General features: G+C 60.7%; 42 protein-coding genes and 2 pseudogenes. 15 read left to right on the plus strand and 29 right to left on the minus strand.

Annotation, left to right across the window (positions count from 1 at the left end; translation table 11 throughout):
- The first annotated feature begins 41 nt into the window (after positions 1-41).
- Positions 42-662: a TetR/AcrR family transcriptional regulator gene (locus tag ACM6IO_RS17915; protein ID WP_008025224.1), complete on the plus strand. Its 621-nt coding sequence runs from the start codon at positions 42-44 to the stop codon at positions 660-662.
- Positions 663-861: 199 nt separating this feature from the next.
- Here the strand turns inward: ACM6IO_RS17915 and ACM6IO_RS17920 are convergent, their stop codons facing one another.
- The 3 genes from ACM6IO_RS17920 to ACM6IO_RS17930 all read right to left on the minus strand — a co-directional run bounded on the left by ACM6IO_RS17920 (position 862) and on the right by ACM6IO_RS17930 (position 2,667).
- On the minus strand, positions 862-1,710 hold the full coding sequence (locus ACM6IO_RS17920) for a phasin family protein (protein WP_414911970.1): 849 nt from the start codon (positions 1,708-1,710) through the stop codon (positions 862-864).
- A gap of 10 nt (positions 1,711-1,720) precedes the next feature.
- Complete coding sequence (locus tag ACM6IO_RS17925) at positions 1,721-2,143, minus strand: phasin family protein (protein WP_008025226.1); 423 nt, start codon at positions 2,141-2,143, stop codon at positions 1,721-1,723.
- Between the two features lie 248 nt (positions 2,144-2,391).
- Positions 2,392-2,667, minus strand: a complete 276-nt coding sequence (locus tag ACM6IO_RS17930; protein ID WP_192226846.1) for a polyhydroxyalkanoic acid system family protein — start codon at positions 2,665-2,667, stop codon at positions 2,392-2,394.
- A gap of 155 nt (positions 2,668-2,822) precedes the next feature.
- Here ACM6IO_RS17930 and ubiE point away from each other — a divergent pair, with 155 nt between their 5' ends.
- The 11 genes and pseudogenes from ubiE to ACM6IO_RS17985 all read left to right on the plus strand — a co-directional run bounded on the left by ubiE (position 2,823) and on the right by ACM6IO_RS17985 (position 11,001).
- On the plus strand, positions 2,823-3,593 hold the full coding sequence (gene ubiE / locus ACM6IO_RS17935) for a bifunctional demethylmenaquinone methyltransferase/2-methoxy-6-polyprenyl-1,4-benzoquinol methylase UbiE (protein ID WP_007948968.1): 771 nt from the start codon (positions 2,823-2,825) through the stop codon (positions 3,591-3,593).
- Positions 3,593-4,216: an SCP2 domain-containing protein gene (locus ACM6IO_RS17940; protein ID WP_008025228.1), complete on the plus strand. Its 624-nt coding sequence runs from the start codon at positions 3,593-3,595 to the stop codon at positions 4,214-4,216. The genes ubiE and ACM6IO_RS17940 overlap by 1 nt, the downstream gene beginning before the upstream one ends.
- The gene (gene ubiB, locus ACM6IO_RS17945) at positions 4,213-5,817 is read left to right on the plus strand and encodes a ubiquinone biosynthesis regulatory protein kinase UbiB (protein ID WP_008041890.1); all 1,605 of its coding nucleotides are present in this window, start codon (positions 4,213-4,215) and stop codon (positions 5,815-5,817) included. The genes ACM6IO_RS17940 and ubiB overlap by 4 nt, the downstream gene beginning before the upstream one ends.
- An 80-nt stretch (positions 5,818-5,897) precedes the next feature.
- A complete protein-coding gene (gene hisI, locus ACM6IO_RS17950; protein WP_007899278.1) occupies positions 5,898-6,299 on the plus strand; it encodes a phosphoribosyl-AMP cyclohydrolase in 402 nt (133 codons plus the stop codon).
- Positions 6,292-6,624: a phosphoribosyl-ATP diphosphatase gene (locus tag ACM6IO_RS17955; RefSeq protein WP_008025232.1), complete on the plus strand. Its 333-nt coding sequence runs from the start codon at positions 6,292-6,294 to the stop codon at positions 6,622-6,624. The genes hisI and ACM6IO_RS17955 overlap by 8 nt, the downstream gene beginning before the upstream one ends.
- A gap of 25 nt (positions 6,625-6,649) precedes the next feature.
- The gene (locus ACM6IO_RS17960; RefSeq protein WP_192226845.1) at positions 6,650-6,922 is read left to right on the plus strand and encodes a twin-arginine translocase TatA/TatE family subunit; all 273 of its coding nucleotides are present in this window, start codon (positions 6,650-6,652) and stop codon (positions 6,920-6,922) included.
- A gap of 10 nt (positions 6,923-6,932) precedes the next feature.
- Positions 6,933-7,385 (plus strand): Sec-independent protein translocase protein TatB, encoded by a 453-nt coding sequence (gene tatB / locus ACM6IO_RS17965; protein WP_414911971.1) that lies wholly within the window; start codon positions 6,933-6,935, stop codon positions 7,383-7,385.
- Positions 7,382-8,176, plus strand: coding sequence for a twin-arginine translocase subunit TatC (tatC, locus tag ACM6IO_RS17970; protein ID WP_008025235.1), 795 nt, complete (start codon positions 7,382-7,384; stop codon positions 8,174-8,176). The genes tatB and tatC overlap by 4 nt, the downstream gene beginning before the upstream one ends.
- Entirely contained in the window at positions 8,173-8,880 is a 708-nt protein-coding gene (locus ACM6IO_RS17975) for a 16S rRNA (uracil(1498)-N(3))-methyltransferase (protein ID WP_008041894.1), read from the plus strand. The genes tatC and ACM6IO_RS17975 overlap by 4 nt, the downstream gene beginning before the upstream one ends.
- Positions 8,881-9,084: 204 nt before the next feature.
- A pseudogene (locus ACM6IO_RS17980) lies at positions 9,085-10,143 on the plus strand (methyl-accepting chemotaxis protein); the annotation flags it as partial.
- 144 nt (positions 10,144-10,287) lie between these two features.
- Positions 10,288-11,001 (plus strand): methyl-accepting chemotaxis protein, encoded by a 714-nt coding sequence (locus ACM6IO_RS17985; protein WP_411736712.1) that lies wholly within the window; start codon positions 10,288-10,290, stop codon positions 10,999-11,001.
- Between the two features lie 86 nt (positions 11,002-11,087).
- Here ACM6IO_RS17985 and ACM6IO_RS17990 read toward each other — a convergent pair whose 3' ends face one another.
- From ACM6IO_RS17990 to hutC, 20 genes are all read right to left on the minus strand, one after another.
- On the minus strand, positions 11,088-11,822 hold the full coding sequence (locus ACM6IO_RS17990) for an amino acid ABC transporter ATP-binding protein (protein ID WP_008025241.1): 735 nt from the start codon (positions 11,820-11,822) through the stop codon (positions 11,088-11,090).
- Positions 11,815-12,774 (minus strand): amino acid ABC transporter permease, encoded by a 960-nt coding sequence (locus ACM6IO_RS17995; RefSeq protein WP_008025242.1) that lies wholly within the window; start codon positions 12,772-12,774, stop codon positions 11,815-11,817. Before ACM6IO_RS17995 ends, ACM6IO_RS17990 begins: the two co-directional genes overlap by 8 nt.
- 128 nt (positions 12,775-12,902) lie before the next feature.
- Positions 12,903-13,700 carry a transporter substrate-binding domain-containing protein gene (locus tag ACM6IO_RS18000; protein ID WP_008025244.1) on the minus strand — a complete coding sequence of 266 codons (798 nt, stop codon included), beginning with the start codon at positions 13,698-13,700 and terminating at the stop codon, positions 12,903-12,905.
- 189 nt (positions 13,701-13,889) lie between these two features.
- Positions 13,890-16,460: a glucans biosynthesis glucosyltransferase MdoH gene (gene mdoH / locus ACM6IO_RS18005; protein ID WP_032832668.1), complete on the minus strand. Its 2,571-nt coding sequence runs from the start codon at positions 16,458-16,460 to the stop codon at positions 13,890-13,892.
- Entirely contained in the window at positions 16,453-18,270 is a 1,818-nt protein-coding gene (locus tag ACM6IO_RS18010) for a glucan biosynthesis protein G (RefSeq protein ID WP_192226841.1), read from the minus strand. Before ACM6IO_RS18010 ends, mdoH begins: the two co-directional genes overlap by 8 nt.
- A gap of 321 nt (positions 18,271-18,591) precedes the next feature.
- Positions 18,592-19,029, minus strand: a complete 438-nt coding sequence (gene dtd / locus ACM6IO_RS18015) for a D-aminoacyl-tRNA deacylase (RefSeq protein ID WP_008025248.1) — start codon at positions 19,027-19,029, stop codon at positions 18,592-18,594.
- Positions 19,026-19,997 (minus strand): prolyl aminopeptidase, encoded by a 972-nt coding sequence (pip, locus tag ACM6IO_RS18020; RefSeq protein WP_008025251.1) that lies wholly within the window; start codon positions 19,995-19,997, stop codon positions 19,026-19,028. Before pip ends, dtd begins: the two co-directional genes overlap by 4 nt.
- Before the next feature lie 104 nt (positions 19,998-20,101).
- On the minus strand, positions 20,102-21,031 hold the full coding sequence (locus ACM6IO_RS18025) for an alpha/beta hydrolase (RefSeq protein WP_192226840.1): 930 nt from the start codon (positions 21,029-21,031) through the stop codon (positions 20,102-20,104).
- Between the two features lie 160 nt (positions 21,032-21,191).
- Positions 21,192-22,139 carry a choline ABC transporter substrate-binding protein gene (locus ACM6IO_RS18030; protein ID WP_414911972.1) on the minus strand — a complete coding sequence of 316 codons (948 nt, stop codon included), beginning with the start codon at positions 22,137-22,139 and terminating at the stop codon, positions 21,192-21,194.
- Positions 22,140-22,406: 267 nt separating this feature from the next.
- Positions 22,407-23,210, minus strand: a complete 804-nt coding sequence (gene hutG / locus ACM6IO_RS18035; protein ID WP_414911973.1) for an N-formylglutamate deformylase — start codon at positions 23,208-23,210, stop codon at positions 22,407-22,409.
- Positions 23,211-23,220: 10 nt separating this feature from the next.
- Complete coding sequence (gene hutI, locus ACM6IO_RS18040) at positions 23,221-24,426, minus strand: imidazolonepropionase (protein ID WP_192226838.1); 1,206 nt, start codon at positions 24,424-24,426, stop codon at positions 23,221-23,223.
- Between the two features lie 87 nt (positions 24,427-24,513).
- The gene (gene hutH, locus ACM6IO_RS18045) at positions 24,514-26,046 is read right to left on the minus strand and encodes a histidine ammonia-lyase (protein ID WP_008025261.1); all 1,533 of its coding nucleotides are present in this window, start codon (positions 26,044-26,046) and stop codon (positions 24,514-24,516) included.
- Positions 26,047-26,177: 131 nt separating this feature from the next.
- Positions 26,178-27,701, minus strand: coding sequence for a histidine ammonia-lyase (gene hutH / locus ACM6IO_RS18050; protein ID WP_414911974.1), 1,524 nt, complete (start codon positions 27,699-27,701; stop codon positions 26,178-26,180).
- Between the two features lie 127 nt (positions 27,702-27,828).
- Positions 27,829-28,659 (minus strand): quaternary amine ABC transporter ATP-binding protein, encoded by an 831-nt coding sequence (locus ACM6IO_RS18055; protein ID WP_008036590.1) that lies wholly within the window; start codon positions 28,657-28,659, stop codon positions 27,829-27,831.
- A complete protein-coding gene (locus ACM6IO_RS18060; protein WP_008025264.1) occupies positions 28,656-29,507 on the minus strand; it encodes an ABC transporter permease in 852 nt (283 codons plus the stop codon). Before ACM6IO_RS18060 ends, ACM6IO_RS18055 begins: the two co-directional genes overlap by 4 nt.
- A 70-nt stretch (positions 29,508-29,577) precedes the next feature.
- Entirely contained in the window at positions 29,578-30,546 is a 969-nt protein-coding gene (locus ACM6IO_RS18065) for an ABC transporter substrate-binding protein (protein ID WP_008025265.1), read from the minus strand.
- A gap of 69 nt (positions 30,547-30,615) precedes the next feature.
- Positions 30,616-32,085: a purine-cytosine permease family protein gene (locus tag ACM6IO_RS18070; protein WP_192226836.1), complete on the minus strand. Its 1,470-nt coding sequence runs from the start codon at positions 32,083-32,085 to the stop codon at positions 30,616-30,618.
- A gap of 142 nt (positions 32,086-32,227) precedes the next feature.
- Positions 32,228-33,916 carry a urocanate hydratase gene (hutU, locus tag ACM6IO_RS18075; RefSeq protein ID WP_192226835.1) on the minus strand — a complete coding sequence of 563 codons (1,689 nt, stop codon included), beginning with the start codon at positions 33,914-33,916 and terminating at the stop codon, positions 32,228-32,230.
- Between the two features lie 445 nt (positions 33,917-34,361).
- A complete protein-coding gene (locus ACM6IO_RS18080; protein ID WP_414911975.1) occupies positions 34,362-34,931 on the minus strand; it encodes a HutD family protein in 570 nt (189 codons plus the stop codon).
- Positions 34,928-35,638 (minus strand): histidine utilization repressor, encoded by a 711-nt coding sequence (hutC, locus tag ACM6IO_RS18085; protein WP_172435301.1) that lies wholly within the window; start codon positions 35,636-35,638, stop codon positions 34,928-34,930. Before hutC ends, ACM6IO_RS18080 begins: the two co-directional genes overlap by 4 nt.
- A gap of 146 nt (positions 35,639-35,784) precedes the next feature.
- On the opposite strand from hutC, the gene ACM6IO_RS18090 reads away from it, so the two are divergent.
- Entirely contained in the window at positions 35,785-37,149 is a 1,365-nt protein-coding gene (locus ACM6IO_RS18090) for a formimidoylglutamate deiminase (RefSeq protein WP_414911976.1), read from the plus strand.
- Between the two features lie 105 nt (positions 37,150-37,254).
- On the opposite strand, the gene ACM6IO_RS18095 is transcribed toward ACM6IO_RS18090, so the two are convergent.
- Complete coding sequence (locus ACM6IO_RS18095) at positions 37,255-37,824, minus strand: lipocalin family protein (RefSeq protein ID WP_192417185.1); 570 nt, start codon at positions 37,822-37,824, stop codon at positions 37,255-37,257.
- A gap of 31 nt (positions 37,825-37,855) precedes the next feature.
- Entirely contained in the window at positions 37,856-38,110 is a 255-nt protein-coding gene (locus tag ACM6IO_RS18100; RefSeq protein ID WP_008028040.1) for a hypothetical protein, read from the minus strand.
- Between the two features lie 294 nt (positions 38,111-38,404).
- Between ACM6IO_RS18100 and ACM6IO_RS18105 the strand changes: the two are divergent.
- A pseudogene (locus tag ACM6IO_RS18105) lies at positions 38,405-39,427 on the plus strand (cache domain-containing protein); the annotation flags it as partial.
- A gap of 93 nt (positions 39,428-39,520) precedes the next feature.
- The gene (locus ACM6IO_RS18110) at positions 39,521-40,285 is read left to right on the plus strand and encodes a methyl-accepting chemotaxis protein (RefSeq protein WP_371927683.1); all 765 of its coding nucleotides are present in this window, start codon (positions 39,521-39,523) and stop codon (positions 40,283-40,285) included.
- 137 nt (positions 40,286-40,422) lie between these two features.
- Here ACM6IO_RS18110 and ACM6IO_RS18115 read toward each other — a convergent pair whose 3' ends face one another.
- The 4 genes from ACM6IO_RS18115 to ACM6IO_RS18130 all read right to left on the minus strand — a co-directional run bounded on the left by ACM6IO_RS18115 (position 40,423) and on the right by ACM6IO_RS18130 (position 47,263).
- Complete coding sequence (locus ACM6IO_RS18115; protein WP_192226832.1) at positions 40,423-41,025, minus strand: DUF924 family protein; 603 nt, start codon at positions 41,023-41,025, stop codon at positions 40,423-40,425.
- A gap of 2 nt (positions 41,026-41,027) precedes the next feature.
- Positions 41,028-42,038, minus strand: coding sequence for a class 1 fructose-bisphosphatase (locus ACM6IO_RS18120; RefSeq protein WP_008040991.1), 1,011 nt, complete (start codon positions 42,036-42,038; stop codon positions 41,028-41,030).
- Positions 42,039-42,299: 261 nt separating this feature from the next.
- Positions 42,300-43,673, minus strand: a complete 1,374-nt coding sequence (locus ACM6IO_RS18125; RefSeq protein ID WP_414911977.1) for a DUF3999 domain-containing protein — start codon at positions 43,671-43,673, stop codon at positions 42,300-42,302.
- The gene (locus tag ACM6IO_RS18130; protein WP_414911978.1) at positions 43,670-47,263 is read right to left on the minus strand and encodes a DUF2339 domain-containing protein; all 3,594 of its coding nucleotides are present in this window, start codon (positions 47,261-47,263) and stop codon (positions 43,670-43,672) included. The genes ACM6IO_RS18125 and ACM6IO_RS18130 overlap by 4 nt, the downstream gene beginning before the upstream one ends.
- Positions 47,264-47,366: the final 103 nt, after the last annotated feature.

The raw sequence follows: 47,366 nt of genomic DNA on the forward strand, positions 1-47,366 counted from the left end.
AGGGTTTAAGCGCGGCAGGACCTGAACATTAAGAAGACTGGATGAAAACCCGCGACCGGATCCTCGAATGTGCCCTGCAGTTGTTCAATCAGAAGGGCGAACCGAACGTCTCCACCATGGAAGTTGCCAACGAAATGGGCATCAGCCCGGGCAACCTCTACTACCACTTTCACGGCAAGGAACCGCTGATTCTCGGGCTGTTCGAGCGCTTCCAGGCGGAGCTCGCGCCGCTGCTCGATCCACCGTCCGATGTGGAATTGGCACCGGAAGATTACTGGCTGTTCCTGCACCTGATCGTCGAGCGCCTGTCGCACTATCGGTTTCTCTTTCAGGACCTGTCGAACCTCGCCGGGCGCCTGCCGAAACTGGCCAAGGGGATTCGCAACCTGCTCAATGCGCTGAAGCGCACACTGGCTTCATTGCTGGCGCGATTGAAGGCTCAAGGGCACTTGGTCAGCGACACTCAGGCGTTGGGGCAGTTGGTGGAACAGATCACCATGACGCTGCTGTTTTCGCTGGATTACCAGCGGATTCTGGATCGCGAAGGAGAGGTAAGGCTGGTGGTGTATCAGATCATGATGCTGGTGGCGCCGCATCTGCTGCCGCCGATCAAGGTGGCGACGGAGCAACTGGCACTCCAATACCTCGAAGAACACGAGTGACAATGTCACTGGGTAAACACATTTCACTGTGGGAGCGGGCTTGCTCGCGAATGCGGTGTATCATTCAGCATTGATGTGTCTGACACACCGCATTCGCGAGCAAGCCCGCTCCCACAAGGGGTAATGCGCTGTTTACAGAACCGTGCACAAACAAAAACGCCCGACCTTTGCAGGCCGGGCGTTTTTTTGAGCCCTGAAATCAGGACTGACTGGTTGGCGTCGATGGAGCTGGCGCGGCAGTCGGGGTTACAGCAGGGGTCGGCGCGGTAGCAGAGTTCGAGCTGCTCACCGGAGTCGACGGGGTTGCCGGTTTGGCGGCAGCCACTGCTGGTTTTGGAGCAGCAGCTTTCGGCGCTGCCGGTTTTTTCACTGCTGGTTTTTTCGCGGCGGCAGGTTTTGCCGCAGGCTTGGCTGCTGCAGGTTTAGCAGCCGGTTTAGCGACGGCTTTGGCGGCAACCGGCTTCGCTGCTGGCTTGGCTGCGGCAGGTTTTGCTGCGGCCGTTTTGGCAGCCGGCTTAGCCGCTGCTTTCGCGGCGGGTTTTGCAGCCGGTTTAGCGGCAGCTTTTGCCAGTGGCTTGGCAGCGGTTTTCGCCGCTGGTTTGGCTGCTGCGGTTTTCGCCGCAACAGGCGCAACCTTGGCACCGGTGAGTTTTTCGATTTGCTTGGTCAGGGTATCGACCTTGCTGTGCAGCGCTTTCACTTCGTTGCGGCTCGGGACACCCAGGCGCGAAATGGCGCTGTTCAGGCGCTTGTCGAAAGCCCCTTCCAGCTCATCCCACTTGCCCAGCGCACGATCTTTCACGCCAGTGATGCGCGATTTGGCAGAGGTAGCGGAGTCCTTGGCGGCATCGACTTTCTTGCCGACAGCGCTCTTGGTTAGCTTCTCGGCTTTCTCGCCGTCTTTGACCAATGTATCGAAGAGCTTGCTGCCGTCAGTGTCGATCTTCGAGTACACGCCTAAACCAGCAAGCCAGATTTTGCGGGAGTAGTCTTCGACTTTCCCGATCCACGAGCTGCCTTCTTTTTCGGTGTTCTTTTTACCAGCCATCCCGTTCTCCTTAAGATTTACGCGCGACGCGTTCGAGCAATGCCGTCAGCTCATCGAGCTTAGCAGAGAGTGCCTCAACGTCATGTTTAGACGGAATGCCAATACGATTCAAGGTACTTGCGACACGCGAGTCAAAAGCCTTCTCGACCTTGTCGAGTTGAACTTCGACCTTGCCTTTGAAAGTGCTTACTTCACTCTTGGCTTCATCAATCTCGGCGTTAGCTGCTTCAAGTTTCTCGGCAACTACCTTTTTGCCTTTCTTTTCAACAGTTTGACCAGCCTTGATCAACTCTTGAAAGTAATCGCTGCCCTCTTGGCCGACCTTGGCGTAGGCACCCAGGCCTGCCAGCCAGATCTTGCGGGCATAGGATTTGACGTCGCTCAGAGCGGTTGTCGAAGCGTCGATTTTTTTCTTCAAAATAACTTTGGCCATGGTGCACCTCACGCGCAGAAGGTTTGAGGAACTGCCCGCGAAAGTGTCGGGCTCATGCACAAAGTAGGGAGAAAAATTAGAAACGGCACCCTAACAACTGACATAAACCTTTGGATTCACCACAAACAAATGTGGGAGCGGGCTTGCTCGCGAAAGCGTCGTGCCAGTCGACATCTCAGTTAACTGACAGGCTGCATTCGCGAGCAAGCCCGCTCCCACATGATCGTATTCCAAGGGAACAATCGGATTTACGCGAGGGCTTTATCGAGGGCCTTTTCGATTTCCGATTTGATCATGCCGCTCATGGCCGACATCATCAGGCCCAATTCCACATCAACGCGAATCGAATCCTCAGCAACATGCACCGCGCCTTTCACCCCGGAACGCTTGAGGTTCAGGGTGTCGCCGGACCACTGCGGCTCCAGGCCATATTGATCGGACAGTTTCTGCGCCAACTGGTCGGCCTTCTCGCGGGCCGCTTCCTTGCCCAGGCCGTGGGCACGTTCAACACTAATACGGGCCATCGAATGACTCCTGCTTTATGAATACTTTCCTGAAGCATCTTGACCGCGCCTGCGGCAAAACGTCCCGGCGGTTCTACATCTTACCTTCAGCCTTGCCAAGACAAAGCAGGCCACCGGGATTAGAATGTCCCGCATTCTCTTCTGGTGACAGCGATATGACTGATCAGCGCAAAGGCAGCGATGCCGAACCCACCACGCACTTCGGTTTCAAAAACGTTCCGGAAAGCCAAAAAGCGGAAAAAGTCGCTGAGGTTTTCCACTCGGTAGCCGCCAAGTACGACTTGATGAACGACCTCCTGTCGGGCGGCATGCACCGTTTGTGGAAGCGTTTTGCGATCGAGCTGTCGGGCGTTCGCACCGGCAACCGCGTGCTGGACATTGCCGGCGGCACCGGCGACCTGACCAAAAAATTCTCGCACCTCGTTGGCCCGACCGGCCAGGTGGTGTTGGCCGACATCAACGAATCCATGCTCAAGGTCGGTCGTGACCGCCTGCTGGACCTGGGTGTGGCCGGCAACGTCGAGTTCGTTCAGGCCGACGCTGAAAAGCTGCCGTTCCCGGACAACCATTTCGACTGCGTGACCATCGCATTCGGCCTGCGTAACGTGACGCATAAAGAAGACGCCCTGCGCTCGATGCTGCGCGTACTCAAGCCGGGCGGCCGTTTGCTGGTGCTGGAATTCTCCAAGCCAACCAACGCGCTGATGTCCAAAGCCTACGACGCCTACTCGTTCGCCTTCATGCCGCTGATGGGCAAGCTGATCACCAACGACTCGGAAAGCTATCGCTACCTGGCCGAATCGATCCGCATGCACCCGAACCAGGAAACACTGAAGTCGATGATGGTCGAGGCCGGTTTCGACCGCGTGACCTACCACAACATGACCGCAGGCATCGTGGCCCTGCACCGTGGCATCAAACCCTGATGTTGCTGGCCGGTCTGCTCGCCAGCATTGAACTCGGCCTGAACCGGGTGCTGCGTCTCGACAGCACGGCGCTGCCGCGGCTGGCGCATTTGAGCGGCCGGGTGATTGCCGTCGATTGCCGCAGCCCGGCACTGCAACTGTTCATCCTGCCCAGCGACGAAGGCTTGATGCTGGCGACCCACTGGGAAACCGGCGCCGACTGCACCTTGCGTGCACCGGCTTCCAGCCTGTTGAAACTGGCGATGAGCAAGGACAAGACCTCCGTTTTGCATGCCCCTGAAGTCGAACTAGACGGCGACAGCGGCGTGCTGCTGGAACTGGCCGCGATCCTCCAGGACCTGGAGCTGGACTGGGAATACGAACTTTCGCGCTGGCTGGGACCTGTGGCCACGCAACTGGTCGGCGGTCACCTGCGCAGTCGCGCACGCTGGTATCAGCAAGGATTTGCCAGCCTGGGTCAGAACCTGGGCGAATACCTGGCCGAAGAATCGCGCACCCTCGTCGGTCAGCGCGAAGCCGAAGCCCGATTCAGTGAACTGGACCAGATCAAACTCGATCTGGAACGTCTCGAGGCGCGTTTCGAGCGCCTTTCCCGATCCCTCGACCCAAGCGATAACGCATGAAGCTGCTTGCCGTCCGCCGTTTGTTGCGCATCCAGCGCGTTGTGATTCGCTACCGCCTCGATGACCTGCTGTTCGCCCTGCCGCTGCCGTGGTTTCTGCTGGCGCTGCGCTACGCGTTGCCGTGGCGCTGGTTCCCGCGCAAGCCGCTGGACCTGAGCCGTGGCGCGCGATTGCGCCTGGCGCTGCAGGACCTGGGGCCGATTTTCATCAAGTTCGGGCAGATCCTGTCCACCCGCCGCGACCTGCTGCCGGAAGACATCGCCGATGAGCTGATGAAGCTGCAGGACCGCGTGCCGCCGTTCGATTCGCAAGTGTCGGTCAAGCTGATCGAAGAACAGCTCGGCAAAAAGATCAGTGAAGTGTTCAGCCGTTTCGACGTCGAACCGCTGGCCTCGGCTTCGGTGGCGCAGGTGCACGCCGCGCAGTTGAAAACCGGTGAAGAAGTCGTCGTCAAAGTCATCCGCCCCGGCCTGAAACCGATCATCGCGCAAGACCTGGCGTGGTTGTTCATCCTCGCCCGCGCAGCGGAAAAACTCTCCGCCGACGCGCGTCTGCTGCACCCGGTGGACGTGGTCAGCGACTACGAAAAAACCATCTACGACGAACTCGACCTGTTGCGCGAGGCGGCCAACGCCAGCCAGTTGAAGCGTAATTTCGACGGTTCGCCGCTGCTGTACGTGCCACAAGTCTATTGGGACTGGTGCCGGCCGAAAGTGCTGGTGATGGAGCGCATCTACGGCATTCAGGTCACCGACCTCGCAACCCTGGCCGACCAGCGCACCGACATGAAAATGCTCGCCGAGCGCGGCGTCGAGATCTTCTTCACCCAGGTGTTCCGCGACAGTTTCTTCCACGCCGACATGCACCCGGGCAACATCTTCGTCAGCACCGTCAACCCGTGGAGCCCGCAGTACATTGCGATCGACTGCGGCATCGTCGGCAGCCTGACCCCCGAAGACCAGGATTATCTGGCGCGCAACCTGTTCGCGTTCTTCAAGCGCGATTACCGGCGTGTGGCGCAACTGCACATCGACTCGGGCTGGGTACCGGCGGAAACCAAACTCAACGAATTCGAAGCGGCGATCCGTACCGTTTGCGAGCCGATCTTCGAAAAACCGTTAAAAGATATTTCCTTCGGTCAGGTGCTGATGCGCCTGTTCCAGACCGCTCGACGCTTCAACATGGAAGTGCAGCCACAACTCGTTTTGCTGCAAAAAACCCTGTTGAACATCGAAGGCCTGGGCCGTCAGCTGTACCCGGACCTCGATCTGTGGAACACCGCCCAGCCGTTCCTCGAACGCTGGATGCGCGAGCGCGTCAGCCCCAAAGCCTTGCTCGGCAACGTGCAGAACCAGTTCGAACAACTGCCGCACCTGGCCAACATGGCGCGCGATCTGCTCGAACGCATGTCGCAGCCCCACGCTTACGACCCGCCGCCATCGTGGCATCGACGCCGGGACGACTGGTTCCTGCGCCTGCTCGGTACCGCGCACCTGGCCGGCGGCGCAATACTGGCCATGGGCGGGCCGTTGAACGAACTGGCCTACTGGCCGGCAGGAATCATGATGGCCGTCGGCTTGTATCTGGTCGTTCGCCGATAGCCAGTTGTGTGATCCACTGGCACACTGTTTGAACGTTGGACTCTGCTCATGTAGTGCGGAGCCCGCTGTCGGAGTCGAAGATGAAAAACTGGCTGGACGAGATCAAGTGGGACGCCGACGGCCTGGTGCCGGCAATCGCCCAGGATCACAAGACCGGGCGCGTCCTGATGATGGCCTGGATGAACCGCGAAGCGCTGGAACTGACCGCTGCCGAAAACCGCGCCATCTACTGGTCACGTTCCCGTGGCAAGTTGTGGCGCAAGGGCGAAGAGTCCGGCCACGTGCAGACCCTGCATGAGATGCGCCTGGACTGCGACGCCGACGTGATCATCCTGATGGTCGAGCAGATCGGCGACATCGCCTGCCATACCGGTCGGCAGAGCTGCTTCTATCGCGTCTTCGAGAACGGCGACTGGAAAACCGTCGACCCGGTCCTCAAAGACCCGCACGCCATCTATTCCGCAGGACACACACATGAGTGACACTCTGACCCGACTGGCCGAGGTACTGGAAGCGCGCAAAGGCGCCGCCGCCGACAGCTCGTACGTCGCCAGCCTGTACCACAAGGGCTTGAACAAGATTCTGGAAAAGGTCGGCGAAGAGTCGGTCGAAACCATCATTGCCGCCAAGGATGCCGCCATCAGCGGCGACTGCAGCGATGTGATCTACGAGACCGCCGATTTGTGGTTCCACAGCATGGTCATGCTCGCCCAACTGGGGCAGCATCCACAGGCTGTACTCGATGAACTGGACCGTCGTTTCGGTCTGTCCGGACACGCAGAGAAAGCCTCGCGCCCGTCCGCCTGAACAACTATTAGAGAGGAGCAGCAACATGGGCATTTTTGACTGGAAACACTGGATCGTCATCCTGGTTGTTGTCGTGCTGGTGTTCGGCACCAAGAAACTGAAAAACCTCGGCACTGACGTCGGCGAATCGATCAAGGGCTTCAAGAAAGCCATGAACGACGACGAAAAACCGGCCGATCCGGCAGCGGCCCAACCGGTTCCGCCTGCTCAGCCACAGACCACCCAGTCCGTGAACCAGCCGCACACCATCGACGTGCAGGCGCAAAAAGTCGAAGAGCCGATCCGCAAAGACGTGTGAGCACTGACTAATGTTTGGTATCAGCTTCTCTGAACTGCTGCTCGTCGGCCTCGTGGCCCTGCTGGTGCTGGGCCCCGAGCGTCTGCCGGGTGCTGCGCGCACCGCCGGCCTGTGGGTCGGTCGCCTGAAGCGCAGCTTCAATGCGATCAAACAGGAAGTTGAGCGTGAAATCGGTGCCGACGAGATTCGTCGGCAACTGCACAACGAGCACATTCTGTCGCTGGAACAGGAGGCGCGGAAGATTTTCACGCCGACCCAGCAGGAAGCCACTCCGGTTCAGCCGGTGGCGGAGCAGACGATCCATGCATCGACGACAGAATCCGCGCCTGCTGCTGCGCCGACGGAAACCGTGAAAGCGGTTGAAGCGGCGCCGGTCGTGGCGCATGCAGAACCCGTTGCTCCTGCCGCCGTGCCGACAACGCCGGCTCCTCACGACACCACTTTGCCGCCGCGAGCCTCATGAGCGATCTCCCAGAAAACGACCAGCACATGCCGCTGGTTTCGCACCTCACCGAGTTGCGTACCCGTCTGCTGCGCTGCGTAGCGGCGATCTTCATCATCTTCGCCGGGCTGTTTGCGTTCACCCAGCAGATCTACACCTTCGTCTCCACGCCGCTGCGCCAGTATCTGCCAGTGGGCGCGACGATGATCGCCACCGACGTGTCGTCGCCGTTCCTGACGCCACTGAAGCTGACCATGATGGTGTCGCTGTTCCTGGCGATCCCGGTGATCCTGCATCAGATCTGGGGTTTCATTGCGCCGGGCCTGTACAAGCATGAAAAACGCATCGCGGTGCCGTTGCTGGTATCGAGCATCATGCTGTTCTACGCCGGCATGGCATTCGCCTATTACCTGGTATTCCCGCTGATATTCAAATTCTTCGCCGCCGCCACCCCGGCCGGCGTGGAGATGATGACCGACATCAGCAGCTACCTCGATTTCGTCATGACGCTGTTCTTCGCCTTCGGCGTGGCGTTCGAGATTCCGGTGGCCGTGGTGCTGCTGGTGTGGATCGGCGTGGTCGACGTCAAATACCTGAAGAAAATCCGCCCGTACGTGATCATCGGCTGCTTCGTGGTCGGCATGATCCTGACGCCACCGGACATCTTCTCGCAGACGCTGCTGGCCGTACCGATGTGGCTGCTGTTTGAAATCGGCATCCTGTTCGGTGGCCTGATCAGCAAGCGCGGCGACCATCCGGACGACCAACCGGTTGACGATCACAACGACCAGCCGCCAGCGACCCAAGCGTGAACCTGCTGCTCCTCGAAGAGGCCGATTTCATTGCGGCCGACCGGGCGATCCTGCGTGATCGCCGGTTGACGCACATGCAGGAAGTCCACCGTTGTGAAGTGGGCGACAGCATGCGTGTCGGGCGTATCGGCGGCCTGATGGGCTCGGCCGAAGTGCTGCGCCTGGACGCCGATGAAGCCGAACTGCGCGTCACCCTCGACCAACCGCCACCGGCCAAGCTGCCGCTGACTCTGGTGCTGGCCCTGCCACGTCCAAAAATGCTGCGCCGGGTGTTTCAGACCGTGGCGGCCATGGGTGTGCCACGGATCGTGCTGGTGAACAGCTATCGCGTCGAGAAAAGCTTCTGGCAGACCCCGTTCCTGGAACCGGAAGCGATTCGCGAACAACTGATCCTCGGCCTCGAACAGGCTCGGGACAGCGTGTTGCCTGAAATTGTCATCGAGAAGCGCTTCAAGCCGTTTGTCGAAGATCGACTGCCAGCGATTGCCGAAGGCACCCTTGGCCTGGTCGGCCATCCGGGCAACTACCCGCCCTGCCCCCGCGGCCTCGACGAGCAGGTCACGTTGGCCATCGGCCCGGAAGGCGGCTGGATCCCCTACGAAATCGACCTGCTGGCCAAGTCCGGCCTGCAACCGGTGCAGCTCGGCGAGCGCATCCTGCGCGTCGAGACCGCCGTCACCGCGCTGCTCGCCCGCCTCTTCTAAACACACCACCATCTCTGTGGGAGCGGGCTTGCTCGCGAAAGCGGCGTGTCAGACGACATTGAAGTAACTGATGCATCGCTTTCGCGAGCAAGCCCGCTCCCACAGGTCCTCATTCGTCCATGCATCAGGTAGCGCCTACAGATCCCCACACGCCTGCCGATACAGTTCCCATAAAACCAACTTGTGGTCCGTGGGAGTTGCAGCATGTACCGATGGCTAGCCGAAAAACTGGGGAACGTCAGCGTCAATCGCAAACTGGGTGTCGGCTTCGGTCTGGTGCTGCTGCTGACATTGTTGATCACCGTCACGGGCTGGACCGGCCTGAGTGACGTGGTGAATCGCGGCGACAAGCTCGGGTTTATTGCCAGTCTCAATGAACTGACCAAAGACCTGCGCCTGGCCCGTCTGGACTACGAAATGCGTCGTGGCGAACAAGGCCCTGGCGCCGTCAACGACCTGCTCGGCCAACTCGACACCGGTTTGAAAACCGCCCGCACACTGATCGAGCAACCTGCCGACGCAGCCATGGTCGATCAGCAACTGGCCGCAGTCAGCGAGTACAAACAAGCCTTCGCCGCCATGACCCAGGCCGGCGCCAACCGCGAAGATGCTCGCAGCAAACTCGGCGCCACGGCCGATAACGCCGTGGCGCGCGTGGGTGAAGTCGAGAAATCCTTGCTGCAAGGCGACAGCGTCGCCGATTTCAACAGCGTTATCGACCTGAGCAAACTGATCCAGCAAGCTCGCTTCCAGGTGCGCGGCTATACCTACAGCGGCAAGACCGAAGCCGAACAACCGGCGCTGGACGCCATCGACAATGCGTTGAAAAACCTCGAAAGCCTGCCGTCCAGATTGCCGGAACAGCACATCGCCAACCTGCAACAGGCCAGCGATTCACTCAAAGCCTACCGCGCCGCCGTCAGCCAGTTCCGTGACTCCCAGGTCGCCAGCGCCGCCGCGTTGAAACGCATGGCCGCTCAAGGCGACATCCTGTTCGACGTCAGCAAAAAGCTAACTGCCTCGCAAACCATCATCCGCGACACTGACGCCGCACACGCCAAGAACATGCTGTTGCTGGCCACCGCCCTGGCGCTGGTCTTCGGCCTGTTCGCGGCATGGGCGATCACCCGGCAGATCGTCGTTCCGCTGGGCCAGACGCTGAAAGTCGCCGAGCGCATCGCCGCCGGCGACCTGACCCAGAACCTCGTTTCCGAGCGTCAGGACGAACTCGGTCAGCTCCAGCGCGCGATACAAAGCATGACCCTGGGCCTGCGCGAATTGATCGGCGGCATCAGCGATGGCGTCACGCAAATCGCCAGCGCCGCTGAAGAACTGTCCGCAGTCACCGAGCAGACCAGCGCCGGCGTCAACAGCCAGAAGGTCGAGACCGACCAGGTGGCGACCGCGATGAACGAAATGACCGCCACGGTGCAGGAAGTCGCACGTAACGCCGAAGAAGCCTCCGAAGCTGCGCTCGCCGCCGATCAGCAGGCCCGCGAAGGCGACAAGGTGGTCGGCGAAGCCATCGCTCAAATCGAACGCCTGGCCAAGGAAGTCGGCAACTCCACCGACGCCATGGGGCATCTCAAACGCGAAAGCGACAAGATCGGCAGTGTGCTCGACGTGATCAAATCCGTGGCTCAGCAAACCAACCTGCTGGCGCTCAACGCAGCCATTGAAGCTGCTCGCGCCGGTGAAGCCGGACGTGGTTTTGCGGTGGTCGCCGACGAAGTCCGCAGCCTGGCGCAGCGCACCCAGAAGTCCACCGAAGAAATCGAAGAGCTGATCGTCGGCCTGCAGAGCGGCACCCAGCAAGTCGCGACCATCATGGACAACAGCCGCACCCTGACCGACAGCAGCGTCGAACTGACCCGCCGCGCCGGTGGCTCGCTGGAAAGCATCACCCGCACCGTGTCGGCGATTCAGTCGATGAACCAGCAGATTGCCGCCGCTGCCGAACAGCAAAGCGCGGTGGCGGAAGAGATCAATCGCAGCGTGCTGAACGTGCGCGATGTGTCCGAGCAGACCTCGGCAGCCAGTGAAGAGACCGCGGCGTCCAGCGTTGAGCTGGCGCGGCTGGGGACGCATTTGCAGATGCTGGTGGGCAGGTTCAAGGTTTAAAACCGAGTCGCCCCCCTTCGCGGGCAAGCCTCGCTCCTACAGTTAATCGCAGATCCCTGTAGGAGCGAGGCTTGCCCGCGAAGGCGTCAGAGGACCTGACGAAGGAAGGCCTGCGCCCGCGGATCCTTCGGCGCATCGAAGAACTCGGCTGGCGAGGCGTCTTCCAGCAATTTGCCGTGATCGAAAAACAGCACCCGATCCGCTACTTCCCGCGCAAAGCCCATTTCGTGGGTCACGCAGACCATGGTCATGCCTTCCACGGCCAGGGTTTTCATCACATCCAGCACTTCGCCGACCATTTCCGGATCGAGCGCCGAAGTCGGCTCATCGAACAGCATGACCTTCGGCTCCATGGCCAATGCCCGTGCAATCGCCACGCGCTGCTGCTGACCGCCGGACAGGCGTGACGGAAACTCGTTGGCCTTCTGCGCAATGCCAACCTTTTCCAGCAATGCCAAGGCCTTGGCTTCACGCTCCTTCTTGCCGCGTTTGCGCACGACTTTCTGGGCGAGGCAGAGGTTCTCCAGCACGGTCATGTGCGGGAACAGGTTGAAATGCTGGAACACCATGCCGACTTCGCGGCGGTAGGCATTCACGTCGGTTTTCGGATCGGCCAGTTGCAGGCCGTCGATGCTCACCGAGCCCGAGTCGAACTCTTCCAGGCCATTGAGACAGCGCAGGAAGGTCGATTTGCCGGAGCCGGACGGACCGATCACCACCAATACTTCGCCCTTCGCCACCTGGGTGGAGACGTTATCCACCGCGCGCACCACGTGGCCGCGAGTGTCGAAGACTTTTACCAGATCGCGGACTTCAATCACTTTGCGCGAGCCTCCGCTCAAGCCGGCTGGCGATTTTCGACAGCGGCAGGTTGATCAACAAATACAGGCCAGCCACGCAGAACAGGATTTCGAATGGCGAAAACGAGGTGGTGATCACTTCGCGACCGCTTTTCAACAGCTCGGTAATCGCAATCACCGACACCAGCGAGGTGTCCTTGACCAGGCTGATGAACTGCCCGGCGAGCGGCGGCAGCACGCGCTTGAACGCTTGCGGCAGCACCACGTGGCGCATCGACTGACCCGCGCTCAAGCCCAGGGAACGCGCAGCTTCGTTCTGGCCTCGGGCGATGGATTGCACGCCGGAGCGGATGATTTCCGCCACGTAGGCACCGGTGAACAGCGACAGCGCAGCGATCCCGGCAAACTCCCGGGACAGGTTCATCACGGTGCCGATGAAGAAGTAGAAAATGAAAATCTGCACCAGCAGCGGCGTACCGCGCACCAGTTCGACGTAAATCGTCGAGAGGTCGCGCAGGGTCGGATTGTTCGAGAGACGGCACAAGCCCGTGGCGAGGCCGATCAGCAAGCCGAGCACGCCAGACACCACGGACAACCACAAGGTGGTCCAGAGACCCCACATCAGCGGTCCGGCGGCCCAATGGCGAGTCACGCCGATCACGTCGCCTTCGGCCACATCATCGCCCTGGGCGACTTGCAGGCTGTTGTCGTCGACGGTCACGCGCTGCTCGTCACCCGCGTCGTTGCGCAACGTGACTTCAGCCTTGTCGCCTTTGCGCACCAGCTCGCTGACGGTGGAGATGTCGGCGGCGCGTTGGGACTCTTCGGCGTGGTAGGCGAAGTACTGCGGGACGCGGTTCCAGCGCCATTCGTAGGACATCAGCGAGGTGGCGTAATACAACGCGCCGGCCAGGCCGATCAGCACCAGCACGGTCAACACGTGCCAGGGCCATTGGGCTTTTTTCTGTTTCATTGCAGGTTCCGGATTCTATGTCGCCAGGGAGGCCGCCTTCGCGGGCAAGCCTCGCTCCTACAAAGTCATATCCTGTAGGAGCGAGGCTTGCCCGCGAATGGGAGCGACGCGGTCTATCTGACCGGGCCTTATTCCATATCCTTCAACCAAGCGGTGTCTTTGAACCACTTGTCATGGATGCGATCGTAGGTGCCGTCTTCGTGGATCTGGTGCAGGAAGTTGTTGATGAAGTTGATGCTGTCGTAGTCACCCTTCTTCAGACCAAAGGCCAGCGGCTCGTAGGTGAACGGCTTGTCGAGGAACACCAGTTTGCCGTTGCCGACCTTGTTCACCGCCACGACGTTGTAAGGCGCGTCATAGATAAAGGCGTCGGCCTTGCCGTTGACCACGTCGAGCACTGCTTCCTGCTCGTTGTCGTAGCCGTGGTACTTGGCTTTGGAGATCAGCTTCTTGGCGACCATCTCACCGGTGGTGCCGAGCTTGGAGGTGATGCGGTAGTCGGCGGTGTTCAGGTCTTTGTAGGACTTGATGGTGCCTTCCAGCTCTTTGCGAATCAGCAGCGTCTGGCCGACCACGATGAACGGTTCGCTGAAGTTCAGGCGCAGGTTGCGTTCCTGGGTCAGGGTCATGCCGCTGCCGATCATGTCGAACTTGTCGGTGAGCAGGGCCGGGATAATGCCGTCGTAGCCGGTGGACACCAGCTCCAGCTTGACGCCCATGGCCTTGGTCATGGCTTTGAGGATGTCGACTTCGAAGCCGATGATCTCGCCGCGCTTGTTGGTCATTTCGAATGGCATGTAGGTCGGGTCCATGCCGACTTTCAGCGTGCCGCGCTTGACCGCGTCATCGATGGCACCGGCCTGCGCCGCGCTGACTGCAACCAATGCCGTGACGCCGACCAGCAGCATCGAGAGATACTTCTTCATCTTCATGTCCCCAAAACCAGTGCGTTATGAGGCGCGCAAACGGCGGCTCCCCTCAGGAAACGCATCGATACGGACAAAAATTATCCGGGCGCACCAATTCGGGGACGGATGCTAACGTACTCGCTCGTTTGCACAAGTGTTTGGGAACGATGAGGCAAAAAAAACCCCGCTTTCGCGGGGTTCTCTTTGTTATGCCAACTGCGGTTGCGCACTCAGCGGCTTGAGCGGCAGCAACGGCGCATGAGGATCGGATTTCACCGATTTGCGCCAGGCTTCCAGCCACTCGGGATGACCTTCGCTCCAGACCTGCTCATGCAAACGAGCCAGTGCCACCGGATCGCTCAGCAGTTGCACACGCTCATTGTTGTTCAGACCGTCAGGCCCGACTTTCAATGCATGGCGAACTCGCTCGATCCGCAGCCATTCGATTGGCTCGGCCTGACCGTGACGCGACGTCGCCAGCGAGCACGCCAAAGCGTTCTGCTGTGGATCGACCACCGACCGGATGAAGCCGTCTTTCAGCGCATGCCAACGGTTTTCATGGGTGTACTGGTCAGTTGCCAGCAACGCCTGTGGCGGATTGTATTCCTCAGGGATCAGGAACAGGCTCTCATCACGGGACTTCAGGCCCAGGCCGACACGGCTGGAGATCACGGAAACCGGGATCGACAGCATCAACGAACCGACAATCGGCACCAGCCACCAGAGGAAGCTCGGGTTCAGCCAGATCACCAACAAGGCCCAGAAGAAGCCCAGCAGGGTTTGCGGACCGTGGCGCTTGACCGCTTCGCTCCATGGCGTGGAGTCGTCGTCACGTTGCGGCGAGTTCCAGGTCGCGGCCCAGCCGAGGAACGCGGCGAGTACGAAACGGGTGTGGAAAATCATCCGCACCGGCGCCAGCAACATGGAGAACAACATCTCCAGCAGCATCGACAGGGTCACCTTGAACTTGCCACCGAACTCTTTCGCGCCCTTGGCCCAGATCAGGATGATGCTCAACAGCTTCGGCAGGAACAGCAGCACGATAGTGGTCGAGAACAGCGCGATGGCCTTGTCCGGGTGCCATTGTGGCCACAGCGGGTAGAGCTGACGCGGTTCAAGGAAGTACTGCGGCTCCATCAGCGTGTTGACCGCCAGCAGCGCCGTCGACAGCACGAGGAAGAAGAACCACAACGGCGCCGACAGGTAAGACATCACGCCGGTGAGGAACACCGCACGGTGAACCGGGTGCATGCCCTTGACCAGGAACAGGCGGAAGTTCATCAGGTTACCGTGGCACCAGCGACGGTCACGCTTGAGTTCGTCCAGCAGGTTCGGCGGCAATTCTTCGTAGCTGCCTGGCAAGTCGTAGGCAATCCACACGCCCCAACCGGCACGGCGCATCAGCGCGGCTTCAACGAAGTCGTGGGACAGAATCGCGCCGGCGAACGCGCCTTTACCGGGCAACGGCGCCAGGGCGCAGTGCTCGATGAACGGCTTCATGCGGATAATCGCGTTGTGGCCCCAGTAGTGCGATTCGCCCAACTGCCAGAAGTGCAGACCGGCAGTGAACAGCGGACCATACACGCGGGTCGCAAATTGCTGCATGCGCGCATAAAGAGTGTCCATGCCCGACGCACGCGGCGCGGTCTGGATGATCCCGGCGTCCGGCGTGGCTTCCATCAGGCGCACCAGACTGGTCAGGCATTCGCCGCTCATCACGGAGTCAGCGTCGAGCACGACCATGTACTTGTAGTCACCGCCCCAGCGACGGCAGAAGTCGTCGAGGTTGCCGCTTTTGCGTTTTACGCGACGGCGACGGCGGCGATAGAAGATCTTGCCGAAGCCCTTGGCTTCGCGGCAGACGTCCAGCCAGGCCTGCTGTTCGGCGACGCAGATGTCGGCATCGTTACTGTCGCTGAGGACGAAGAAGTCGAAGCGGTCCAGGTCACCTGTGGCAGCGACCGACTCGAACGTCGCGCGCAGACCGGCAAACACCCGTGGCACGTCTTCGTTGCAGATCGGCATCACCAGTGCGGTGCGCGCGTCTTTGGGGATCGGCTCGTTGCCGGCACTTTTACCGGAGATGCGGTATTTATCGTGACCGGTGAGCAACTCGAGGAAGCCCATCAGTGCGGTCCAGAAACCGGCCGAGACCCAGCAGAACAGAATCCCGAACATGATCAGGATGGTGGTCTGCAGCGCGTACGGCAGTACTTGCGTGACGGTTTGCAGGAGCGGCTGATGCAGGACTTCGTTGAGGTCGACGAACGACCAGCCTTGGTACGGCATGATGCCTTTCATGTACCAGCCGGCAACGATGGTTTGACCGAGCATCAGTACCAGCAAGATGTAACGGCGGATCGAACCCACGGTGCGCCAGCGGGCCGCCGGCAGCACGTTCTCGTCTTTCGGCGGAGCCGGCGGGTTGGTGCGACCGGTCAGACGCCGCCAGCCACGCACCAGAATGTTGGTGCGCCACGGCTCCGGCACGACTTTGGTCCGGCGGATCGGCGGGGTTGCCTTGAGGCAAACACGCCCGCTGGCGTCGAGCACCAGCATTTCCGCCTCTTCCAGCTCTTCAGCGGTGCTCAGGGTCAAGCGACGGCCGACCGAGGCTTGAGCCGCCTCGACCGGTGCATCGAACGTCGAGGACGACAGACGCTCGTGAAGTTCGCTGAACGATTTGCAGCCCGCGAGTTCCGCGCGCTGCTCGTCGGTCATCGGCAGATGCGCCAGATACTCGGCAAGAGTTTCTGGCTGAACTTGAGAATTACTCATCGGCAGGCAACTGATAGCTCCAGGTCTCGGTCAGGACTTCTTCAGTCGGTGCCGATTCCGGTGTGGCTGGGGCCGCGTCGGCAGCGACAGGCTGCTTGGCGTCTTTGTTGTTCGCCTTGTCCTTGGCATCTGCAACTGGCTTGGCTTCGGCCTGCTTGGCCTCGGCGGCCTTCGCGTCCTTGTCCGCTTTCTCCGCTTGCTTGGCGGCCACTTTGTCGGCCTTGGCAACGGAAGAGGTGGACGACGGGATCGAAGTCTTGGCCAGATCGGCAGGCACGATGTTCTGCACCAGTGCGGCACGCATCTCGGTGGACTTGCCCGGATCCTTGATCTTCATGCGCAGGGTCAGGCGCCAGCCCTTGGTTTCAGGGTTGTAGCGCACGCTGTTCTCGACCAGCTCGGCATTATCACCCACGCTGACCTGGCTGCGAACGTCTGTATCGGCCGGCAACGCTGCCAGGGACGGGCCTTCGAAATCCACCAGATAGGCAACGCTGCCGTCCGGCTGACGAATCAGGTTGGACTGCTTGACGTCGCCGGTGGAGCGCAAGGTCTGTTTGACCCAGGCGCTGTCCGGTGCGTGAATCGCCGCTTCGTCCATGGTCCAGTGCAGGCGGTAGCCGAATTCCAGCGGCTGACCAGGCTCAGGCAGTTTTTCCGGGCTCCAGAAGGCAACGATGTTGTCGTTGGTTTCATCGGCAGTCGGAATTTCGACCAGGTCGACAGAACCCTTGCCCCAATCGCCTTTTGGCTCGATCCAGGCACTTGGGCGCTTGTCGTAGCGGTCGTCGAGGTCTTCGTAGTGGCTGAAGTCACGGCCACGTTGCAGCAAACCGAAACCGCGCGGGTTCTCGATCGAGAAGTTGCTCACCGCCAGGTGTTTCGGGTTGTTCAGCGGACGCCAGATCCACTCGCCGTTGCCGGCATGGATCGACAGGCCGCTGGAATCGTGCAGTTCGCGGCGGTAGTTCAGCACTTTCGACGGCTGGTTGGCGCCGAACAGGAACATGCTGGTCAGCGGCGCAACGCCAAGCTTGGTGACCTTGTCACGCAGGAACATCTGCGCCTTGACGTCGACAATGGTGTCGCTGCCCGGACGCAGGGTCAGGCGATAGGCACCGGTGGCGCGTGGCGAATCCAGCAGCGCGAAGATCACCAGGTGCTTGTCGCCCGGCTTCGGCTGTTGAATCCAGAACTCACGGAAACGCGGGAATTCTTCGCCGGACGGCAACGCGGTATCGATTGCCAGGCCGCGAGCGGACAAGCCATAGGTGTGACCCTTGCCGACAACGCGGAAGTAACTCGCGCCCAGCATGGTCATGATTTCGTCTTGCTTGTCGGCCTTGTTGATCGGGTACAGCACACGGAAACCGGCATAACCCAGTTGTTCGGTGGCTTTAGGATCGAATTTCAGGTCGCCGAAATCGAAACGAGACGGGTCGTATTTGATCTCTTCGACGGTGTTGGCCGTGATTTCGTTGATTTTCACCGGAGTATCGAAATGCATACCCTGGTGATAGAACGAAAGCTTGAACGGGGTTTTCTGATCGGCCCATTCGGCTTTTTCGGTCAGGAAACGAATTTTCTGATAGTCCGCGAATTTCATCTCACGGAATTCGTTCGGCAGGTTACTGCGCGGGGCTTCGAATTTCTGCCCGGCCAGCTCTTTTGCCTTGACCGATACATCATCCAGATTGAATGCCCAAAGCTGGCCGGCGCCGAACAGGCAGAGCAGTGCAGAGCCCGCTACCAGTGCGCTTCGTAGCCGTTTGGCTGACAATCTTGGTGCATTACAGGGACTAACAATCACGAGCAACCCTCGCCGAAAACAGATCAAAAAACCAACGGCCAGTTAAAGGGCCTGTGAGGTAAACGGGATGAAAAACCCGTCCCTACAAACCACTCTTGCCAAGTTGGCGAGCATTGTTCCGACTCCTATGGGGCTAAATGATTCCCCAACAGGCCCAGGACAAGTCTCTACCTAAGTCAAAACGGACCAACGAACGCTGATCCCCGTAGCGCGCGATTATCTAGTAGGCCGCGTTACAACGCATCAGGCGCAACAAAGTATTTCTCGCGAAAAACCCCTGTTTTCAGTGAAAAAGCGCTTAAAAACTTGTTTCAAGCGCTTTCAGGTCTGTAACAGGAAGGTTACCGGGCCATCATTGACCAGGTGCACCTGCATATCCGCGCCGAATCTACCTGATGCCACTGTGCCATGCACCTGTTTCGCTTTCTCTAATAGATAGTCGAAAAGCTCCTCGCCCAGCGCCGGAGGGGCAGCGGTTGAAAAACTCGGGCGCAACCCGTTTTTGGTGTCGGCGGCCAGGGTGAACTGAGAGACCAGCAGCAACCCGCCCCCGACATCCGCCAGGGACAGATTCATCTTGCCCTCGGCGTCACTGAACACACGATAGTTAAGCAGCTTATGCAGAAGTTTGTCGGCACTGGCCCGAGTGTCCTCGGGCTCGACCGCCACCAGTACCAGCAAACCCTGATCGACGGCACCGACCACCTCCCCCGCTACCTCGACGCGCGCGCCACGCACGCGCTGCAACAGGCCCTTCATGCTTCTGCTGGGGACAGGTCGAGCAGGCGCCGGGCCATCTGATCGGCGGCGCGTACCAAGGCATCGGTAATGCCGGGTTCGGAGGCGGCATGCCCGGCATCACGGATGACCTGCAGTTCACTGTTCGGCCAGTTCTGATGCAGCTCCCAGGCGTTATCCAGAGGGCAAATCACGTCGTAGCGACCGTGAACGATCACGCCCGGCAGATGGGCGATCTTGCCCATGTCGCGGATCAACTGATTCGGCTCAAGGAACGCATTGTTGGTGAAGTAGTGACATTCGATGCGCGCGATGGACAACGCGCGTTGCGGCTCGGAGAAACGATCGACCACCAACGGGTTCGGACGCAAGGTCGCGGTCCGCCCTTCCCAGGTGGACCAGGCTTTGGCCGCGTGCATCTGGGCGATCTGATCGTTGCCGGTCAGGCGCTTGTGGAAAGCGCCGAGCAAGTCTTCGCGCTCGTCCAGTGGGATCGGCGCAATGTAGTCCTGCCAGTAATCAGGGAACAGACGACTGGCGCCCGCCTGATAGAACCACTCGATTTCCTGCGGACGGCAGAGAAAAATCCCGCGCAGGATCAGACCGTGCACACGCTCCGGATGGGTTTGCGCGTAGGCCAGCGCCAGGGTCGAGCCCCACGAGCCGCCGAACAGCACCCATTTATCGATGCCCAGATGCTGGCGAATCCGCTCAAGGTCGGCGACCAGATCCCAGGTGGTGTTGTTTTCCAGGCTGGCGTGGGGCGTGGAGCGACCACAACCGCGCTGGTCGAAGGTGACAATGCGATACAGGTTCGGATCAAAAAAGCAGCGACTCTGTGCATCACACCCGGCACCGGGGCCGCCGTGGATGAACACCACCGGCAAACCTTCCGGTGAACCGCTTTCGTCTACATACAGGGTGTGGGTTTCATCGACAGCCAGATCGTGCCGGGCGTGGGGTTTGATCTGCGGGTACAAAGTCTGCATTGCGCGCTCCGTAAGGGGTCGAGGTCATCCCTGGGGGGACTTCTATTATTCTGCCGTTGGGCATCATAAACCCGATTTACGTCAATGAGCATGTCCATGCAGAGTCAGAGTTTTGCCACCCGTTTTTTTGCCAAATAGCCGAGCAGCGTTTCGTAGAGCGCATCGACCTCCGCGACCTGACCCCGCGCCCGCAGACAGCCATGAACCAGCCCTTCACCGTAATAAAGCGTCGCGGCCACGCCCGCAGCGTTCAGGCGCTCGGCGTACAGCACGCCGTCATCGCGTAGCGGGTCGAACTGCGCCACCGCGATCAATGCCGGCGGCAATCCGCGCAAATCCCCGGCGAGCAACGGCATGGCATAGGTGCCAGGCGTTTGAGTGCCGCGCAAATACAAGGCGTGATAACAATCCACGTCACTGCTGCTGAGCAGAGGCGCGTCGCTGCATTCACTGCGTGAAGGCAAACGGTGATCGCCACCGAGGCCGGGATAGATCAGCACTTGCGCCGCCGGCAGTGGTTCGCCCGCATCGCGCAGTGCCAGGCACAGCGCGGCGGCGAGATTGCCACCGGCGCTGTCGCCGGCCACCAGCGTACGCGCGGGGTCCAGCTGAAACGGCCCGGAGCGCAGCGCTCGCCAGACCTTCAGGCAGTCATCGAACGCCGCTGGAAACGGATGCTCCGGCGCCAGACGATAATCGACCGCGATCACCAACACGCCGAGCGTCGACGCCAGCTCGGCGCAGATGAAGTCGTGGGAATCCAGATCCCCCACCACCCAACCGCCGCCGTGCAGATACACAATGCACGGGCTACCGTCGGTCGATGGCAAAGCTGCGGGCTGATAGGACCGAATCGGTACACCGGCCAATACAAAATCCACCACGTATAGCCCGGCGGGACGCGGCGGGGTGAACGCCCGGCACATCTCGCTGTAGGCCTGGCGCAGTCCGGCGAGGCTGGTGTCGGTGGCATTGAAGCTGACGGTTTTCTCGACGAATGCCGTCATTTCGTTGGAAAGAAGGTAAGGAGCCATGGGCCTGCTGCCGAGGATTTGTGGACAGTGGGATAACCCTGTGGGAGCGGGCTTGCTCGCGAAGTGGGAGTGTCAGGCAACATTTATGTCGACTGACACTCCCTCTTCGCGAGCAAGTCGAATCGTCGCACCGCCGCTCCCACAGGTTTTGCGGTGATGGTCAGTTTTTCAGGCTGGCTTGTACGGTGGCAACACCATCCTTGCCATCAAAACTGCTGACACCGGCCAACCAGCGCTGCAGGTCTTGCGGATGATCACGCAGCCACTGCTTGGCCACGTCCTGCGGCGTCTTGCGCTCCATGATCGGCACCATCAGCTGGCTTTCCTGAGCAGCGGTGAAGGTCAGATTCTCCAGCAAGCGGTTCACGTTCGGGCAACGCTCGGCGTAGTCCGGGGACGTCACGGTGGAGACCGTCGCCGCGCCTTCGTTCGGCCCGTAAACGTCTTCGCTGCCGGTCAGGTAAGCGATTTTCATGTTGATGTTCATCGGGTGCGGAGTCCAGCCGACGAACACCACGAACTCCTTGCGATTCACCGCCCGTTGCACGGCGGCAAGCATGCCGGCCTCACCGGACTCGATCAGTTTGAAATCCTTCAGGCCGAACTGATTGGACTCGATCATGGTTTTGATCGTGGTGTTGGCGCCACTGCCCGGCTCGATGCCGTAGATTTTGCCACCGAGCTTGTCTTTGAATTTGGCGATATCGGAAAAGGTTTTCAGCCCCGCCTCGGCCACGTATTCCGGCACGGCGAGAGTTGCCTGGGCGTCGGCCAGGCTCGGTTTTTCCAGGACCTTCACTTGATTGGCGGCCAGGAACGGCGCGATGTTCTTGTCCATCGCCGGTTTCCAGTAACCGAGGAAGATGTCCAGGCGCTTGTCGCGGATACCGGCGAAGATGATTTGCTGCACGGCGCTGGTTTGCTTGCTTTCGTAGCCAAGGCCGTTGAGCAGCACGTCGGCCATGCCGCTGGTGGCGATGACGTCGGTCCAGTTGACCACGCCCATGCGCACGGCTTTGCAGGAAGCGTCGTCACTGGCCAGGACAGAGGTGCTCAGAAGAGCGGTACCGCAGAGGATTGAGAGACAGCGGGTCAACAGTCTTTTCATTGGGAATGATCTCGTGCGGCAGAATTATTATGGATCCGGTGTCTTGATGCACCGTGTCCAGAACATTACGCAGCGTCGAGAGGGTAAAAGCGAACTGTGGCGACCGAGATTTGCACGGTGGCGACTAAAGTGAACGCGTTACCTGTGGGAGCGGCGGTGCGACGATTCGACTTGCTCGCGAAAGCGGTGTGTCAGTCGACATCAATGGTGTCTGACACACCGCCTTCGCGAGCAAGTCGAATCGTCGCACCGCCGCTCCCACCAGGGTCAGACGTTGTAGTGTTTTTGGCCCCAGGCCAGCAGCCCTTGCAGCAACTCCTTGAGCACCACTTGCGTCGGCTCTGCCAGGTCCGGGCGATAACGGAACGGCTCGAACTCTTCCATGTACGTGCACTGGCCCAACTCCAGTTGCACGGCGTGGATGTTTTGCGCCGGATTGCCATAGTGCCGGGTGATGTGGCCGCCCTTGAAGCGCCCGTTCAGCACATGGCTGTAATCGGTGTGCCTGGCGCAGATCGCTTCCAGTTGAGTCGCCAACTGTGGATCGCAACTGGCGCCGTTGAACGTGCCGAGGTTGAAGTCCGGCAGCTTGCCGTCGAACAGGTGCGGGATGATCGAGCGGATCGAGTGCGCATCAAACAGCAATGCATAGCCGAATTCGGCTTTCATACGCGCCAGCTCGTTCTGCAAGGTGCTGTGATACGGCGTCCAGACCTGCTCCAGATACGTGGCGCGCTCAGCGGCCGACGGCTCCATGCCTTCACGGAACAACGGAATGCCGTCGAACAGCGTCGCCGGGTACAAACCGGTGGTGGCGCCGACATACAAAGGTTTGTCGTCGGACGGGCGGTTCAGGTCGATGACGAAGCGCGAGTACTCGGCAGCCAGGGTGCTGGCGCCCAGTTCGGCAGCGAATTCGTAGAGTTTCGGGATGTGCCAGTCGGTGTCCGGCAAGCTTTTCGCGTCGGGGATCAACCCGGCTTCAACCGCCGGGGTCAGGCGCACGCCGGCGTGGGGCATGCTGATCAGCAGCGGCACGCGGCCTTGTTTGAAGTTCAGAACCTTATCCACAACTGCTCTCCTAAACGCTTGTTTCGACGCCGTGACGCACGACGCGTTTTTCCAGGTCACCGCCCAGCCAGTACGACAGGTCGGCGGGACGATCGATTTGCCAGGCGACGAAGTCAGCGACCTTGCCGGCTTCCAGCGAACCATGGGTATCGGCCATGCCCAGCGCGGTGGCGGCATGGATCGTCGCACCGGCCAGGGCTTCTTCCGGGGTCATGCGGAAACAGGTGCAAGCCATGTTCAGCATCAGGCGCAGCGACAGCGCCGGTGACGTGCCGGGATTGAGGTCGCTGGCGATGGCGATTTTCACCCCGTGTTTGCGCAACGCATCCATTGGCGGCAGTTGGGTTTCGCGCAGGAAGTAGAACGCGCCGGGCAGCAACACGGCGACCGTGCCGGACGCGGCCATGGCGATGGCGTCTTCTTCGGTCATGAATTCCAGGTGATCGGCGGACAGAGCGTGATAACGCGCCGCCAGGCTCGAACCGTGCAACGACGACAGTTGCTCGGCATGCAGCTTCACCGGCAAGCCCAGTTTTTGCGCAGTGACGAACACGCGCTCGACCTGTGCCGGCGAAAACGCCAGGTATTCGCAAAACGCGTCCACCGCATCCACCAGCCCTTCGGCGGCCAGGGCCGGGAGCATCTCGGCGCAGATGTGATCGATGTAGTCGTCGGCGCGATCCTTGTATTCCGGCGGCAAGGCGTGGGCCGCCAGGCAGGTGCTGCGCACACTGATCGGCAGTTCCGCGCCGAGACGGCGGGCCACGCGCAGCATCTTGCGTTCGTTGGCCAGGTCGAGACCGTAGCCGGATTTGATTTCGATGCTGGTCACGCCATCGCGCATCAAACTCTTCAACCGCTTGGCGGCGCTGGCGAACAACTCGTCTTCACTGGCCGCGCGCGTGGCGCGCACGGTGCTGGCGATGCCGCCGCCGGCCGCGGCGATTTCCGCATAGCTGACGCCTTGCAGACGCTGTTCGAATTCACCGCTGCGGTTACCGCCAAACACCGTGTGGGTGTGGCAGTCGATCAGGCCCGGCGTAACCCAGGCCCCGTTCAAATCGTTGACGGCCGGGTATTCACCCGCCGGCAGTTCAGCACGTGGGCCGATCCACTCAATGTGCGCACCGGACGTCACGATGGCCGCGTCCTCGATGATCGAGTAGACGCCTTGCGCCATGGTTGCGACGTGGCAGTGTTGCCAGAGAGTTTTCATCCCGTAATCTCCACAATGTTCAAAATCGGTTCGCGGGCAAGCCTCGCTCCTACAAGGTAGGAGCGAGGCTTGCCCGCGAAGAAGCCATCACAGACTAGGCAGCAACTTAGCCGTCACCAGTTCATTCAGGCAACGCGTCGCCAACAACTCGCTAGCCGCATTGATATCCGGCGCAAAGAAGCGGTCCTTCTCATAGAACGGCACTTCTTTACGCAGAATCGCCCGAACCTTTTCCAGTTTTGGCGAGGTCTTCAGACCTTCACGCAGGTCAAGGCCTTGAGCCGCGGCCAACCATTCCACCGCCAGAACGCCGCGGGTGTTTTCCGCCATTTCCCACAGACGCTTGCCGGCAGCCGGAGCCATCGACACGTGGTCTTCCTGGTTGGCGGAGGTCGGCAGGCTGTCCACCGAATGCGGATGGGACAACGCCTTGTTCTCGCTGGCGAGTGCCGCAGCGGTCACCTGGGCGATCATGAAACCGGAGTTCACGCCGCCATTGGCCACCAGGAACGGCGGCAGTTGCGACATGTGCTTGTCCATCATCAGCGAGATGCGGCGTTCGCTCAACGAGCCGATTTCAGCGATGGCCAGGGCCATGTTGTCGGCGGCCATCGCGACAGGTTCGGCGTGGAAGTTACCGCCAGAGATCACGTCACCTTCAGCTGCGAACACCAGTGGGTTATCCGAAACGGCGTTGGCTTCGACGGCCAAGACTTCGGCAGCCTGACGGAACTGGGTCAGGCAGGCGCCCATGACTTGCGGCTGGCAGCGCAGGGAGTACGGGTCCTGGACCTTTTCGCAGTTCTCGTGCGAATCGGACACTTCACTGCGCTCGCCCAGCAAGTCGCGGTAAGCGGCAGCGGCGTCGATCTGGCCTTTCTGGCCACGGGCGGCGTGGATGCGGGCGTCGAACGGCGAGCGCGAACCCAGCACCGCTTCGACGGTCAGGCCGCCCAGGGCCAGGGCGCCCGCGAACAGATCTTCACCTTCGAACAGACCGCGCAATGCGTAAGCGGTGGACACCTGAGTACCGTTGAGCAGCGCCAGGCCTTCTTTCGCGGCCAGGGTCAGCGGGGTCAGACCGGCGACTTTCAGCGCTTCGGTCGCTTCCATCCACTCGCCTTTGTAACGAGCCTTGCCTTCACCCAGCAGCACCAGCGACATGTGGGCCAATGGCGCCAGGTCGCCGGAAGCACCGACCGAACCTTTCAATGGAATGTGCGGGTAAACCTCGGCGTTGATCAGGGCGATCAGCGCGTCGATGACCACGCGACGAATACCGGAGAAACCACGGCTCAGGCTGTTGACCTTGAGCACCATGACCAGACGCACCAACGCGTCGCTGATCGGCTCGCCGACGCCGGCAGCGTGGGACAGCACCAGTGAGCGCTGCAGGTTTTCCAGGTCTTCGCTGGCGATGCGGGTCGAGGCCAGCAGGCCGAAACCGGTGTTGATGCCGTAAGCGGTACGGTTCTCGGCGAGGATCTGTTCCACGCAGGCAACGCTGGCTTCGATCTGGGCAGCAGCGCTGTTATCGAGGGTGATTTTGACCGGTTGCTGATAGACATCACGCAGTTGGGCAAGGCTCAGTTGGCCGGGGATCAGGTTTAGTGCAGTCATTTTGTGCTCCTTTTGAGAGTTTTTATTCTTCATAAACGAAGAAGACTCACCAGACGCTCCGGAGATATCCGTTGTCCGTCGCGACTCGCTTTTTGGGAGCCGCGCCTTGGCACGTTGGTGTTGTGTGGAAATCAGTTCAGATTCGGTAAAGCCTTGTGCAGCAAATTCGAGTCTTTCAATACGCCGGCAGCGGCGGCGATGTCCGGCGCCAGCCAGCGATCCTGGTCGTAGGCCGGAACACGCTCACGCAGCAGACGCCACGCCGCATCGGTGCCGGCGCCGAAGCGTTGCTCTTTGAGGAACTCAAAAGCCTGGGCCGCCAGCAGGTACTCGATGGCGAGGATCTGCGTGCAGTTTTCCAGCGCGCGATGCAGCTTCAGCGCGGCGTTGGTGCCCATGCTCAGGTGGTCTTCCTGCAAGCCGGAAGTGACGTAGTTGTCGAGCACCGCCGGTTGCGCCAATTGGCGGTTTTCCGCACACAGCGAAGCGGCGACGTATTGCACGATCATCATCCCGGAGTTCACCCCCGGATTGGCCACCAGGAACGCCGGCAGACCGCTGACGTGCGGGTTGATCAAACGGTCCAGACGTCGTTCGGCGATGGAGCCGATTTCGGCCATGGCAATCGCCAGCAAATCCGCCGCCAACGCGACCGACTGGCCATGTGGGTTGGCTTGGGACATGACGCGGAAGTCATCCGGCGTGCCCAGCAGCAACGGGTTGTCGGTGCAGCCGTTAAGCTCGGTTTCGATCTGTTGAATCGCGTGGGCCAATTGATCCCGTGCGGCGCCGTGGACTTGCGGGATCGACCGGATGCTCAGCGCATCCTGCGTACGAATGCCTTTGCTGCTAGCAATCACTTCGCTGCCATCGAGCAGCGCCCGCAGGTTGATCCCGACCTGTTGCATACCCGGATGCGGTTTGAGCGCGATGATCTCGGCGTCGAACGCAGCAATCTGGCCACGCTGGGCTTCGAAGCTCATGGCACTGATCACGTCGGCCCACTGCAGCAGGCGCGTCGCATCGGCAATCGCCAGGCAGCTGAGGCCGCTCATGCACGGAGTGCCGTTGACCAGGCACAGACCGTCCTTGGCGCCGAGTTGAACCGGTTGCAGGCCTTCTTCAGCCAGCGCCTGTTGAGCGGAAACAATCTGCCCGCGATAGCTGACATTGCCGACACCCAGCAGTGCTATGCCGATGTGCGCCATGTGGGTCAGGTAACCGACCGAACCCTGGGACGGCACTTGCGGGGTGATGCCCCGATTGAGCAGCGCCAGCAAGGCTTCGACCACTTGCCGATGAATGCCGGATTTGCCCTGGGAGTAGTTGCGGATCGCTGCGCACATGATCGCGCGGGTCTGCTCGTCGGCCAGTGGTGCGCCGACGCCACAGGCGTGGCTGAGCAAGGTGTTGCGTGACAGTTGGCTGAGCTGTTCGTCTTTGAGCGATACGTTGCAAAGCGCGCCCAGACCGGTGTTGACGCCATAGGCGCGTTCGCCGCTGGTGACGATGCGCTGGACGATCGCCTGGGCATTGTCGATGCGTGCCCAGGTCTGGGCCGACAGCTCGAGTTGTGCGCCGTGACGGGCTACCGCGACCACATCCTGCCAACGCAACGGGGCATCGGCGATAACGATTTTTTCAGCCTGGGACATCATTAACCTCAACCGTACAACCAGAATATTGATGCAGCTTCACCGGCGCCTTCGCGGGCAAGCCTCGCTCCTACAGGTGTGGGAGCGAGCCTGCTCGCGATGGGGCCGGCACAAACGCCGCAAACCTTTAAACCACCGCCGCCCGCCGCTGTACGAACCGGTCGACATACTCATCCGCCGGCGAATGCAGGATCTCTCGCGGGGTGCCGACCTGAATCAGGCGGCCATCCTTGAGGATCGCGATGCGGTTGCCGATGCGCACGGCCTCGTCGAGGTCGTGGGTAATGAAGACGATGGTCTTGTGCAGGGTCTTTTGCAGCTCCAGCAACTGGTCCTGCATCTCGGCGCGAATCAGCGGATCGAGCGCACTGAAGGCTTCGTCCATCAGGATGATGTCGGTGTCCGCCGCCAACGCACGCGCCAGGCCCACACGCTGACGCATGCCGCCCGAGAGCTGATGCGGGTATTTGTTTTCGTAGCCCTTGAGGCCCACGGTGTTGATCCAGTGCAGCGCGCGTTCGGTGCACATCTGCTTGCTCTCGCCACGCACTTTCAGGCCGTAGGCGACGTTGTCCACCACGGTCTTGTGCGGCAACAGGCCGAAGCTCTGGAACACCATGCTGATCTTGCGACGTCGAAATTCGCGCAGGGCTTCCATGTCGTACTGCAGGATGTCCACGCCATCCACCAGGATCGCACCGCTGGTCGGGTCGATCAGGCGGTTGAAGTGGCGCACCAGGGTCGATTTTCCGGAACCGGACAGGCCCATGATCACGAAGATCTCGCCGCTGCCGATGCTCAACGACAGGTCGTTCACACCGACTACGCAACCGGTTTCGGCCAGCACCTGATCCTTGGTCTTGCCCTGGCCGATCATGCCCAGCGCTTCCTTGGAACGGTTACCGAAAATCTTGAAGACGTTTTTGACTTCGATCTTGCTGATGGCTGCGTTGCTCATTTGCTCACCTCATGCCGTGCACGACCGTACGCCTGTGTAATGCGGTCGATCACCACTGCCAGAATCACGATCGCCAGACCGGCTTCAAGGCCGCGTCCGACGTTGAGGGTCTGAATCCCCACCAACACATCTTCACCCAAGCCACGGGCACCGATCATCGAGGCAATCACCACCATCGACAGGGCCATCATGGTGGTCTGGTTGATCCCGGCCATGATGCTCGGCAGGGCCAGCGGCAATTGCACGCCAAACAGTTGCTGCCAGCGGTTGGCACCGAAGGCGTTGATCGCTTCCATCACTTCACCGTCGACCTGGCGGATACCCAGATCAGTCAGGCGGATCAGCGGCGGCGCGGCGTAGATCACGGTAGCGAAAATCGCCGGGACCTTGCCCAGGCCGAACAGCATCAGCACCGGGATCAGGTACACGAAGCTCGGCATGGTCTGCATGATGTCCAGCAACGGCATCAGCACCGAACGCAGGCGATTGCTGCGTGCCGAGAGAATGCCCAGCGGAATGCCGATCAGCACCGAAATGACCGTCGCGACCATCATCAGCGCGAGGGTCTGCATCAGCTTGTCCCAGAGGCCGACCGCGCCCACCAGGAACAGCAAACCGACGATCACGGAGGTGGTCACGACCTTGCGGGTCGCGTGCCAGGCAACGCCCGCCACGATCGCCAGCATCAGCCACCAGGGCGCCGCACGCAGCAGCCCTTCAAGATTGACGATGGCCCACAACAGGGTGTCGGAGATGCTGCGGAACACATCGCCGTAGTTGGTAACCAGCGAATCGACCCAACCGTTGACCCAGTCGGCGATGGAAAAGGTAAAGCTTTCGGGAAACATAAGAGACTCTCAATCAAGGGGTTGCGATCAAGCATCCGACTGCCGCTGACGGCAGTCGGAGAAGCTCAACCTACAAGGCCGCGTCGATCTTTTTGGCTGCGTCTTCGCTCACCCATGCGTGCCAGACTTCAGGATGTTCCTTCAAGAAGATCTTGGCCAGTTTTGGCGACTCGATCCGCTCTTTGGCCATACGCCCGAGGTTCTGGTTCAGCAGGTCGATCGGCAGGTTGACCTTTTCCAGCACGGCCACTAGTTCCGGGGCTTGCTCGTGGAAGGTCTTGGACAGGCCGACCTTGATGGTCACGCGCTTGTCCACACCCGGCTTCTCTTCGAGTTTCACCAGGTCAACCTGGCCCATCAGCGGCGTTGGCGACCAGTAGTAGAACAGGATCGGCTCACCACGCTTGTAGCTCGACAGCACTGCGGCATCCAGTGCCGGGCCGGTGCCCGGACGGAAGTTGGTGTAGCTGCTTTCCAGGCCGTAGCTTTTCAGCATTTCGCTGTTGTCCAGCTCACAGGTCCAGCCCGCCGGGCAGTTGTAGAAACGGCCCTTGGCTGGCTCTTCGGCGTCCTTGAACACGGCGGCATACTTGCCCAGGTCAGCAATGTTTTTCAGGTCCGGCGCCTTGGCTTCCAGTTTGCGCTTGGCGTCGCCTTCGATCACGTAGCGCGGCACGTACCAGCCTTCGACTGCGCCCACGACTGGCGCACCGACACCGACGACTTTGCCGGCCTTCTCGGCCTTGTTCCAGACTTCGCTGCGGCCGACCCACTCTTCGGCAAACACTTGAATGTCGTTGCTGCTCAGGGCGTTTTCCATGGTGATGGAGTTGCCCGGCAGGCTGTCGGTCTTGCAGTCGTAGCCTTTCTCCAGCACGACTTGCAGCACGTCGGTCAGGAGCATGGCGCTTTCCCAGTTCAGGCCGGCGAATTTCACCGGTTTGCCCGATTCGCACCAACCGGCTGCCTGAGTGGCGCCAGCGCTGGCCAGCAGGCCCATGGAAAGCAATGTGGTCAGCAGGGTCTTGTTCGATTTCATTGTTGTGACGCTCCTAATCATGAATTGGCTTACGGCAGTCAAGAGGCATCCAGCCCTGTCCACGTCCAATCAGGCCTGCGCCGCAGCGCGACCGACATTCAGCTTTTGTTCGGTAATAACGTCCCGCTCGACCGGCAGGATCAGTTGATCGGGCACTGTGCCGTGCCATTTTTTTGCACACACGTAATACAGGGCCGCGGGGATCACCAGGCCGATGATCCAGGAGATATCCACATCCCCCAGAGCGGCCACCAGCGGACCTGTATAGAACTTGCTGGAGATGAACGGCAGCTGAACCAGCACACCGAAAACATAGACGCTGATACCCAGAACGTTCCAACGACCGTAACGACCGTTCGGATCGGACAGCGCCGGCACGTCATAGCGCTCGCGGGTGATGCAGTAGTAGTCCACCAGGTTGATCGCGCTCCATGGGGTAAAGAACGCCAGCAAGAACAGGATGAAGGACTTGAACGCACCGAGGAACGAGTGTTGGCCGAGCAACGCCATCAGGGTCGCCGTACCGACGATGACCAGCACAAACAGCAGACGCTGCAAGCGCGTTACTTTCAGGTCACCACGGAAACCGCTGATGATGGTCGCGATGCACATGAAGCTGCCGTAGGAGTTCAGCGTGGAGATGGTGACCTTGCCGAACGCGATGCTGAAGTACAGCAGCGCAGCAGTGGCACCGGTACCACCCAGACCCACGATGTAGGCCACTTCGTGACCGGCGAATTGCCCATTGGCCGAGGCGGCCGCAAACACGCCGAGGATCATCGCCACCTGCGCGCCAATGACCGAACCTGCACCCGCGGCGAAAAAGGTTTTCACCGAGGAAGTCTTGCTCGGCAGGTAGCGTGAATAGTCAGCCACGTAAGGACCGAAGGCGATCTGCCAGGACGCCGCGAGCGACACCGCAAGCAGGAAGCTGCTCCAGCTGAAGTGGCGGATTTGCAGGAGTGCGCCAACGTCGGTCTGGCTCATCAAACGGCTGAACAGGTAAACGAAGGCAATCACACCAATGACACTGGCAATACGGCCAATCCAATGGATCACCCGATAGCCCAGCACCGTGACCAGCACGATGACACTGGCGAAGATGAGGATACCGACGGTGTCACTGACGCCAAACAACTGGCCCAGCGCCTGACCGGACAGCACGGTGCCCGTTGCGGTGAAACCCAGGTACATCAGGCACACCAGAACGATCGGGATCGCCGCGCCATAAACGCCGAACTGCACACGGCTGGAGATCATCTGCGGCAGGCCAAGCTTGGGCCCTTGCGCAGCGTGCAGCGCCATCACCCCGCCGCCGAGCAGTTGACCGATCAACAGACCGATCAACGACCAGAACACGTCACCACCCAGCACCACGGCCAGGGCCCCGGTGACAATCGCGGTGATTTGCAGGTTGGCACCCATCCACAGCGTGAACTGGCTGAACAGACGACCGTGTCTTTCCGCTTCCGGGATGTAGTCGATCGAACGTTTCTCGATCAACGGTTTGCTGCCTGCACGATCGTTGTTAACAGCCATGATTCAACCTCTGTGGATTGTTCTTCCGGGTTGGTGATCTCCTGTAGGAGCGAGGCTTGCCCGCGAACCGCGGTGGGTCAGTAAAGACGCCTTCGCGGGCAAGCCTCGCTCCTACAGGTTTTGCGTAGTGCCGAAGGCTGTTTTATTTACCGGTAATCATCGGCAGGTTCAGCCCTTGTTCCTTGGCGCAGTCGATCGCGATCTGGTAACCCGCATCGGCGTGACGCATAACGCCGGTGGCCGGGTCGTTGTGCAGAACGCGGGCAATACGCTCGGCCGCTTCGTCAGTACCGTCGCAGACAATCACCATGCCGGAGTGCTGGGAGAAGCCCATGCCGACGCCGCCGCCGTGATGCAGGGAAACCCAGGTCGCGCCGCTCGCGGTGTTGAGCAAGGCGTTGAGCAGTGGCCAGTCGGACACGGCATCGGAACCGTCTTGCATCGATTCGGTTTCGCGGTTCGGGCTCGACACCGAACCGGAGTCCAGGTGGTCGCGACCGATCACGATTGGCGCGGACAATTCACCGCTGCGTACCATTTCGTTGAATGCCAGACCAAGCTTGGCGCGCAGACCCAGGCCAACCCAGCAGATACGCGCCGGCAGACCCTGGAAGCTGATGCGCTCGCGCGCCATGTCCAGCCAGTTGTGCAGGTGGGCGTCGTCCGGGATCAGCTCTTTGACCTTGGCGTCGGTTTTGTAGATGTCTTCGGCGTTGCCCGACAGTGCAGCCCAACGGAACGGGCCGATGCCACGGCAGAACAGCGGACGGATGTAAGCCGGTACGAAGCCTGGGAAGTCGAATGCGTTTTCCACGCCTTCTTCCTGAGCCATCTGACGGATGTTGTTGCCGTAGTCGAAAGTCGGGATGCCCATTTTCTGGAAATCCAGCATCGCTTTAACGTGCACGGCCATCGATTGCTTGGCGGCTTTCACCACGGCAGCAGGCTCGGTCTTGGCGCGAGCGCGATACTCTTCCCAGGTCCAGCCGGCCGGCAGGTAACCGTTGAGCGGGTCGTGGGCGCTGGTCTGGTCGGTGACCATGTCCGGGCGCACACCGCGGCGGACCAGTTCCGGCAGGATTTCAGCGGCGTTACCCAGCAGGGCGATGGAAATCGCTTTGCCTTCCTTGGTGTATTTCTCGATGCGGGCCAGAGCGTCGTCGAGGTCTTTGGCTTGCTCGTCGACGTAGCGGCTGTTCAAACGGAAGTCGATGCTGACCTGTTGGCATTCGATGTTCAGCGAGCAAGCGCCGGCCAAAGTTGCAGCCAGAGGTTGAGCGCCGCCCATGCCGCCCAGGCCTGCGGTCAGGACCCAACGACCTTTGAGGTCATCGTTGTAGTGTTGGCGACCGGCTTCGACGAAGGTTTCGTAGGTGCCTTGAACGATGCCCTGGCTACCGATGTAGATCCAGCTGCCGGCGGTCATCTGGCCGTACATGGCCAGGCCTTTGGCGTCGAGTTCGTTGAAGTGTTCCCAGCTCGCCCAGTGTGGCACCAGGTTGGAGTTGGCGATCAGTACGCGCGGAGCGTTGCTGTGGGTCTTGAACACGCCGACCGGCTTGCCGGATTGCACCAGCAGGGTCTCGTCTTCGTTCAGGTTGGTCAGGCTTTCGACAATCTTGTCGTAGCATTCCCAGTTACGCGCCGCACGACCGATACCACCGTAGACCACCAGCTCTTTAGGGTTCTCGGCGACTTCCGGGTCGAGGTTGTTCATCAGCATGCGCAGCGGCGCTTCGGTCAGCCAGCTCTTGGCGGTCAGCTTGTTACCGCGGGCGGCACGGATTTCAACGTCACGAAACTTAGTAGGTTTCTGGGTATTGTCAGTCACGAAAAAGACTCCTCAGCGATCAATTCAAACCAACCCTGGCGGTGGGTAAGCCAGCCTGTGCGCGTCAACGCGACACAAGCGAATCAGTGGACGCTGCGGAGAGTCTCGATCGACTCATACGCATACGTCTTTACTTGTACATACAAGCATATGCAATCAAGCGGCCAACTTGTTGGATGGGTGTTCAAGAAAAGTTTCTGGAAGGCTGGAAGCCCCCTGGATCAAGGGTTTTGGAGAAGATGAAATTTTTCGGGAGGATTTTGCGGAGGGGAGGACTGTTGTTACTTGAGCGTGGTTTTGCGCCACGCTGGGGCGTTCGGTAACAAAGTGGTGCGCATTAGGGAACGGATTTGATCGGTGGAAAAACTTCGCGGGCAAGCCTCGCTCCTACAGGGGATCTGCGGTCCACTGTAGGAGCGAGGCTTGCCCGCGAAAGGATTTTGGATCAGCGTGCAGTCAGCTCGACCACACAGCATGGGCCTTTACTGGAGACTTCCAGCAGGCCGTTATTACCGTCGAGTTGCAGGCAGTCATGGCGACCCAATTGCTGGGTGTTGTTACCGACCTGCAATTCCAGCGCCTCGCCGACACTGAACACCAACACCGTGCCCGCCGAACTGAAAAACCGTTGCTCACCGTCCAGCCACTGCAACCGTGCGCTGTAACGCTGCGGCGCATAAATCAGGTTGAAGTCGCGAATCGGCCCGCCAAGCAGCGTGCACGACACCTGGCTCTCGCCACTGAACGCAAACGGTTCCAGCGGTAACAACGGATGCGTGTCCTGGCCGTCGACGCGCAAGGTCATGCCGTCGCCTTGCAGCACGGTGATCACTCGCTCATAGCCGGTGAACGTCGAGAAACCGCCCGACTCACCGATATCGGCAATCGACAGGCGCCAACCGAAACCATCCAGGCCAGTACCCGCATCGCGGGTGATTTCTTCAGTGCTGCCGCCGCCGTTTTTCCACGGCATGCGCGGGTAATCAACGGCACGTAAAACCTTTATCTGACTCATTTATGAAACCGACCTTCCAGACGATGACGGGAACCAGGGTGGATCAAACGGGCGGCGGTCACCGGCTGACGGCCAGACCAGGTGCGGCGACGAATCAGCAGGCACGGCTCGCCTTTCTCAATCTGCAGCAACTTGCACTCGCTGGCCTCGGCCAGAATCGCCTCGACCACATGCTCGCCTTCGGTCAGCGGCGCGACCTGGTTCAGATAGGCGTAAGGCGTTTGCAGGGTGAAGTCCTGCTTGAGGTAGTCCGGGGCGACCAGCGCGTTGACGAAACGGTCTTCGATTTGCACCGGAATATCGTTTTCGAAATGCACGATCAGCGAGTGGAAGACCTTTTGACCTTCACGCATGTCCAGCGCCAGGGCGCGCTCGGAACCGGCGGCCTCTTCTTCAAGGGTAATGACCTTGCAGGTATGGCGATGGCCACGGGAGGCGATTTCGTCGGCGATGTTGTGCACTTCGAACAGCGCGGACTGGCTTTTCGGTTCGGCGACGAACGTGCCGACGCCTTGCATACGCACCAACAGACCGTCGGCAGTCATCTCGCGCAATGCGCGGTTGATGGTCATGCGGCTGAAACCGAGTTGGCTGACCAGCTCGCTTTCCGACGGAACGCGGTAGTGCGGCGGCCAGTTTCCACTGTCGATTTGCTGGGTGATCATCTGTTTGACGCGGGCGTACAAGGGCGCCGGACTGTCGCCCATGTTCGCGGCCAACGGTGACACTGCAGGCGGAGTCGGCACGGTTAATCCTTGTTCGTTGAAGAGAGGTTGCTAGCTTGCCGGAGTTTACCGGGCAGGCAAACGTCTGTATATGTATATACAAATAACACACGATGGGGTGCTGAACCATGTCCGCCTTCTTTGCCGAACGCGCGCTGCTGCCTAGTGGATGGGCCAACAATGTACGTCTTGAGGTCAGCGCCGACGGCGTTTTGACCCATATCCAGGCCGATTCCCACGCAGATGGCGCCGAACAGCTAAGCGGTCCGCTGCTGCCAGGCATGCCGAATCTGCACTCCCACGCGTTCCAGCGAGCGATGGCCGGGCTGGCGGAAGTGGCCGGTAATCCGAACGACAGTTTCTGGACCTGGCGCGATTTGATGTACCGTCTCGTCGGAAAAATCAGCCCGGATCAACTCGGCGTGATCGCCCGGCAGCTGTACATCGAAATGCTCAAGGCCGGTTACACCTCGGTGGCGGAATTTCATTACGTGCACCACGACACAAGTGGCCAACCGTATGCAGATCCGGCCGAACTGGCGCTACGCATCAGCCAGGCGGCCAGCTCCGCCGGCATCGGTTTGACCCTGCTGCCGGTGCTCTACAGCCATTCCGGTTTCGGCGGCCAGACGCCGAACGACGGCCAGCGTCGCTTTATCAACAGCACTGAAAACTACCTCAAGCTCCAGTCGCGCTTGCAGCCGATCCTGGCGCAGCAACCGGCCCAATCGCTGGGTCTGTGTTTCCACTCGTTGCGTGCGGTAACACCGCAGCAGATCAGCGAAGTGCTGGCGGCCAGCGACAAGCAGTGCCCGGTGCACATTCACATCGCCGAGCAGCAGAAGGAAGTCGACGACTGCCTGAGCTGGAGCGGTCGCCGGCCGCTGCAATGGCTGTACGAAAATACCGAAGTCGACCAACGCTGGTGCCTGGTCCACGCGACCCACGCCAACCCGGAAGAAGTGACGCTGATGGCCAAGAGTCGCGCCATTGCCGGTTTGTGCCTGACCACCGAAGCCAACCTCGGCGACGGGATTTTCCCGGCGGTGGACTTCCTCGCTCAAGGTGGGCGCATGGGCATCGGTTCTGACAGCCATGTGTCGCTGAGCGTGGTGGAAGAATTGCGTTGGCTGGAATACGGCCAGCGCCTGCGGGATCAGCGGCGCAACCGGTTGTATGGCGCGGATCAGCCGATGGTCGGTCGTACGCTGTACGACGCGGCACTCGACGGCGGCGCGCAGGCGATGGGGCAGCCGATCGGTGCGCTGGAAGTTGGCAAACGGGCAGATTGGCTGGTGCTGGACGGCAACGATCCGTACCTGGCGACCGCCAGTGGCGACGGGATTCTCAATCGTTGGTTGTTTGCCGGCGGCGATCGCCAGGTGCGCGATGTGCTGGTCAATGGCCAATGGGTTGTGCGCGATGGGCGACATGCCGCAGAAGAAGAAAGTAACCGCGCGTTCACCCAAGTCCTGCGCGATCTCTTGGGTTAACACAAACCCTTGTAGGAGCCGGCTTGCTGGCGATGGTGTGTCAGTCGACATCAATGTAGCTGACACACCATCGCCAGCAAGCCGGCTCCTACAAGGGATATGTAGTCAATTCGAGGTCTTGGCCATCTGCGTATCCGTCGCACGCCAGATCAGCCGCGTGGTGTCATACCCCTGCTGACGCGCCTTGCTCAGCAGTTCTTCGCGCACTACACCGTTGACCGTCGGGGTTCGTGACAGCAACCACAGATAGCGACGGCTCGGGTCGCCGACGATCGCAGTCTTGTAGTCGTCGCTGACGAACAACACCCAGTACTCGCCCTTCGCCACACCCGGTATCAACCGCGAAAACCAGGTATCGAACTCGACCCACAACTTGTCGGTCTTGCCCGGCACCTGTGGATAAGCCGTGCCCTTGGCCTCTTCCCATTGCCAATCCGCCGTCAGGCAGCGATTCAGCACCAGGATGTTGCCGTCCGGCTTGAGCGTGTAATGCGCTTCGGATTGCGCACAGTTGCGCTGGAAATACATCGGCAGACGCGCCAACTCGTACCAGGTCCCTTGGTACTTCTTGAGATTGACGCTGTTGACCGTTTTCGGCGCCAACGGATTTTCACCAGAAGTGGCGCAGCCGGCCAATACCAGGCTGGCAAAAAGGAGGATCAATAACCGCTTCATTGTTTTTCTCCCGCGGGCATATCGCCCCGGTTTACTTCAGGCCTTGGCCGGAAAACATCAACACTTTGTCACCGGCGTACTGCACGCTGATAAAGCTGTTCTTGTCGCCCCAGGTGCAACTGGACATGCCGAGCGCGCCCGCGCAGTCGGTAGGTTTGCCCAGCAAGGTTTCCACCTCGGCCTTGGCCATGCCTGTCGACAACTTGGAGTAGTTTTCCTGATTGATTTTGCCGCACGCGGCCAGCAACACGCAGAACGAAAGCAGGGCGATGGAACGCAGCGACATTGTGTAGCTCCTGGGACAAAGGGGAATGGCATGACAGCCAAGCTGAAGCTTAGAAGAGAAAACCCCTGTCTGGTTCCCTGACCGAGCGCCTATTTATCGGGCCGCTCGTCTGCCTTTTGCCGAAAAATCAGCCACTTTCTCGCGTTGTTGAGCATTTCGTCGGTTTTGACAGAATTCGCCTAATCTTTGGCGCCGCTCAGTCGACATAAAAGCAGCGCAAAGCCCGTTCCTGTGGCAAATTGACGCCCCTTGTCGACCAGCACCTCCGCGGTAGTTCATTTAATGACCAGAAACATGAAGTTCAGCCACAAAATCTTGTTGGCTGCTGCCCTCGTGGTGGCCGTTGCATTCGCCTGTTTCATCCTCTTCAACGACTACCGCCAGCGCCAGACCTTGCGCAGCAGTACCGAATCGTCGATGCAGGAACTCGGCAGCCTGACCACCAGCAACATTCAAACCTGGCTGGAAAGCCGCATCCAGCTGTTGCAATCGTTGTCCCAACAGATCGCCGTGGACGGCAGCGCCCAGGCCAGCCTCAAGCGCGCCATCGACCTGCCGGCCTACACCAGCAATTTCCAGCTGAGCTACTTCGGCGGCACTGACGGCGTGATGTTCTCGGTTCCGGCCGGCAATCGCGCCGCCGATTACGACCCTCGCGCACGTGGCTGGTACAAGGCGGCCAACGGCGCGCAACAGACCATCGTCACCGAACCGTACATCGCTGCGTCCTCCGGCAAACTGGTGATCACCGTGGCCACACCGGTGAAGCATCAGAACCAGATGATCGGCGTCGCCGGCGCCGACATTGACCTGTCCAGCGTCAGCGCGATCATCAACTCGCTGAACTTCGGCGGTCACGGCCATGCGTTTATCGTCAGCGCCGACGGCAAGATCCTGATTCACCCGGACAGCAAACTGGTGCTCAAGAACCTCGCCGAGGCCTACCCGAACGGCGCGCCGCAAGTCAGCCCGGGCATGAAAGAGGTCGAGATCGACGGCAAACGCCAGTTCATCTCCTTCACTCACGTCAACGGCGTGCCGTCGGCGGATTGGTATGTGGCGCTGGTGCTGGATCAGGACACCGCGTTCTCGATGCTCAGCGAATTCCGCACCTCGGCGATCATCGCCATGGTTATCGCGGTGGTGATCATCATCGCGCTGCTGGGCATGCTGATCAGTTTCCTGATGCAGCCGCTGCTGACCATGGGCCGCGCCATGCATGACATCGCCGAAGGTGAAGGCGACCTGACCAAACGCCTGACCATTCACGGCCACGACGAATTCGGCGCGCTGGGTACTTCGTTCAACCGCTTTGTCGAGCGTATTCACACCTCGATCCGCGAAGTGTCCTCGGCCACCGGCCAGGTCAACGAGGTCGCCCTGCGTGTTGTCGCCGCGTCCAACTCGTCGATGTTCAACTCCGACCAGCAAGCCTCGCGCACCAGCAGCGTGGCCGCCGCCATCAATGAACTGGGCGCCGCCGCTCAGGAAATCGCCCAGAACGCTGCCCTCGCCTCGCAGCATTCCAGCGACGCGCGCGCATTGGCCGAAGACGGTCAGCAAGTGGTGGATAAAACCATCGCGGCGATGCAGCAGCTCTCGGCGAAGATCAGCGATTCGTGCGGCAACATCGAAACGCTCAACAGCAACACGGTGAACATCGGGCAGATTCTGGAAGTGATCACCAGCATCTCGCAGCAGACCAACCTGTTGGCGCTGAACGCTGCCATCGAAGCCGCCCGTGCCGGTGAAGCCGGGCGCGGTTTTGCCGTGGTCGCCGACGAAGTACGCAACCTGGCGCATCGCACCCAGGACTCGGCGCAGCAAGTGCAGAAGATGATCGAGGAACTGCAAGTCGGTGCCCGTGAAGCGGTGAGTACCATGACCGACAGCCAGCGTCAGAGTGAAAGCAGCGTCGGCATCGCCAATCAGGCGGGCGAGCGTCTGGGTAGCGTGACGCAGCGTATTGGCGAGATCGACGGGATGAACCAGTCCGTGGCCACGGCGACGGAAGAGCAGACTGCGGTGGTGGAGTCGATCAACGTCGACATTACCGAGATCAACACGCTGAACCAGGAAGGGGTGGAGAACCTGCAGGCGACGTTGCGGGCGTGTTCCGATCTGGAGCAGCAGGCGGCGCGTCTTAAGCAGTTGGTCGGTAGCTTCAGGATTTAAGGCGCTCTTGCGGGCCCCTTCGCGGGCAAGTCGAATCGTCGCACCGCTCGCTCCTACAGGTTCACGCTACCCCTGTAGGAGCGAGCGGTGCGACGATTCGACTTGCTCGCGATGACGGCATCAGCCGCAATGAAGATTTAGAACCTTGAACCTGGCTGCGAAAGAAACGCCAACTCCTCAGCCGTAGACTCCCTTCCCAACACCGCATTGCGATGCGGAAACCGCCCAAACCGCGCAATCACCTGCTGGTGCTTCTCGGCGTAGCTCAGATAGTTGCTAAAGAGTTTCCGGTCGCCCTCTGGCTGTTGCGCCACCAGATCGATATAGCGTGAGACGGCCTCATTCTGCACCGCCAGATTCTCGCAGTGCTCGAACACCAGATAGATGAACACCCGCTGAATCGGCTTCAACTGCCGATCGAAATCCGCAGCTATGCCTTGCGCCACCAGTGCCTGAGCCCTGAGATCGCCGGAAAAGGATTTGGGTGTTTCGCGAAAGATCATTCGCGGCAGTTGATCGAGCAGCAGCACCAAGGCCAGCCAACCTTCCGGGCGTTGCGCCCAGTCAGTCAATCCGCCGGCCAGTGCCTGCTCGACCCAGTCCCCGAAACGCGTCTGCGCTTCGAGGTCCTGGCTGTCGTGCTTGCCGAACCATAACCTGCCCTTCTCAGCCGCTACTTCATTCGACGATTCGGAATTTCCGAACCACCATTCGAGCAACGGCTGCCAGGGCGCGGTCATGTTTATTCCTTGTGGTAAGCCGTGACGCGTGCGACTTCTTCTTTCGAACCGAGGAACACCGCTACGCGCTGGTGCAGGCCTTCCGGTTGAATGTCGAGGATGCGCTGGTGGCCGTCGGTGGACGCGCCGCCCGCCTGTTCAACCAGGAACGACATCGGGTTGGCTTCGTACATCAGGCGCAGTTTGCCCGGCTTCGACGGCTCGCGGCTGTCACGTGGGTACATGAACAGACCGCCACGGGTCAGGATGCGGTGCACGTCGGCAACCATCGCGGCAACCCAGCGCATGTTGTAGTTCTTTTTCAACGGGCCTTCATCGCCAGCCAGCAATTCGCTGACGTAACGCTGTACCGGCGCTTCCCAGTGACGCTGGTTGGAGGCGTTGATCGCGAATTCCTGAGTGGACTCAGGGATCGTGATGTCTTCATGGGTCAGTACGAAGCTGCCCATTTCACGGTCCAGGGTGAAGCCTTTGACGCCATTGCCCAGGGTCAACACCAGCATGGTCTGTGGACCGTAGATCGCGTAACCGGCGGCAACCTGCTGAGCGCCTGGCTGCAGGAAGGCCTTTTCGTTCAAAGGCTCGTTCTGGGTCAGGTATTCGTTCGGGCAACGCAGCACCGAGAAGATCGTACCGACCGGCGCGTTGATGTCGATGTTCGACGAACCGTCCAGCGGGTCGAATACCAGCAGGTACGCGCCTTTCGGGTATTTGCCCGGGATCTGGTAGGCATTGTCCATTTCTTCGGACGCCATGCCGGCCAGGTGACCGCCCCATTCGTTGGCTTCGAGCAGGATGTCGTTGGACATCACGTCCAGCTTCTTCTGCACTTCACCTTGGACGTTTTCAGTGCCCATGCTGCCCAGAACACCACCCAGGGCGCCTTTGGAGACGGCGTGGCTGATTTCTTTACAGGCGCGCGCCACCACTTCGATCAGGAAACGCAGATCGGCAGGGGTGTTGTTGCTACGGGTCTGCTCAATCAAATAGCGACTCAGGGTAACGCGGGACATGGAAGGCTCCGGTGGAATGGGGGGCTAAAAACCCGCGCAGTTTAACGCGAGTCGGGGCGTATTTCCTCCTATCAGACGTGATACGTCCAACAGAGTTCATGTGCCGGGTTTAGCGTAGATCGAAACCGGCCGGATGTGGGCGGGCGACAGGTGGCAGTTTTGAGATTTTTGCTGCCTGACAGTCAGTCTTCGCGGGCAAGCCTCGCTCCTACAGTGGAACGCGTACACTTGCCCGCGAATGGCGCGCAGCGCCAGCCATTCTCAGGAATTGGCCGGAGGTTTACGCAACAAGCTGAACGCCATCGCCGCCAAAAACAAAACACCCAGCAACAACACCGCCCACAACCCGAATTTCTTCCAGTTCGGTTCAGCCTGTGCAACGGATGTGAGCGTGGAGCTCGGCGTCTCTACCACCCCGCCCGACACCGTAGCCTTGCCCAACGCCGCCCACTTCGCCGCGCTGTAATCCGGAATCAGCGTTGCCAGCGGCAGGTTCGCCGCTTTCACCGTCGCACTGCCCAGCGCCAGCGTATAAGGCCCGGCGCCGCGCGCCAGGAACACCAGTTGCGTCGAACGCACAGCGAAACGCACCGTCGGCGCCTCGGCGCCCAAGCCACCGCCGCGCTCGTCCACCGTCAACTTCAACTGCTGCACGGTTTGCCCCGGCAACTGCAATTCATTCTGCACCACGTCCTGGCCACTCTGGGTCAGGCGATAGAGCAAACCACTGCTCAACGGCTGCCACGGCAGGCTGCTTTCCCGACGACCGGACAACGTTACCGGCGCCAGGCTGTTCGGCTGATTCAGCTCGACCTGCACGCGCTCGACGTTCAACCCCATCGGCAATTGCCAGGTGTATTCACCCGCCCTCACGCTGGCGCCCGCCAACGGCTGCGACCAGACCAATGGCAGCGGCAGGCTGCGCGTGCTGGCGCTTTGCAGTTGCGCCGAGGTCAATATCGGCGCCGATTGTGGAGTGTTCCACAACAAACGCAGATAGCGCGCCGATTGTCCCGGCAAGCCGACCTCATGCTGTTCGACCCGCTCGTCGGCAAACGTCAGCCGCGCCACCTGCCCGTCACCCCACGACTGCCAATGCTGCAAATCGTCGCTGGCTTCGATGCTGAAACGCTGGAAGCCATCGCGCTCGCTGGTCCAGTCGAGGATCAATTGCTGCAACGGTGCCTTGATGCCGCTGGCGTCGAGCAGCCAACCGCTCAGCACTTCTTCGCCCACCTCCAGCTGACTCGACGGCTGCACTTCGACCAGCGTGCCATTGGCGCTCGATTGCACCCGCACACTCGGCGCGCGCTCGGTGGCGTCCGCCGAGTTGTACAACGGGAACCATTTCACGTCGGTCAGGGTGGGGGTTTCGCCGGTTTTCGCGGTCTCCCGCGCCACGGCGTAGGCCTGAGCCTCACCGGCCGCGTTGAACACGCGCACATCGCTGAGGTCGGTTTGTCGCGCATTCAGCTGCACGGCCAAGGGCAATTCGAGGCGATACCACGGACCTTCGCCGCTCACGGTCAACGGCACTTGCGTGGCGAAGTCCGCCGGTTTTTCCTGCGCGTTGGCCGACAGCGCCACGCCCAACGCAACAGCGCCCAACCAGACCAGGTTCAGCTTCTGACTCAAGACGACACTCCTTCGGTTTCCGGGGCCGGTTTTTCAGATTCCGGCGCAGCATCGACGCGCTTGGGCGGCAACGGGGCGAAATAGCCCACCACCAACAGCAACACGCCAACACCGATAAACGAGACGATCCGGGCGAGTCCGCCACGGTTACTCAATTCGACAAAGAACAGTTTCGCGACCACCACGCCGATCAGCGCCGCACCAATCAGCCAGACTTCGCGACGATGACGCAGATGGCCACCGATCATCAGACTCAGCGCCATCAAGGTCCAGACGATCGACAGACCGGCCTGCACCTGCATCGACGCGAGCAGCAAATCCAGCTCGAACGGTACGCCGCCCCAATGGTGAGCCGTGCGATTCACCAGCGCGGTGAAAAACGCGAACAGCGAAACACCCGCGATCAGCTGCGTGGCGTGATCGAAGATGTCCTTGCGGATTGCCAATTGCGTCACGGCGCTGCGGGCCCACACGTAAACGCCGAACAGCGCAAACAGCAGCCCCAACTCCAGCGGATTGATCAGCGGCACATAGGGCAGCGGCTCGGCGGTGCCGTCGCTGACAATGTTCGCCAGCCAGAACCAGCCGAGCATGAGCAAGGCCAGCGGCGCCGCCGCGTACAGTCGATACTCGCGCGGATAAGCCGACACCGGCCACGGCCAGGCACGCGGTGCAGCCATCAACACCAGATAAACACTCGGCAGAATCGCCCAACCCAGCCAACGCCAGGCGTTGTATTGCTCGGACAACAGCAGCAAGCCGTAACGCAACTCCAGCGCCAGTACACCGATCAACAACCAGCAGCCGAGCACATGAGCGGTGCTCAAAGCCCGCTCGGAGAGCATCGGCGCCAGACGCCGCAGCGAGATGAAATGCACGACGAACACCGCCGCCCAGGCGAGCCAGCCGAAGTCAGCCGCCGGGTGGTAACGCGCGTGCCATGCCCCGAGCAATACCACACCCGCCACAGGAATCAGCAAAGTGCAGAGCAAACCCAGCGACGGCCATTTCAGGCGCAACGCCAACACGGCCCACAGCGCGACGCTCAGCGCCGCGACTGCCAGCAGCAACGTCGCCTGAAGATTCATCGGTGCAAAACGCAGCACTTCACTGATCCACGCCAACGCCCACCAACCCGCGCCCCACACCAGCAGCACTTCGGACAAACGCTGCAAACTCAGGACATCGAACGCCGAAGCATGGTTGCCGAGCTGCAAGCGCCAGGCGCCGACCAACGCCGCCAGCCCCAGCACCAACGGCGTCCAGAATCCGCTATGCGCCAATGGTTTCAACCCTTCGCTGGCCAGCGGCCCCAGCAGGTCCGGCCCGGCGAACAGGAACGCCGCCCCGCCAATCACCTGCAACAGCAGACCGAAGACGAAACTCACGCGCTGCTTCAGATAAAGGCTCAGCCAGATAATGAACAGACCACTGGCCGCCCACACCGCACTTGCGGTTTGCCACGGCAGCACGAACAGCACGGCGAGGTTGATCAGCACCAGGCCGGCCAGCAACACCACCGACAAACCGCGCAACAGCCGAGCATCGCTGCGCACCATGTCATCGCGGGCGGCCAGCAACATACCGGCGATCAACGCCAGGCCGATCAGCGACGCGCTGAGCAAACCGCTCCAACCCGCGCTGAACACCGCGCCAGACTCACCGCTCGCACCTTGCAGTCGCAGCAGGAACAGCGCGCCGCCCAGCAATTGCACAGCGAACGCGGTGAAGAGGAAGGTGCGCGATTGCAGACGCAAACCGACAAACAACGTCGCCAGACCGGCCAGCGCCCAACTGATCGCCGTGCCGTGGGTAAAGAAGAACAGCGGCGCCAGCAGATAGAGGAAGGTCAAACCGAGGCAGGCCAGCACCGGCAAGCCTTTGCGCTCCCACGCCAACGTCTGCTCAGGCAAGGCGTTGCGCAGTTGGTAGAAACTGAACAGCAGCGCCACGCCGAGCATCAACGCGCCCAGCGGCGCACCTTCCAGCAGGCTGCTTTCGCCGAACCGCAGCTCACTGAGGAACGCCAACGCCGAGCCCAGTTGCAGCAGCAACGCAAAGGCGCGCGCCAGCGGGCGTTGCTGACGCAATCCGAGCCAGAAAATCCCGGCACCTTCCACCGCCCAAGCGGCCGCTGTCCAGCGCGCATCAAGCCCCAACGGGATCGCCAGACTGGCGAAGATCACGCCCAACGCCAGACAGGTTTCCGCCAGCAACAACGCTCGGCCACCCATCAGCAGGCGGGCCAGGCCCATGTAAATCATGCCCAGCGCCAATGCACTGAAAGCGGCAGCGAACTCCAGATGCTGGACCAGCGCGAACTGCAAACCGAAACCCACCAGCGGCGGGCCGAACAGCATCGTGCCGTCGACGTAGTCGCCTTTGCGCGCCGACCAGTGCAGCAGCGCCTTGCGACTGTCGTCCTCGGGCGCGTCGCTCATTTCCAGTAACTTGCGCCGTGCAAACAGTAGCCCGATGGCCAGGTACATCAGGAAAAACACAATCAGGAACGGCTCGGTGCTCCACAGCAGCTCCGGCGTGTAGGAGCGCAGGCCCCAGGCGAAACCGATGCCGAAGGTGCCGACAAAGCCGATCAGGTTGAGCAGCCGCCAGGCCTTGAACCAGGCGATGGCGAGAATGCCGGCGTTGAGCAAGGCGAAATAGCTGAACAGCGCGACATGGTTGCCGGCGCCGGTGGACGTCAGGATCGGCGCGGCGAAACCACCCAACGCGGCGACGCACGCCAGTGCCAGCGAGTCTTGAGTGATGGCCAGAATGGCCGAGAACACCGTCACCGCCACCAGCAGCCCGAGCGCCGCCGTCGGATCAAGCAGCGGATGCAAACGCATGGCCGCGAACACCGTCAGGTACAACACGGCGATCCCGGTGCCTTGCAGCATCAACGCATAGTTAGTGTTGCGATGACGCAGCCACCAGCCCAGACCGAGCAGGGCCAACGCAGCCGCCGCCACCCCGGCGTAACGCAGTTCGATCGGCACCACCATGCCTTCGGTGGCATAACGCAGCAGAAACGCCAGACCGAGGAACAACAGCACCACACCGACCCGCAGCACGGTGTTGCCACCGAACAGCCAATTACGGGCACCGCTGATGGCGCGCTCGATGAAGTTCGGGCCACGCGGGACGGCGGGTTCGCGGGCAACCGGCTCGGGCTTCCAGGCATCGTCGGGCAGCGGGCGGCTGGTTTGCGTCGCTGTCGCGGTGATCGGTTCGAGTTCGGGCGGGAGTTCCCAGACCATCTCCGGGGAAGAGACAGGGACTTCTTCGAGAATGAATACGGGGGACGGGGCCGGTTCGCTGGCAAGCGGTTCCTCGGCAAGCGGCTCGCTGGTTTCAGGCGCCTTGACGCCAGACACCTCCAGCGTGGCCAGGCGTTGCTGGACCGCATTCAGCGCCACCTGCGCCTGCTCCAGCAAAGCGCGCTGTTCAGCCGCCTGCGAACCCAAACGGCCGATGCGAATGGCCTGGCCGATACCCAACCCGAGTAACGCCCCCAACAGCGCGTCGCTGAACGACTCGTCGAGTATCCAGCCCAGCACCAGCCCTATCAGCATGAACATCCATTGCATGGTCGATATCCCTAAGCGGCCCATTGCCTTGCGGTGTCTGCGCTGATGCTTTCGCGGGCAAGCCTCGCTCCTACAGGTTATGCGTAAATACTGTAGGAGCGAG

Origin of the sequence: Pseudomonas sp. IT-P44 (assembly GCF_949768225.1) — a bacterium.
GTDB classification, from domain to species: Bacteria; Pseudomonadota; Gammaproteobacteria; order Pseudomonadales; family Pseudomonadaceae; genus Aquipseudomonas; species Aquipseudomonas migulae.

Excerpts from the sequence above, each read along its gene's own strand:
- ACM6IO_RS17960 (WP_192226845.1), top strand. The coding sequence starts at position 6,650 with ATGGGCATTTTTGACTGGAAACACTGGATCGTCATCCTGGTTGTTGTC.
- ACM6IO_RS18080 (WP_414911975.1), bottom strand. The coding sequence starts at position 34,931 with ATGAGTCAGATAAAGGTTTTACGTGCCGTTGATTACCCGCGCATGCCG.
- ACM6IO_RS18055 (WP_008036590.1), bottom strand. The coding sequence starts at position 28,659 with ATGAGCAACGCAGCCATCAGCAAGATCGAAGTCAAAAACGTCTTCAAG.
- hutC (WP_172435301.1), bottom strand. The coding sequence starts at position 35,638 with ATGGGCGACAGTCCGGCGCCCTTGTACGCCCGCGTCAAACAGATGATC.
- hutI (WP_192226838.1), bottom strand. The coding sequence starts at position 24,426 with ATGAAAACTCTCTGGCAACACTGCCACGTCGCAACCATGGCGCAAGGC.
- ACM6IO_RS18100 (WP_008028040.1), bottom strand. The coding sequence starts at position 38,110 with ATGTCGCTGCGTTCCATCGCCCTGCTTTCGTTCTGCGTGTTGCTGGCC.
- ACM6IO_RS18115 (WP_192226832.1), bottom strand. The coding sequence starts at position 41,025 with ATGACCGCGCCCTGGCAGCCGTTGCTCGAATGGTGGTTCGGAAATTCC.
- tatC (WP_008025235.1), top strand. The coding sequence starts at position 7,382 with ATGAGCGATCTCCCAGAAAACGACCAGCACATGCCGCTGGTTTCGCAC.
- ACM6IO_RS18065 (WP_008025265.1), bottom strand. The coding sequence starts at position 30,546 with ATGAAATCGAACAAGACCCTGCTGACCACATTGCTTTCCATGGGCCTG.
- ACM6IO_RS17985 (WP_411736712.1), top strand. The coding sequence starts at position 10,288 with ATGAACGAAATGACCGCCACGGTGCAGGAAGTCGCACGTAACGCCGAA.
- ACM6IO_RS17925 (WP_008025226.1), bottom strand. The coding sequence starts at position 2,143 with ATGGCCAAAGTTATTTTGAAGAAAAAAATCGACGCTTCGACAACCGCT.
- ubiB (WP_008041890.1), top strand. The coding sequence starts at position 4,213 with ATGAAGCTGCTTGCCGTCCGCCGTTTGTTGCGCATCCAGCGCGTTGTG.
- ACM6IO_RS18030 (WP_414911972.1), bottom strand. The coding sequence starts at position 22,139 with ATGAAAAGACTGTTGACCCGCTGTCTCTCAATCCTCTGCGGTACCGCT.
- ACM6IO_RS17955 (WP_008025232.1), top strand. The coding sequence starts at position 6,292 with ATGAGTGACACTCTGACCCGACTGGCCGAGGTACTGGAAGCGCGCAAA.
- ACM6IO_RS18060 (WP_008025264.1), bottom strand. The coding sequence starts at position 29,507 with ATGTTTCCCGAAAGCTTTACCTTTTCCATCGCCGACTGGGTCAACGGT.
- hutH (WP_414911974.1), bottom strand. The coding sequence starts at position 27,701 with ATGTCCCAGGCTGAAAAAATCGTTATCGCCGATGCCCCGTTGCGTTGG.
- pip (WP_008025251.1), bottom strand. The coding sequence starts at position 19,997 with ATGCAGACTTTGTACCCGCAGATCAAACCCCACGCCCGGCACGATCTG.
- ACM6IO_RS17920 (WP_414911970.1), bottom strand. The coding sequence starts at position 1,710 with ATGGCTGGTAAAAAGAACACCGAAAAAGAAGGCAGCTCGTGGATCGGG.
- ACM6IO_RS18130 (WP_414911978.1), bottom strand. The coding sequence starts at position 47,263 with ATGCAATGGATGTTCATGCTGATAGGGCTGGTGCTGGGCTGGATACTC.
- ubiE (WP_007948968.1), top strand. The coding sequence starts at position 2,823 with ATGACTGATCAGCGCAAAGGCAGCGATGCCGAACCCACCACGCACTTC.
- mdoH (WP_032832668.1), bottom strand. The coding sequence starts at position 16,460 with ATGAGTAATTCTCAAGTTCAGCCAGAAACTCTTGCCGAGTATCTGGCG.
- ACM6IO_RS17915 (WP_008025224.1), top strand. The coding sequence starts at position 42 with ATGAAAACCCGCGACCGGATCCTCGAATGTGCCCTGCAGTTGTTCAAT.
- ACM6IO_RS17995 (WP_008025242.1), bottom strand. The coding sequence starts at position 12,774 with ATGAAACAGAAAAAAGCCCAATGGCCCTGGCACGTGTTGACCGTGCTG.
- ACM6IO_RS18120 (WP_008040991.1), bottom strand. The coding sequence starts at position 42,038 with ATGTCCCGCGTTACCCTGAGTCGCTATTTGATTGAGCAGACCCGTAGC.
- tatB (WP_414911971.1), top strand. The coding sequence starts at position 6,933 with ATGTTTGGTATCAGCTTCTCTGAACTGCTGCTCGTCGGCCTCGTGGCC.
- ACM6IO_RS17930 (WP_192226846.1), bottom strand. The coding sequence starts at position 2,667 with ATGGCCCGTATTAGTGTTGAACGTGCCCACGGCCTGGGCAAGGAAGCG.
- hisI (WP_007899278.1), top strand. The coding sequence starts at position 5,898 with ATGAAAAACTGGCTGGACGAGATCAAGTGGGACGCCGACGGCCTGGTG.
- ACM6IO_RS17940 (WP_008025228.1), top strand. The coding sequence starts at position 3,593 with ATGTTGCTGGCCGGTCTGCTCGCCAGCATTGAACTCGGCCTGAACCGG.
- ACM6IO_RS18090 (WP_414911976.1), top strand. The coding sequence starts at position 35,785 with ATGTCCGCCTTCTTTGCCGAACGCGCGCTGCTGCCTAGTGGATGGGCC.
- ACM6IO_RS18110 (WP_371927683.1), top strand. The coding sequence starts at position 39,521 with ATGTTCAACTCCGACCAGCAAGCCTCGCGCACCAGCAGCGTGGCCGCC.
- ACM6IO_RS18070 (WP_192226836.1), bottom strand. The coding sequence starts at position 32,085 with ATGGCTGTTAACAACGATCGTGCAGGCAGCAAACCGTTGATCGAGAAA.
- dtd (WP_008025248.1), bottom strand. The coding sequence starts at position 19,029 with ATGAAGGGCCTGTTGCAGCGCGTGCGTGGCGCGCGCGTCGAGGTAGCG.
- ACM6IO_RS18095 (WP_192417185.1), bottom strand. The coding sequence starts at position 37,824 with ATGAAGCGGTTATTGATCCTCCTTTTTGCCAGCCTGGTATTGGCCGGC.
- hutH (WP_008025261.1), bottom strand. The coding sequence starts at position 26,046 with ATGACTGCACTAAACCTGATCCCCGGCCAACTGAGCCTTGCCCAACTG.
- ACM6IO_RS18025 (WP_192226840.1), bottom strand. The coding sequence starts at position 21,031 with ATGGCTCCTTACCTTCTTTCCAACGAAATGACGGCATTCGTCGAGAAA.
- ACM6IO_RS18000 (WP_008025244.1), bottom strand. The coding sequence starts at position 13,700 with ATGAAGAAGTATCTCTCGATGCTGCTGGTCGGCGTCACGGCATTGGTT.